At 71.0% G+C, this 54,893-nt stretch carries 52 protein-coding genes and 3 pseudogenes (2 of these 55 running past the window's edge); 31 read left to right on the forward strand and 24 right to left on the reverse strand.

Annotated elements, in window-relative coordinates; all coding sequences use genetic code 11:
• From STRTUCAR8_RS26845 to STRTUCAR8_RS26865, 5 genes are all read right to left on the reverse strand, one after another.
• Positions 1-1,091: the 5' portion of a sensor histidine kinase gene (locus tag STRTUCAR8_RS26845; protein WP_044472864.1), read on the reverse strand. It extends 190 nt beyond the left edge of the window; 1,091 of the gene's 1,281 nt are visible here — the first part of the coding sequence; the start codon lies at positions 1,089-1,091; the stop codon falls past the left edge of the window.
• 27 nt (positions 1,092-1,118) lie between these two features.
• Positions 1,119-1,958, reverse strand: a complete 840-nt coding sequence (locus STRTUCAR8_RS26850) for an ABC transporter protein (protein ID WP_006378797.1) — start codon at positions 1,956-1,958, stop codon at positions 1,119-1,121.
• Positions 1,955-2,893: an ABC transporter ATP-binding protein gene (locus STRTUCAR8_RS26855; RefSeq protein WP_006379057.1), complete on the reverse strand. Its 939-nt coding sequence runs from the start codon at positions 2,891-2,893 to the stop codon at positions 1,955-1,957. Before STRTUCAR8_RS26855 ends, STRTUCAR8_RS26850 begins: the two co-directional genes overlap by 4 nt.
• A 136-nt stretch (positions 2,894-3,029) precedes the next feature.
• Positions 3,030-4,046, reverse strand: a complete 1,017-nt coding sequence (locus tag STRTUCAR8_RS26860) for a M56 family metallopeptidase (RefSeq protein ID WP_006379289.1) — start codon at positions 4,044-4,046, stop codon at positions 3,030-3,032.
• A 4-nt stretch (positions 4,047-4,050) separates the two neighbouring features.
• Positions 4,051-4,431, reverse strand: a complete 381-nt coding sequence (locus STRTUCAR8_RS26865) for a BlaI/MecI/CopY family transcriptional regulator (protein ID WP_006379182.1) — start codon at positions 4,429-4,431, stop codon at positions 4,051-4,053.
• A 198-nt stretch (positions 4,432-4,629) separates the two neighbouring features.
• On the opposite strand from STRTUCAR8_RS26865, the gene STRTUCAR8_RS26870 reads away from it, so the two are divergent.
• Together STRTUCAR8_RS26870 and STRTUCAR8_RS26875 are read left to right on the forward strand one after the other, a co-directional pair.
• Positions 4,630-6,027, forward strand: coding sequence for an MGDG synthase family glycosyltransferase (locus STRTUCAR8_RS26870; protein ID WP_006378864.1), 1,398 nt, complete (start codon positions 4,630-4,632; stop codon positions 6,025-6,027).
• Complete coding sequence (locus STRTUCAR8_RS26875) at positions 6,024-6,746, forward strand: polysaccharide deacetylase family protein (RefSeq protein ID WP_006378772.1); 723 nt, start codon at positions 6,024-6,026, stop codon at positions 6,744-6,746. Before STRTUCAR8_RS26870 ends, STRTUCAR8_RS26875 begins: the two co-directional genes overlap by 4 nt.
• A gap of 315 nt (positions 6,747-7,061) precedes the next feature.
• Here the strand turns inward: STRTUCAR8_RS26875 and efeB are convergent, their stop codons facing one another.
• The 4 genes from efeB to STRTUCAR8_RS26895 all read right to left on the reverse strand — a co-directional run bounded on the left by efeB (position 7,062) and on the right by STRTUCAR8_RS26895 (position 11,962).
• Positions 7,062-8,342, reverse strand: a complete 1,281-nt coding sequence (efeB, locus tag STRTUCAR8_RS26880) for an iron uptake transporter deferrochelatase/peroxidase subunit (protein WP_006378685.1) — start codon at positions 8,340-8,342, stop codon at positions 7,062-7,064.
• 38 nt (positions 8,343-8,380) lie between these two features.
• Positions 8,381-10,414, reverse strand: coding sequence for an iron uptake transporter permease EfeU (gene efeU, locus STRTUCAR8_RS26885; protein WP_006379246.1), 2,034 nt, complete (start codon positions 10,412-10,414; stop codon positions 8,381-8,383).
• Between the two features lie 247 nt (positions 10,415-10,661).
• On the reverse strand, positions 10,662-11,594 hold the full coding sequence (locus tag STRTUCAR8_RS26890; protein ID WP_006379208.1) for a M48 family metalloprotease: 933 nt from the start codon (positions 11,592-11,594) through the stop codon (positions 10,662-10,664).
• Positions 11,594-11,962 (reverse strand): BlaI/MecI/CopY family transcriptional regulator, encoded by a 369-nt coding sequence (locus tag STRTUCAR8_RS26895; protein WP_006379126.1) that lies wholly within the window; start codon positions 11,960-11,962, stop codon positions 11,594-11,596. The genes STRTUCAR8_RS26890 and STRTUCAR8_RS26895 overlap by 1 nt, the downstream gene beginning before the upstream one ends.
• A 99-nt stretch (positions 11,963-12,061) precedes the next feature.
• Between STRTUCAR8_RS26895 and STRTUCAR8_RS26900 the strand changes: the two genes are divergently transcribed.
• The 6 genes from STRTUCAR8_RS26900 to STRTUCAR8_RS26925 all read left to right on the forward strand — a co-directional run bounded on the left by STRTUCAR8_RS26900 (position 12,062) and on the right by STRTUCAR8_RS26925 (position 16,335).
• The gene (locus STRTUCAR8_RS26900; protein WP_199791712.1) at positions 12,062-12,748 is read left to right on the forward strand and encodes a DedA family protein; all 687 of its coding nucleotides are present in this window, start codon (positions 12,062-12,064) and stop codon (positions 12,746-12,748) included.
• Positions 12,745-13,350, forward strand: coding sequence for a phosphatase PAP2 family protein (locus STRTUCAR8_RS26905; protein ID WP_006378636.1), 606 nt, complete (start codon positions 12,745-12,747; stop codon positions 13,348-13,350). The genes STRTUCAR8_RS26900 and STRTUCAR8_RS26905 overlap by 4 nt, the downstream gene beginning before the upstream one ends.
• The gene (locus STRTUCAR8_RS26910) at positions 13,347-14,075 is read left to right on the forward strand and encodes a phosphatase PAP2 family protein (protein WP_006378731.1); all 729 of its coding nucleotides are present in this window, start codon (positions 13,347-13,349) and stop codon (positions 14,073-14,075) included. The genes STRTUCAR8_RS26905 and STRTUCAR8_RS26910 overlap by 4 nt, the downstream gene beginning before the upstream one ends.
• Positions 14,029-14,691 carry a response regulator transcription factor gene (locus tag STRTUCAR8_RS26915; protein ID WP_006378919.1) on the forward strand — a complete coding sequence of 221 codons (663 nt, stop codon included), beginning with the start codon at positions 14,029-14,031 and terminating at the stop codon, positions 14,689-14,691. Before STRTUCAR8_RS26910 ends, STRTUCAR8_RS26915 begins: the two co-directional genes overlap by 47 nt.
• A complete protein-coding gene (locus STRTUCAR8_RS26920; RefSeq protein WP_006378980.1) occupies positions 14,688-16,043 on the forward strand; it encodes a sensor histidine kinase in 1,356 nt (451 codons plus the stop codon). Before STRTUCAR8_RS26915 ends, STRTUCAR8_RS26920 begins: the two co-directional genes overlap by 4 nt.
• Positions 16,044-16,143: 100 nt before the next feature.
• A complete protein-coding gene (locus STRTUCAR8_RS26925; RefSeq protein WP_158697474.1) occupies positions 16,144-16,335 on the forward strand; it encodes a hypothetical protein in 192 nt (63 codons plus the stop codon).
• A 55-nt stretch (positions 16,336-16,390) separates the two neighbouring features.
• Here the strand turns inward: STRTUCAR8_RS26925 and STRTUCAR8_RS26930 are convergent, their stop codons facing one another.
• The 3 genes from STRTUCAR8_RS26930 to STRTUCAR8_RS26940 are packed head-to-tail and all read right to left on the reverse strand — an operon-like array spanning position 16,391 to position 19,614.
• The gene (locus STRTUCAR8_RS26930) at positions 16,391-17,662 is read right to left on the reverse strand and encodes a COG4705 family protein (RefSeq protein WP_006379068.1); all 1,272 of its coding nucleotides are present in this window, start codon (positions 17,660-17,662) and stop codon (positions 16,391-16,393) included.
• A 39-nt stretch (positions 17,663-17,701) separates the two neighbouring features.
• The gene (locus STRTUCAR8_RS26935; protein WP_006378753.1) at positions 17,702-18,970 is read right to left on the reverse strand and encodes a sensor histidine kinase; all 1,269 of its coding nucleotides are present in this window, start codon (positions 18,968-18,970) and stop codon (positions 17,702-17,704) included.
• Positions 18,961-19,614, reverse strand: a complete 654-nt coding sequence (locus tag STRTUCAR8_RS26940; protein ID WP_006379027.1) for a response regulator transcription factor — start codon at positions 19,612-19,614, stop codon at positions 18,961-18,963. The genes STRTUCAR8_RS26935 and STRTUCAR8_RS26940 overlap by 10 nt, the downstream gene beginning before the upstream one ends.
• A 117-nt stretch (positions 19,615-19,731) precedes the next feature.
• Between STRTUCAR8_RS26940 and STRTUCAR8_RS26945 the strand changes: the two genes are divergently transcribed.
• The 3 genes from STRTUCAR8_RS26945 (at position 19,732) to STRTUCAR8_RS26955 (ending at position 22,686) form a co-directional block, all read left to right on the forward strand.
• A complete protein-coding gene (locus STRTUCAR8_RS26945) occupies positions 19,732-20,070 on the forward strand; it encodes a DUF1801 domain-containing protein (RefSeq protein ID WP_006379272.1) in 339 nt (112 codons plus the stop codon).
• Between the two features lie 121 nt (positions 20,071-20,191).
• On the forward strand, positions 20,192-20,524 hold the full coding sequence (locus tag STRTUCAR8_RS55825) for a hypothetical protein (protein WP_006378949.1): 333 nt from the start codon (positions 20,192-20,194) through the stop codon (positions 20,522-20,524).
• 395 nt (positions 20,525-20,919) lie between these two features.
• Positions 20,920-22,686, forward strand: a complete 1,767-nt coding sequence (locus STRTUCAR8_RS26955) for a hypothetical protein (protein ID WP_006378787.1) — start codon at positions 20,920-20,922, stop codon at positions 22,684-22,686.
• A 31-nt stretch (positions 22,687-22,717) separates the two neighbouring features.
• Here STRTUCAR8_RS26955 and STRTUCAR8_RS26960 read toward each other — a convergent pair whose 3' ends face one another.
• Complete coding sequence (locus STRTUCAR8_RS26960; RefSeq protein WP_234372666.1) at positions 22,718-23,170, reverse strand: GtrA family protein; 453 nt, start codon at positions 23,168-23,170, stop codon at positions 22,718-22,720.
• A gap of 423 nt (positions 23,171-23,593) precedes the next feature.
• Positions 23,594-24,898, reverse strand: a complete 1,305-nt coding sequence (locus STRTUCAR8_RS26965; RefSeq protein WP_044472960.1) for a HAMP domain-containing sensor histidine kinase — start codon at positions 24,896-24,898, stop codon at positions 23,594-23,596.
• 217 nt (positions 24,899-25,115) lie between these two features.
• Between STRTUCAR8_RS26965 and STRTUCAR8_RS26970 the strand changes: the two genes are divergently transcribed.
• The 5 genes from STRTUCAR8_RS26970 to STRTUCAR8_RS26990 are packed head-to-tail and all read left to right on the forward strand — an operon-like array spanning position 25,116 to position 30,622.
• Positions 25,116-25,766, forward strand: coding sequence for a hypothetical protein (locus tag STRTUCAR8_RS26970; RefSeq protein WP_006378962.1), 651 nt, complete (start codon positions 25,116-25,118; stop codon positions 25,764-25,766).
• 12 nt (positions 25,767-25,778) lie between these two features.
• Positions 25,779-26,510, forward strand: a complete 732-nt coding sequence (locus STRTUCAR8_RS26975) for an ABC transporter ATP-binding protein (RefSeq protein ID WP_006379268.1) — start codon at positions 25,779-25,781, stop codon at positions 26,508-26,510.
• Positions 26,497-27,210, forward strand: a complete 714-nt coding sequence (locus STRTUCAR8_RS26980) for an ABC transporter ATP-binding protein (RefSeq protein ID WP_006379158.1) — start codon at positions 26,497-26,499, stop codon at positions 27,208-27,210. Before STRTUCAR8_RS26975 ends, STRTUCAR8_RS26980 begins: the two co-directional genes overlap by 14 nt.
• Complete coding sequence (locus tag STRTUCAR8_RS26985; protein WP_006379186.1) at positions 27,207-29,855, forward strand: FtsX-like permease family protein; 2,649 nt, start codon at positions 27,207-27,209, stop codon at positions 29,853-29,855. Before STRTUCAR8_RS26980 ends, STRTUCAR8_RS26985 begins: the two co-directional genes overlap by 4 nt.
• A gap of 29 nt (positions 29,856-29,884) precedes the next feature.
• Positions 29,885-30,622 (forward strand): response regulator transcription factor, encoded by a 738-nt coding sequence (locus tag STRTUCAR8_RS26990; RefSeq protein ID WP_044472961.1) that lies wholly within the window; start codon positions 29,885-29,887, stop codon positions 30,620-30,622.
• A 76-nt stretch (positions 30,623-30,698) separates the two neighbouring features.
• Here the strand turns inward: STRTUCAR8_RS26990 and STRTUCAR8_RS26995 are convergent, their stop codons facing one another.
• A complete protein-coding gene (locus STRTUCAR8_RS26995; RefSeq protein ID WP_006378693.1) occupies positions 30,699-31,634 on the reverse strand; it encodes a lysylphosphatidylglycerol synthase domain-containing protein in 936 nt (311 codons plus the stop codon).
• A gap of 4 nt (positions 31,635-31,638) precedes the next feature.
• Positions 31,639-33,138: a hypothetical protein gene (locus STRTUCAR8_RS27000; protein ID WP_006378986.1), complete on the reverse strand. Its 1,500-nt coding sequence runs from the start codon at positions 33,136-33,138 to the stop codon at positions 31,639-31,641.
• Positions 33,139-33,431: 293 nt separating this feature from the next.
• Between STRTUCAR8_RS27000 and STRTUCAR8_RS53505 the strand changes: the two genes are divergently transcribed.
• A complete protein-coding gene (locus tag STRTUCAR8_RS53505; RefSeq protein WP_006379254.1) occupies positions 33,432-33,581 on the forward strand; it encodes a hypothetical protein in 150 nt (49 codons plus the stop codon).
• Between the two features lie 20 nt (positions 33,582-33,601).
• On the opposite strand, the gene STRTUCAR8_RS27005 is transcribed toward STRTUCAR8_RS53505, so the two are convergent.
• On the reverse strand, positions 33,602-34,294 hold the full coding sequence (locus STRTUCAR8_RS27005; RefSeq protein WP_006379096.1) for a TetR/AcrR family transcriptional regulator: 693 nt from the start codon (positions 34,292-34,294) through the stop codon (positions 33,602-33,604).
• A 148-nt stretch (positions 34,295-34,442) separates the two neighbouring features.
• Between STRTUCAR8_RS27005 and STRTUCAR8_RS27010 the strand changes: the two genes are divergently transcribed.
• From STRTUCAR8_RS27010 to STRTUCAR8_RS55185, 3 genes are all read left to right on the forward strand, one after another.
• The gene (locus STRTUCAR8_RS27010; RefSeq protein WP_006379203.1) at positions 34,443-35,114 is read left to right on the forward strand and encodes an SDR family NAD(P)-dependent oxidoreductase; all 672 of its coding nucleotides are present in this window, start codon (positions 34,443-34,445) and stop codon (positions 35,112-35,114) included.
• Positions 35,111-35,629 carry a hypothetical protein gene (locus STRTUCAR8_RS27015; protein ID WP_006378886.1) on the forward strand — a complete coding sequence of 173 codons (519 nt, stop codon included), beginning with the start codon at positions 35,111-35,113 and terminating at the stop codon, positions 35,627-35,629. Before STRTUCAR8_RS27010 ends, STRTUCAR8_RS27015 begins: the two co-directional genes overlap by 4 nt.
• A gap of 128 nt (positions 35,630-35,757) precedes the next feature.
• Positions 35,758-35,880 carry a hypothetical protein gene (locus STRTUCAR8_RS55185; RefSeq protein ID WP_006378951.1) on the forward strand — a complete coding sequence of 41 codons (123 nt, stop codon included), beginning with the start codon at positions 35,758-35,760 and terminating at the stop codon, positions 35,878-35,880.
• Positions 35,881-35,941: 61 nt separating this feature from the next.
• Here the strand turns inward: STRTUCAR8_RS55185 and STRTUCAR8_RS50250 are convergent.
• Positions 35,942-36,939 (reverse strand): annotated as a pseudogene (locus STRTUCAR8_RS50250) (IS5 family transposase).
• A gap of 172 nt (positions 36,940-37,111) precedes the next feature.
• Positions 37,112-38,329, reverse strand: coding sequence for an IS110 family RNA-guided transposase (locus tag STRTUCAR8_RS27025; protein ID WP_006379157.1), 1,218 nt, complete (start codon positions 38,327-38,329; stop codon positions 37,112-37,114).
• A 427-nt stretch (positions 38,330-38,756) separates the two neighbouring features.
• Between STRTUCAR8_RS27025 and STRTUCAR8_RS27030 the strand changes: the two genes are divergently transcribed.
• Entirely contained in the window at positions 38,757-40,310 is a 1,554-nt protein-coding gene (locus STRTUCAR8_RS27030; protein ID WP_044472867.1) for a hypothetical protein, read from the forward strand.
• 141 nt (positions 40,311-40,451) lie between these two features.
• Positions 40,452-41,273 carry an ABC transporter permease gene (locus STRTUCAR8_RS27035; RefSeq protein ID WP_044472868.1) on the forward strand — a complete coding sequence of 274 codons (822 nt, stop codon included), beginning with the start codon at positions 40,452-40,454 and terminating at the stop codon, positions 41,271-41,273.
• 57 nt (positions 41,274-41,330) lie between these two features.
• On the opposite strand, the gene STRTUCAR8_RS27040 is transcribed toward STRTUCAR8_RS27035, so the two are convergent.
• The 3 genes from STRTUCAR8_RS27040 to STRTUCAR8_RS27050 form a co-directional block, all read right to left on the reverse strand.
• The gene (locus tag STRTUCAR8_RS27040) at positions 41,331-41,708 is read right to left on the reverse strand and encodes a zf-HC2 domain-containing protein (protein WP_006379257.1); all 378 of its coding nucleotides are present in this window, start codon (positions 41,706-41,708) and stop codon (positions 41,331-41,333) included.
• A 139-nt stretch (positions 41,709-41,847) separates the two neighbouring features.
• Positions 41,848-42,543 carry a response regulator transcription factor gene (locus STRTUCAR8_RS27045; RefSeq protein ID WP_006379123.1) on the reverse strand — a complete coding sequence of 232 codons (696 nt, stop codon included), beginning with the start codon at positions 42,541-42,543 and terminating at the stop codon, positions 41,848-41,850.
• Positions 42,515-43,753 carry a sensor histidine kinase gene (locus STRTUCAR8_RS27050; protein ID WP_044472869.1) on the reverse strand — a complete coding sequence of 413 codons (1,239 nt, stop codon included), beginning with the start codon at positions 43,751-43,753 and terminating at the stop codon, positions 42,515-42,517. Before STRTUCAR8_RS27050 ends, STRTUCAR8_RS27045 begins: the two co-directional genes overlap by 29 nt.
• 220 nt (positions 43,754-43,973) lie before the next feature.
• Here STRTUCAR8_RS27050 and STRTUCAR8_RS55190 point away from each other — a divergent pair.
• Positions 43,974-44,189: pseudogene (locus tag STRTUCAR8_RS55190) on the forward strand (BlaI/MecI/CopY family transcriptional regulator); the annotation flags it as partial.
• Positions 44,190-44,395: 206 nt separating this feature from the next.
• On the opposite strand, the pseudogene STRTUCAR8_RS27055 reads toward STRTUCAR8_RS55190, so the two are convergent.
• Positions 44,396-44,774, reverse strand: a pseudogene (locus STRTUCAR8_RS27055) (COG4705 family protein); the annotation flags it as partial.
• A 115-nt stretch (positions 44,775-44,889) separates the two neighbouring features.
• On the opposite strand from STRTUCAR8_RS27055, the gene STRTUCAR8_RS27060 reads away from it, so the two are divergent.
• Entirely contained in the window at positions 44,890-45,969 is a 1,080-nt protein-coding gene (locus STRTUCAR8_RS27060; protein WP_006378849.1) for a bile acid:sodium symporter family protein, read from the forward strand.
• On the opposite strand, the gene STRTUCAR8_RS27065 is transcribed toward STRTUCAR8_RS27060, so the two are convergent.
• Complete coding sequence (locus tag STRTUCAR8_RS27065) at positions 45,930-46,352, reverse strand: sensor histidine kinase (RefSeq protein ID WP_006378559.1); 423 nt, start codon at positions 46,350-46,352, stop codon at positions 45,930-45,932. The genes STRTUCAR8_RS27060 and STRTUCAR8_RS27065 overlap by 40 nt on opposite strands.
• A gap of 479 nt (positions 46,353-46,831) precedes the next feature.
• Here STRTUCAR8_RS27065 and STRTUCAR8_RS27070 point away from each other — a divergent pair, with 479 nt between their 5' ends.
• From STRTUCAR8_RS27070 to STRTUCAR8_RS27100, 7 genes are all read left to right on the forward strand, one after another.
• Complete coding sequence (locus STRTUCAR8_RS27070; RefSeq protein WP_267889070.1) at positions 46,832-47,455, forward strand: MFS transporter; 624 nt, start codon at positions 46,832-46,834, stop codon at positions 47,453-47,455.
• Positions 47,456-47,625: 170 nt separating this feature from the next.
• On the forward strand, positions 47,626-48,801 hold the full coding sequence (locus STRTUCAR8_RS27075) for a protein-L-isoaspartate O-methyltransferase family protein (protein WP_044472870.1): 1,176 nt from the start codon (positions 47,626-47,628) through the stop codon (positions 48,799-48,801).
• Positions 48,798-49,667 carry a class I SAM-dependent methyltransferase gene (locus STRTUCAR8_RS27080; RefSeq protein ID WP_234372667.1) on the forward strand — a complete coding sequence of 290 codons (870 nt, stop codon included), beginning with the start codon at positions 48,798-48,800 and terminating at the stop codon, positions 49,665-49,667. Before STRTUCAR8_RS27075 ends, STRTUCAR8_RS27080 begins: the two co-directional genes overlap by 4 nt.
• Positions 49,664-51,100 carry a phosphotransferase gene (locus STRTUCAR8_RS27085; RefSeq protein WP_006378716.1) on the forward strand — a complete coding sequence of 479 codons (1,437 nt, stop codon included), beginning with the start codon at positions 49,664-49,666 and terminating at the stop codon, positions 51,098-51,100. Before STRTUCAR8_RS27080 ends, STRTUCAR8_RS27085 begins: the two co-directional genes overlap by 4 nt.
• 143 nt (positions 51,101-51,243) lie before the next feature.
• Positions 51,244-52,848 (forward strand): integrase, encoded by a 1,605-nt coding sequence (locus tag STRTUCAR8_RS27090; protein ID WP_234372670.1) that lies wholly within the window; start codon positions 51,244-51,246, stop codon positions 52,846-52,848.
• Complete coding sequence (locus STRTUCAR8_RS27095; protein WP_006378775.1) at positions 52,845-54,575, forward strand: hypothetical protein; 1,731 nt, start codon at positions 52,845-52,847, stop codon at positions 54,573-54,575. Before STRTUCAR8_RS27090 ends, STRTUCAR8_RS27095 begins: the two co-directional genes overlap by 4 nt.
• On the forward strand, positions 54,572-54,893 hold the 5' end (the start) of the coding sequence (locus tag STRTUCAR8_RS27100) for a hypothetical protein (protein WP_006378764.1). The gene runs 1,913 nt beyond the window's last position; the window shows 322 of its 2,235 coding nt (coding positions 1-322); its start codon is at positions 54,572-54,574; its stop codon lies beyond the right edge, outside the window. Before STRTUCAR8_RS27095 ends, STRTUCAR8_RS27100 begins: the two co-directional genes overlap by 4 nt.

Genomic DNA, 54,893 nt, shown 5'->3' on the forward strand with positions numbered 1-54,893 from the left:
AGCCGGCCGTCCTCGACGAGGATCGCCAGATGCACCCGGATGTCTGGGGCGGCGTGCTTCAGGGTGTTGGTGAGGGCTTCCTGGACGATGCGGTACACCGTCAGCTGGACGCCACTGTCCAGGGCGTCCATGTCGCCGGAGGTGCGGTAGACGACCTCCAGTCCGGCGGCGCGCACCTTGGTGCACAGTGCGCCGATGTCCGCGATGCCGGGCTGCGGGCGGAGTTCGGGGCCGCCCTGCGGACCGTCGGCGGCCTCGCGCAGCACGCCGAGCACGCGCCGCAGCTCGCCGAGGGCCTGCCGGCCGGTGTCGCCGATGAGCTGGAGGGCCTCCTTGCCGCGTTCGGGAGCGATGTCGGTGGCGTAGGCGCCGGCGTCGGCGAGCGTGATGATGACGGACAGGTTGTGGCCGACGATGTCGTGCATCTCGCGGGCGACCCGGGTGCGTTCGGTGGCGGTGGCCAGCCTGCTGCGCTGGTCGCGCTCTATCTCCAGCCGGGCGGCCCGGTCCCGCAGTCCGGCGAGCTGGGCCCGGCGGATCCGTACCATCAGGCCGAGCGCGAGGGCCGCGGTCGCCGTGCTCAGCAGGAAGAACAGCGCATCCCAGACGGACACGGCCGAGGATGCCCGAACCGCGACCAGCGCGATGGCGCCCGCCATGACCGCACAGGCCCACGGCAGCTGCCGGAGCCACCCGTGCAGGGCCAGGCTGTAGAGGGCGACGAAGAGGGCGATGTCCGCACGCAGCGCGGCGCCCAGTGCCCACTGCAGGACGAACACCGCTGCGATGGTGGCGAAGGCCGCCACGGGTTTCCGCCGCCGCCACAACAGCGGCAGCACCAGGCCGGCCTGCAAAGCAAGCATCCCCGCTACGGGCAACTGAGTGAACGCAAGACGGAATCGCCGCGGACCGTCGCCGTTGTCGGCACCGCCGTGGATCAGGTCGGGCAGGCAGAACATCAGGAAGACCACGAGCACGACCACGGTGTCCAGCACCCACGGGCGGGCCCGGTCGGCCTGCCGCAGCCGCTGGCCGCCCCGGGAGAGTCGGGCGACCAGCGGTCCCATTCCGCTGATGTCATCGGTGGTCACGGACGTCACCTGTCCATGGTGCGGGTGTCAGGCGTCGGAGCGCACGAGCCGGTACGCCGCGCCGCCCAGCGCCAGCGCCGTCCAGCACAGGAACACCATCAGCCCGGCGCCCGGTGACAGCGTCGTGGTGTCGTGCGTCAGAGCGAACATCGACTCTCCCGCATTGGACGGCAGGTAGGGGCCGATGTCGACCTGCCAGGAGGTCGGCAGCAGTGAGATCAGTCCCGGGATCAGCATCAGGGTGGCGACCAGCACCGAGATTCCGCCGGCCACCGACCGCAGCAGCGCGCCCAGGGCGGCGCCGATCACCCCGACCAGGCCGAGGTAGAGCCCGGCGCCCAGCAGGCTTCGTATGACTCCGGCGTGCGTCAGGCTCATCGCGGCGGGCGTGCCGGAGACGATGCCGCTGCCGAAGCCGAAGGCGACGAATGCGCCGAGGCTGCCGATTACCAGCGCGACCAGCCCGAACACGGCGGCCTTGGACCACATCACGGGCAGCCGTCGGGGGACCGCCGCAAGTGTCGAGCGGATCATGCCGGTCGAGTACTCGCCCGCCGTGACCAGCACGCCGAGCACGCCCAGAGCCAGCTGAGCGAAGTTCGTACCGAAGAGGGACAGGCTCACCGCTGTCGAATCGGCGAAGTCCCGGTCCATGTGGCCGGAGTTGATCCCCGACTTGTAGCGGCTCGCGGAGATCAGGCCGAAGGCCACCAGGAACAGCAGACCGAGGCCCAGGGTGATCCACGTCGAGCGCAGGGACCACAGCTTGGCCCATTCGAAGGAGAGCACGCGCCGTCCGGTCACCCGGTATGCGGGGCGGGCGGGGGTGGTCCGGGGTGTCTCGGCGGTTGCGGTGAGGGTGCTCATGCGGACCTCCCAAGGGTTTCGATCCCGGTCGTGGAACCGTGGTACTCCACGGCGTCCCTGGTCAGGTCCATGAACGCCTCCTCCAGTGACACGGTCCGCGCGCTCAGCTCGAACAGCGCGATCCCGTGCTCGGCGGCCTTCAGTCCGATCTCGCGGGCGGTCAGCCCGGTCACCTGCAGCTCCTCGGAGCCGATCTGCCCGGTGACGTCGACGCCCGGCCCGGCCAGGATGTCCCGCAGCCTCGCCGGGTCCTGCGTCGCGACGTTCACCGTGTCGCCGCCCGCCTCTCGGATCAGGTCCGCCACGGTGGTGTCGGCGAGCAGCCGGCCGCGTCCCACGATGATCAGGTGGTCCGCGACCAGGGCCATCTCGCTCATCAGGTGGGAGGACACGAACACCGTCCGGCCCTCGTCGGCGAGCGCCTTCAGCAGGTTGCGGATCCAGAGCACACCCTCCGGGTCCAGCCCGTTGACCGGCTCGTCCAGCATCACCGTCTGCGGATCGCCCAGCAAAGCCGCCGCGATGCCCAGCCGCTGGCCCATCCCGAGAGAGAAGGCACCCGCCCGCTTCTTCGCCACGCTGCCAAGGCCGGCGAGGTCGATGACCTCCTCGACCCGGCGGCCCGGAATGCCGTGGGTCAGTGCGAGGGCTTTGAGGTGGTTGTACGCCGTACGGCCCGGGTGGATCGACTTGGCCTCCAGGAGCGCGCCGACCTCCTGGAGCGGTGCGTGGTGGCGGGCGTAGTGCTGGCCGTTCACGGTGACGGAGCCGCTCGTCGGTGCGTCCAGGCCGACGATCATGCGCATGGTCGTGGACTTACCCGCGCCGTTGGGCCCCAGAAAGCCCGTCACCGTTCCCGGCTTCACGACGAAGTCCAGCCCGTCGACGGCCGTCTTCTCGCCGTACCTCTTGGTCAACTGCCGTGCGTCGATCATTCGCGCTCTTCCTCTCGGGCTGCGGCGTCCGTCGCCTGCTACGCCTCACCGGCAACGCTAAGCGCCGAATCATCCCGATCCGGTGGTACCGGGAGGCTGAAACCCGAGGGGCACGTGGTACCGCGGTACTACGGGTCTACCTGCGGTGTCTTCCGTGTTCGCCGGCTCCGCCGTGGTCGCAGCAGGCGTCCGGCCGCTGCGGGGAGTGGCTCGTCCGCTCTGCGCTCTGCGTCCCTGCGTCGAGGGCGCACTGGGCCTGCTCCGCGCTCTCGACCAGGCTCTCGCTGTCCGAGGCGGCGTTGGCCAGACTGGCGCAGCACAGGGTGAGCAGGAGGGCGCCCACCACGAGCGGCAGACTGCGGCGCGGGGGCGGCGGGGCCAGCAGGGCCCGCACCCGCTGGGGCACCGCCCCGCCGGTCGCGGCCAGGGCTGCGGGGCGCGATGCGCCGGCGGAGGCGAGGGCCGCACGGCCGACGGCGCGGGCGACGACCGTCCGGCTGCCGACGTGGGCCGCGGCCTCCTCGTCGGCCCATCGCTCCAGGACAAACCCGCCCGCCTCGGCCAGCGGTCGCAACAGCGGATTGACGGCAGCCGTGAGTCGCCAGACAGCCTGGAAGAGGTGGTGGCGACAACGGAGATGGGCCCGCTCGTGTGCCAGGAGAGCCTCGCGTTCTCCGTCGCCTAGGCAGCGCAGCATTCCACGGGAGACCACGATCCGTCCGGGGGCGCCGGGCAGCGCGAACGCCTGCGGAGTTTCGTCGTCGAGCACGGCCAGCTCGGTGTCTCCGGGCATCCGGCCGCATTCCCGCCGGGCCCACAGGACATGGCGGACCTGCCGTGCCGCCGCCACCGCCAGCGACACGACTCCCGCCGCCAGAGCCAGGGCACTGACGGCCGCCACAGCCAAGGAGACCGGGTCCTCGGCACGCAGAGCAGCCACCGACCAGTGGCCCTCCTCCGCGACCTCGGGGATCTGCGCGAACCCGGTGAACGCCAGCAGGGCCAGTGAACCAAGCCAGCCGGCCGCCGTCACGAGCGCCGCACACGCCAGGGACCACGCCGCGGGCCCCGGCGCAGGCCGCCGGGCCGCCCGGGGCGCGAGCACCGCGAGAACCACGGTCACCAGGAGGGGAATGTAGACACTGATCGTCACCGGCCTACCGCCCGTCGTCGCCGCGCCCGGCGTCCTGCTCGCCCAGCAGGCGGTGCAGCAACTGCTCGTCCTCCGGCGACAGTTCGGACACGAAACGGGACAGCACCGCCTCCCGGTCCGAGCCGCGCTCCAGCAGGCTGTGCATCCGCACGGCGGTGTCGGACGCCTCGTCTCGGACGGGAGCGTAGGCGTATCCGCGGCCCGCGGGGTGCCGTACCAGCATGCCCTTGTCGTGCAGGCGCGACAGGATCGTCAGCACCGTCGTGTACGCGAGGTCCCCGGGCAGCCGCTCCAGGACCTGCCGTGCGGTCATCGGCTCGTCCGCGGCCCACAGGGCGGCGAGCACGCCGCTCTCCAGCTCCCCGCGTGCCCTTCTGCCGGTCACCCCGCCGCTTTCCTCGCTCTTCCGGTCCTGCACCGTCCACCGCCTTCCCGCTCGGCACCCCAGCCTACCGGGAGCTACTACGGCTTGTAGGAAGCGGGACGGGACTCTGCTACTGGAACTACTACATGTCGTACGAGTTTACCTACTACATGTTGTAGAGTTCGGCCGCCCCACTCCATCTGCGGAGGAACGAGCCCCATGCCCTACCTCGGAAGTTCGGTGCATCTGCGCGCCCTGGCGGCCGCCACTCTGCGCCCTGAGCCGGTGCCGACCACGGCGCGCGCCGAGCGTGTCGCGATCGTCTCGGCGAGCATCGGCGCTGGCCACGACGGGGCCGCTGCCGAACTGGCACGCGGGCTCACGGCCCGCGGCCTCGTCGTCGACCGGTTCGACCTGCTGGATCTGCTGCCCGCGCGGATCGGGCCGCTCGTCCGGGACGGTTACCACCGCATGCTCGTCCGGGCCCCCTGGGCCTACCAGCGGATCTACCGCAGCACCGAACGCGCCGGTGGCGGCGGGATGTTGGCCAGGGCGCTGTTGCGCACGGCCGAGGAGCGCATGCTGCGCGCGCTGCACCCCGGCACCGGTGCGGTCGTCTCCACCTACCCGGGAGCCAGCCGTGTCCTGGGCGGCCTGCGGCTTCGCGGGCGACTGACCGTGCCCGTGCTCACGTACCTCACCGACTTCTCCGTGCACCCCTTGTGGGTGGCCGACGGTGTCGACGTCCACCTCGCCGCACACGCCGTGCCCGCCGCCCAGGCGCGGGCCGCCGGGGCGCGGGATGTCCGGGTGTGCGGTCCGGTGGTGGATCCGCGGTTCCGTCCGGGCAGCGCGCGGGAACGGGTCGCGGCCCGGACCCGCTTCGGGTTGCCGGAGCAGGCACCGCTGGCGCTCCTGGTCGCCGGCTCCTGGGGCGTCGGACCGGTCCGGCAGATCGCCCTGGAACTGCGCGACTGCGGCGTTGCCGTCCCCGTGGTCGTGTGCGGCCGCAACGAGGCGCTGGCCGAGCAGTTGCGGGCGGACGGCATCGAGCACGCCTACGGCTGGGTCGACGACATGGCCGCCCTGATGCACGCCGCCGATGTCCTGGTCCAGAACGCCGGCGGGCTCAGCTCCCTGGAGGCGTTCGCCACCGGTCTGCCCGTGGCGAGCTACCGGTGCATACCGGGCCACGGTCTGACCAACGCCGCCGCGCTGGAGGAGGCCGGCGCGGCGGTGTGGATCCGTGACCCGGCCCGCCTCAAGGCCGTGCTGTGCGACCTGATCGACGGCCCGCTCGGACTGCGCCAACGCGTGGCCGGCCTCGCCCTGTTCGCCACCGGGCCCGACGGCGGACCCGCCGCGGAGACAGCACGCGTCCACCGTGCGGGGCTGGCGCCGCTGCCTCTGCGGCGCGCGGCGGGGCGGCGGCGCCCCACGATGCGGCGGCTCACCGTCACCACTGCGGCGGCGTGCGCCGTATGGGCGTGCGCGGTCGGCACGGGGATCGCCACCGCGTACGACGGCTCGGGCGTGATCCACGCCATCGGACACGGCCTCGACCTGGACGACCCTCCTTTGGGCCACGCGCCCCGCCCGGAAGGCCACCACTCGTGACCGCCACCCGGCTGATCCTCAAAGCAGCCCTCGCCGCTCTGCCCGCCCTCGTGACGGCCCATGCCGCGCCTGTCGTCTCCACCTTCGGGCCGTTGCGCAACCGCGCCATGCCCCGCCTCGCGGGCCGGGGCCGCCCTGGTCACATCGCTCTCACCTTCGACGACGGACCCGACCCGCTGTCCACCCCGCTGTTCCTGCGCCTCCTCGCCGAACGCCAGGTGCGGGCTACCTTTTTCCTGCTCGGGCGTGAGGCGCACCGCTCGCCCGGCCTGGTGCGTGAGATTGCCGCGGCGGGACATGAGATCGGCATCCACGGCTGGCTGCACCGCCCGCTGCTGCTACGCGGTCCGCGTGCGACGTACGACGACTTCGCCCGCGCCCGCGACACCGTCGCCGGCATCACAGGGCGCCGGCCCACGCTCTTTCGGCCCCCGTACGGCGTCATGTCGACCGCCGCCCATCTGGCCGCCCACCGGCTCGGCCTCACCCCGGTGCTGTGGACCTCCTGGGGCGAGGACTGGACCCCCCGCGCCACGCCCGAGTCCGTCCATCGCACTGTCACGTCCGGCCTGGACGCAGGCGGCACCATCCTGCTCCACGACTCCGACTGCACCTCGGCTCCGGGTGCGTGGCGCTCGGCTCTGGGTGCCCTTCCTCTCATCCTCGACACCTGCGAGCAGCGCGGCTACGAGGTCGGCCGGCTGCACGACCACGGATGATGCCCACCTCGTGGCGCATCGAGGCCGGCGATGTCGCGCCTGCCGCTTGACCCTCGCCGGCTTCGGGACAGGGGCCTGGACGCTCGAGATCCCCACACCCCGTCGGCAGCCGGTCAGGTCATCATTGCCGGTCGGAGCCCGAGTGTTCAGCGTGGTTGGCAGCAACCAGCGGATGCCGGCGCCCGGACATCGCTGACTGGGGGGTGAGAAACACATCCTCACCGTCAGCCACGGGGCGGGCATTACGGCCGACTGCGGACGGATCGTCAGCCGGGCGCGCAATCAGGGCTACCGCACAACGCCACGCCAGCGTCTTCAGGTCGCGAGCAGTCCACGCCCCAGCCAGTCGGAAGAGTCGCGGACGCCGGGCAGGGCGAAGAAGTAACCGCCGCCGGTCGGGGAGATGTAGTCGACGAGGGGTTCGTCGATCAGTCGGGTCTGGGTGGCCTCGAACTGCCGCTTCACGTCTTGCTGGTAGCAGCAGAAGACCAGGCCCATGTCGAGGTTGCCGACGCTGTCGATGCCCCGGTCGTAGTTGTAGCCGCGGCGCAGGATGCGGGAGGTGTCGGTGGCGGAGGTGCGGGGGTTGGCGAGGCGGATGTGGGCGTCGAGCGGGATCGCCGTGCCCTGCGGGTCCTTGCCGTAGTTGGGGATGTCGGTCTCCTGGGCGCCGTCCAGCGGGGCGCCGGTGTCCTTGCGGCGGCCGAACATCTTCTCCTGCTCGGTGAGCGAGACCCGGTCCCAGAACTCGACGAGCGTGCGGATGACGCGGATGACCTGGTAGCTGCCGCCGGTTGCCCAGGCCGGCTCGCCCTGTCCCGCGCCGACCCAGACGAGGCGGTCGGTCTCCCGGGCCGAGGTCACGTCGGGGTTGGCGATGCCGTCCTTGAAGCCGAGCAGGTTGCGCTGGGCGCCGGTGGGGCGTGGGGTGTTCTGGAAGCCGTCGATGCGCCACTTGATCTGCATGGCGCCGCGGGTGTGCCGGGCGATGTCGCGCAGGGCGTGCAGGACGACGTCCTGGCGGGCTGCGCAGATCTGCAGCGAGAGGTCGCCGTGGCACTCGGCCGCCTGCAGGTTGTCGTTGGGGAAGGTGCGCATGGGGGTGAGGCGCCGGGGTATCGCCTTGGCGAGGCCGTATCGGTCGTCGAAGAGGGAGGCGCCCACGCCGACGGTGACGGTGAGCGCGTCGGCGGGGACCTCGGGGCCGAGGATGCCGTTGTCGGAGGGCGGGGCGCCGACGCCCAGGTCGGCGGGGGTGCCGCCGGAGGTGAGGAAGCGGGCGCGGGCGGTGATGGTCCGCAGCAGGTCGGCGAGTCCGGCGCGGTCGTCGGCGATGACGTTGAGGGAGACGAAGGTGGCCGCGGCCGGGGCCGGGGTGACGATGCCCGCCTGGTGCGCGCCGTGGAAGGGCACCTTGCCCGCGCTGGTCGTCTGGGCGGCCTGCGCCTCGGCCGTACCGCTCTGGGCCAGCGCGAACCCGCCGCCGGCCAGCGCCGCGCCCGCGGCTCCGGCTCCCAGGGCCGTCTTCACGAAGGAGCGGCGGCCTGTACCGGCGGGGCAGCCGGCCTGCGGGGCGGGCGTTTCGGCGGACGGCATGGGGCGGTTCCCTCTCTCAGGTGCTTCGTCGGCGGTCATCAGGCGGACTTCCGGATCTCCAGCAGGTCCGGCACCGGCGCCAGGTCCTCCAGCAGTTGCCCGACGACGCCGTTCAGGCGGGCCCGGGTAGCCCGGTCGAGACGCTCTACCGGGGTCCAACTGCCGCCGTGGTGCGCGGAGTCGAGCAGCTTCTGCAGCCGGGCGATGTCGGCGTCGACCGTGGTGAGCAGGTGCGCGGCGCGGGTGACCAGCAACGGACGCAGGACGGTGAGGAGTTCGCGGGTGCCGGTGAGGTTGGCGTCGGCGGTGGCGAGTTCGGTTCCGCTGCCCTGGTCGGCGTCGCCGGTCAGCTCGAACTGGAGGGTGTTCTCCAGGATCTCGTGGGCGCGCAGGGGCAGGTCGCCGGGGTCGAAGTCCTGGGCGGGGAAAGCGTTTCGCAACCCGGCGGCGTCCGCGGCGAGCTGCTTCGCGGGGGCCTTCAGCTCGCTCGCATGCTGCCCGTTCCACAGCCCGTACTCGATGCGGTGGAAGCCGGTGAAGTTCTTGTCGTGCACGCCGCCGGGCAGCCCGTCGGGTCTGCCGTTGATCTTCTGGTCGAAGTCCTCGAAGGTGCCGTAGGCGGCGCCGAGGGAGGCGTAGGTGCGGTGCGCGGCCAGCCAGTCCGTGCGCGCCTCGTCGAGGTGGCCGGCGTCGATGTCGTCGCTGAGCCGGCGGGTCTGGCCGACGAGGGCGGCCAGACCCTGGTTGACGTACGTCTTGTAGGACGTGAGGGGCGCGGCCAGGTCTTTCTCGGAGACGGGTACGACCGCTCGGGTGCCGCCAGCGCCGCCGGTGACCCGGACGGCCTGCGAGGTGACGGCCTTTCCGCCGGTGGGCACGCAGCGCCATGCGTACGATCCGCCGGCGACGGTGGCGACGAGGTCGCGGGTGGTGCCGGGAGCCAGGCCCTCGATCTCGCCGTAGACCGCGTTGGTCGCCGGGTCGACGAGGTAGACCTCGGAGGTCTTGTCGCCGGTGTTGTGCATCTGGAAGGTCTGCCGGCCCGCTCGGGGCGCTGTGAAGCCCTTGCCGCACTGCGTCTCCGAGACGGCCACCGTCTGGGCGGCGGCGGGCTTGGAGTCGCCGAAGGCGACCACGAGTCCGGCGAGGACCGCGGGTACGGCGACCACCGCGACGGGCACCACCCAGGCGGGACGGTGCCAGGTCGACGCCCCCGCCTGGGCGGGCTGCCTGGGCTCCGGTGCAGCCGGTCTCGCCACCGGGGCACGGACGCCTTGCACGAACAGGCTCATCACCACGGCGAGATAGCCGACGTACGTCAGCACCTGAAGCCACGTCATCGTCGGCGTCAGGTTGAACACGCCCTGGACCAGGGTGCTGTACCAGGAGCCGGCGTCGACGCTGCCGCTCAGGTCGACGGCGTACGACGTCTTCCCGGGCAGTACTCCGCCCTCCTGCAGGTCACGCAGGCCGTAGCCGAGGACGCCGGCCGCGATGACGATGAGAACGGCGCCGGTGGCGGTGAAGAACCTCGTCAGGTTGATCTTCAGAACCCGGCGGTAGAGACCCCAGCACAGGCCCGCCGCGAGGACGAGGCCGATGCCCGCGCCGGTCAGCGGGCCGGTGGACTCGTCGGCCGCGCGGGCCGTGGTCCACAGGAACAGCGCGGTCTCCAGCCCCTCGCGGCCCACCGCCAGGAACGACGTGACGATCAGCATGCCCGCGCCCATCGTCAGCGCGTCGGTGACCTTGTCCCTGATCTCGCCAGAGAGGCTGCGCGCCGAGCGGCGCATCCAGAACACCATCGCGGTGACGAAGGCGACGGCCACCACGCTGAGTGCGCCGCCGAACGCTTCCTGGGCGGTCGCCGAGAGCGAGGCTGCGGTGAAGGTGAGAACCGCGCCGAAGCTCATCGCCAGCGCGATTGCGGCCAGGACGCCTGTCCAGACCTGCGGCAGCCGAGACTGCGCGCCGGCCCGTACCAGGGTGGCGACCAGGATGGAGACGATGAGTCCGCCTTCGAGTCCCTCCCTCAGTCCGATCAGAAAACTCGGAAACGCGTCGTCCCACATGTGCAGCGGCCCTTCCTGGCACGTCCCCGGCCCTGGACGGTGGCACGACTTAGCGAAGGCATGCCTTACTTCCGCCCACCATCATGACTACATGCGTGTCGTCGTTCGGTCATGCGGAGGTCATGGCGAAGCAAAGACCGCACGGTTCTCGATGTGCGTCGCGCCGTCCGAGTGCGGCACCGTCAGCTGGCCATCGACCCCCGCCCACGCCTGGGCCAGTCCCGCCTGGCCTGCGTCAAAGAAGCAGTCAGCGGGACTCTTCGCCCTGGGCGACCTCGACGTCGTGATGGAAGGCGATGGCGCCGGTCGTCGCGGCGGTGGCGGACAGGGCCGCGCAGGTGGCGAGGAGGAGGGCGACCCAGTACACCGACCGCCGAGTGCGTCGCGCGGGAGCGGCGAGGAGGGCCGCGACGCGCCGGGGAACCGGGCCGGTGGTCGCCGCGGGGGCGAAGACCGGGCGGGTGGTGCGCGCGGTCTGGCCTGCGAGGGCGGCGCGGGCGATGGCGCGGGCCAGCAGGCGGCGGTCACCCACGGCGGCGGCCGCGGCCTCGTCGGCGTCGCGTTCCGCGGCCAGCCGGATGGCGGTGCGGACGAGGCGCAGTGCGGGGTGGCAGTGGGCGGCGAGTTCGGCGGCGGCCAGGAAGTAGTGGTGACCGCCCCGGTTGTGGGCGCGCTCGTGGGCGAACAGGGCCTCGCGCTCGCCCGGGCCGAGGCTGCGCAGCATGGCGGTGGTGACGACGATGCGGTGCGGGCGCCCCGGCAGCGCGTACGCGTCCGGGTGCGGGGAGTCGACCACGCACAGGTCGCCCGCAGGAGGCCGTCGGTCGGCCTCGGCGCGGGCGGTGCGGAAGGCGCGCGTCTGGCGCAGGGCCGAGTGCGCGAGGGTCGAGGCACCGATGGTGAGCGCGCCGGTTGCGATGGCTGTCGCAGGGAGGATCAGGTAGCCCGACGGCGTGCGCAGGGGATGGACGAGTTCACCCAGCGCCGCGAACGCCGGCAGCTTGAGCAGTCCGGTCAGCACGAGGGAGCCCAGGGCAGCCACGCAGCCACCCGCCAGCACCAGGGCGGTGGCGGTGAGCGCCCACAGCGCGGTGACGGGGGCCAGCCGGTCGAGGGCTCGCCGAGTGAGCAGCGGCATCGCGAAGGGCAGCAGCAGCGGAATCAGCAGCAGGGCGGTCATCAATCGTCGGCCTCCAGCAGCTGGCGCAGAAGCTGTTCGTCGTCCGGATTAAGCTGGGCGACGAAGCGGGCCAGGACCGTCTCCCGGTCACTGTCGCGGTCGAGCTCGGTATGCATGCGTCGGGCGGTGAGCCCCTGGGCGTCCTGCACGGGGTAATAACCATAGCCACGCCCCTGCGGACGGCGGTCGACGACACCCTTGTCGTACAGGCGGGACAGGATCGTCGTCACCGTCGTGCGGGCCAGGTCGGAAGCGAGTTCGGCCTGCACCTCACCCGGGGTCAGGGCCGTCTCGGCGGCCCACAGGGCGGCCATGACGGCCGCTTCCAGCTCGCCGGCCGGTCGGCGCTCGTCCTTCGCGTCGGTCATGGGAACGATCCTCACCCCATCGTCGTCTACAGTTCAGTAGACCGTCTACAGAATTGTAGTCACTCGGGTGGCGCTTTCGCGTGCCCCCGCACATCCAGTATGAGAGGGCCTGCGTTCATGATCGCACCCTTGTTCGCATCCTCACAGCTCGCGGTGAACGTCCTGAGCGCGCAGTCTCTGCTGGCCGCCTTCGGTGTGCTGGGGGTCGGCGTGGTGATGTTCGCGGAAACCGGGCTGCTGGTCGGCTTCTTCCTGCCCGGCGACTCCCTGCTGTTCACCGCAGGTCTGCTGTGCACGGGGAGCGGCCAGCACGGCGTGAAACTGTCGCTCGCGCCGCTGCTGGTGGCCGCGGCTGTGGGTGCCCTTGCCGGTGCGCAGTGCGGCTATCTGCTCGGCCAGAAGGCCGGCGGGGCCCTCCTTGCGCGCAGCCGCTCGGCCCGCCTACACGAAGGGGCCCGGCGGGCCGAGGAGCTGTTGGAGCGGTACGGGCATGCGAAGGCCATCGTGCTGGCCCGGTTCGTACCGGTGGTCCGCACGGTGCTCAATCCGATGGCGGGCGCGCTGGGCGTACCGGCGCGGACCTTCACCGTGTGGCAGGTCGCCGGCGGACTCGTGTGGAGTCTCGGGCTGACGCTGGGCGGATACGCGCTCGGCTCCTCCGTCCCGAACGTGGATCGCTACCTGCTGCCCATGGTCGCCGTGATCGTGGTCGTGTCGTTGATTCCGGTTGCCGCCGAGCTGTACCGCTCCCGCCGGGCGGCCAAGGCGAAGGAGGTACGTGGATGATCCTCGCCTTCGAAGGTTCCTCGATCGACGGCTCCGCCTACACCGACGTGGTGGAGCTCGCTCACCGCTCGCCCGGCTGGCTGGACGACGTCGTGGCGGCCTGGTCGACGTACGGGCTGGCGGTGTTCGCCGCGCTGATGGCCGTGGCCTGGTGGCGGGCGCGGCGGGTGAGCCCGGCTGCCGCGGTGACCGCGCTGGCCGTTCCGGTGATCGTCGTCGCCGCATACGGGGTGAACGACGTGCTGAAGCTGCTGGTACGCGAGGACCGGCCCTGTCAGAGCCTGCACGTGATCACGCTGGAGGCGTGCCCTGCGCCGGGCGACTGGTCCTTCCCCAGCAATCACACGGCCATCGCCGCCGCGGCCGCCATGGCCCTGCTCTTCGTCTCCCGTCGGCTCGGCGCCGTCGCGGCCGTGGCGGCCTGCGCCATGGCGGCCTCCCGGGTCTGGGTCGGCGCGCACTATCCGCACGACGTCGCCGCAGGAGTGATCGTCGGCGCCCTCCTCGCGGCGCTCGCGATGGTCACGCTGCGCCGCCGACCCGATTCGCTGGTCCGGTGGATCACCGGCACGCGGCTCCGCCCGCTGGTGCTGGCGTCATGAAGCGCAGCGATCTCGGCGAGCTGGCCGGCAGCGTCGGCCTGGGGGCGTGGACGGCGTTCGGCGTACTGACCATGATCGTGATCGGCGACGGGCAGCCGCTGTACGGGGATGAGGACCTGCTGTCCTGGTCCGTCACTCACCGCCCGGACATGGCGGTGGCGCTGGCCCGCGGTCTGACCGCCACCGGGACCGGCGTCATCCCGTACGTCCTCGCCGTACTGGCGGGGATCATCGCCGGACGCACCCTGCGCCGCCGGGCCCTCGCCGCCGCGCTCTGTCTCGGCTGCCTCGGGGCGGGGCAGGCGGCGCGGTACGGCGTGATGGCGCTCGTCGCCCGGCCCCGGCCCGCCCACGCGGACTGGGCCACGCACGCTTCGGGGTGGGCGTTTCCCTCCGGCCACACCACGACGGCCGCGCTCACCGCGGGACTCCTTGTCATCTCCGTGTTCGTGCGCGCCCCGCGCGGCAGGACCCTGCTCGCCCTCGTCTTCGGCTGCTGGGGCGCGCTGGTCGGACTGACCCGCGTCTACCTCGGGGTGCACTGGTTCACCGATGTCGTCGGCGGCTGGCTGTTCGCCCTCGGCTGGCTGGGGCTGTGCCTGTGCGCCGCTACCTGGTGGCTGCCCGAAGAGTTCATCACAGGAACGACGGACACAGACCCAGAGCCGACGGAGGACCATGCGCCACAAGATCCTGGTCGTCGAGGACGATCACGCCCTGCGTGACATCCTGCTGCGCGGCCTGCGCGACGAGGACTTCGACCCCCTGCCGGCCCCGGACGGGGCATCCGCCCTGAGGCTGGCCACCGGTGACATCGCCGCCGCCGTCCTGGACATCGGGCTGCCCGACGCGGACGGCCGGGACGTGTGCCAGGCGATGCGCGCGAACGGATTCCTCTCCCCGGTCATCTTCCTGACCGCCCACCACCGGCTCACCGACCGGCTGTCCGGGTTCTCCGCCGGGGGCGACGACTATCTGTCCAAACCGTTCCACCTCGCCGAACTCGCTGCCAGACTGCGCGCGGCCGTCAAACGCGCCGCACCCCTCCCGGTGGCCACGGCCGGTGATCTGGTCCTGGACGCCGTCCGGCACAGCGCCGGCGTGCGCGGCACCCATGTCGACCTCACACCGACGGAATTCCGCCTCCTGGCGGCGCTCATGGCGGCATCCGGGGGAATCGTGCGCCGATGCGAACTGGTCAGAGCGGGGTGGCCCGAGGGAGCCCAGGTCAGCGACAACACCCTTGACCAGTACCTGACCCGGCTGCGCCGCAAGCTGCGTACCGCGGGCAGCGATCTGACGATTACCACCGCCCGCGGGATCGGCCACCGCCTGTCATGAACTCCGTGTACTCCCGGCTGGCACCACGCACCCTGCGCGGCCGCCTCTCCCTGGTGGCCCTCACCACCGCCACCCTGCTGATGGTGATCCTCACCGTCGCCTTCAACACCGTCATCCGCCACCGCCTCCAGCACCAGGCCGACGACGAACTGCACACCCGGGCCGCCGCCGTCGCCACCACCATCGACACCAGCGGCCCCACGGCACGCGTCCTGGAAACCTCCAACGACCAGCTTCTCGACGCGAACGTGTGGATCTACACAGGCACTCGGCTGCTCGAACAGCCGCCGTCCACCACCGCTCTCGCTCACGCCGCCGACAGCCTCGCGCGGCAGGGTGGGACACACTGCCTGACCGCCGAGGAACCAGACCCCGCCCGGCTGTGCAGCCGGCCCGTATCCGGTGGTGGCCGGAGCACGGCGATGATCGTCACCACGCTGGACCTCACCCCCTACCGCAACTCGGCAGCCACCCTGCTGTGGGCATCGCTGTGCCTCGACGCGGTGATGCTCGCCTGTACCTACCTGCTGACACGCCTCGCCGTCGGACGCGCGCTGCGTCCCGTGGCCACCATGACCGACCAGGCCACCCAGCGGAGCGCCGACGCCTCAGAGGAACGCTTCGGCGACGTGCGACGCCCGACCGAACTCACCCGCCTCGGCGCCTCGTTGGACGCGCTGCTGGACCGCATCCGCGCCGTCCTGCGCCATGAGCAGCAGCTGACCGGCGAGCTGTCGCACGAACTCCGCACCCCGCTCAGCCGGATCATCGCCGAACTCGACTGGTGGCAGGCCCGTCCGCGCTCTGCCGCCGAAACCGCAGCCACCCACGACGTGATCGCCGACGCCGCCCGGTCCATGCGCAGCATCTGCGACACCCTCCTCGACGACGCCCGCGAGGGCACAACCACCGCCCCTGGCACGGCCGAGATCCTCCCGGCACTGCACCGGCTCGCCGCACGTCTGCAGGCCCCGGCTCAGGTGACCATCGACGTGCGCGGCGACGGCGTCCCGCTTCAGGCCGGCGTCCAGACGGCCCTCCTCGAACGCATCGTCAGCCCGCTGCTCGCCAACGCCGTCCGGTACGCCACCTCGCACGTCACCGTCACCGTGAGCCGCGAGCTCGCCGGTGTACGCATCGACGTCGGAGACGACGGTCCCGGGGTACCCGAGTCGTTCGCGGCGCACCTCTTCCAGCCCGGTCGGCGGGCCGACCCTGACGACGGACACGGCGGAGCGGGCCTCGGGCTGCCGCTCGCGCGACGCCTGGCCCGCTCCGTCGGCGGTGACGTGACGTGCGACCCCGGTCACAAGCCCGGGGCGCGGTTCACCGTCAGACTGCCCGCTGGGTGACTTCTCGAGGTCGGCGTGGGTGAGCCAAGCGCAGTCGAACCCGTCGAAGACCTCACCGTGCCGAACGCCGGCCTCGGCCGTGCGGTTGAGGGTTCCGACGTTGTACGCCACGGCGCTCTTCGCGAGCGTTGCCGCCTCCGCCCAGGCCCGGGACGGGGACGCGGGAGCCGCTGCGGTGGACGACGTAGGCGAGCTGGTGATCGGCGAGGAGCCAGTTGGCAAGGTTCTTCGCGGCCTGGGCCCTGTCCACAGTTCGCCGGCGTCTGTCGAGGCGGCACGGTTCTCCGCGTAGCCCGGCCACACTCAACCCGCTGACCGGACGAGGTGGCCGGGCGCCGGATGGTCTGTCAGCCCATGTCCGTCAGGAGGGCGCTCAGTTCCTTCGCCTGCTGCGGAGGCGGCATCGGCGGGTTCGAGTGGTCGATGCCGAAGGTCCCCAGCACCTTGTCCATCTGGGCGTCGATGGAGGTCCAGCCGGTGTCGTCCAGCGGCTGGAGCGAGTCCTGGTCGGCATCCCACAGGTCACGCAGCGACTGGGCGGCCGTGTGCGCGCCCTTCGCGTCCCCCGAGCGTGCGTCCTTGAGCGAGGTGGAGGCGAGAGCCTTGAGCGCGGCGACCTTGGCGGGCGGGAACTTCTTCACCGCCTGGCCGGGAGCCATCTGGACGGCGGAGGTGTTGTCGGCCTCCGGCGCCGGGCCGGTGTGCGGCTGGCCGTGGGCCCAGATCAACAGGCCCGTGGTGGCGACGGCGAGCAGTCCGAAGCCGGCCAGACCGACCCGCTCCTTTCGCAGGTCGCCGGTGGTGTGGGTGGCGTGGGCGGCCTCGTAGGTCTCGGTCACGTCCGAGCGCGTCACCGTCAGGTAGACCACGGTCGCCAGGATCAGGCCGAGGAAGATCAGACTGGTGGAGAAGGTGCCCAGCGCGAGGCCGGTCGGCTCGCCCGGCTGAGCGACCTTCGGGGAGGCGAGCCAGTCGCCGATGTTCGCGCCCAGCGGGCGGGTAAGGATGTAGGCGAGCCAGAAGGACAGCACCGGGTTCGCGCCGAACTTCCACAGCGCCGTGATCGCCGCGATGAGGCCGAGCGGCAGCAGGACCGAGGCGCCCGGGCTCCAGCCGGTGAGCTCGAGGGTCCAGTCGCCGGTCGCGGTGCCGAGCGCGAAGGTGACGAGAACGGCGAGCCAGTAGAACGACTCGCGCGGAAGCGTGGTGACCGAGTGGATCGACAGCGTGCGCTCGCGCAGCCACCACACGCCGAAGACCACCGCGAGCAGCACCGAGAACACCGCCGAGCTGATCCACAGCGGCACGTTGAGCTGGTCGGTCAGGATGTCGGTGTACAGGGTGCCCGTGACGCTGACGACGACCACGGTCAGCCAGTACGGGAACGGCACGTACCGCTTCAGCCGCAGCTGGACCGCCAGGACCACGACGAACACCGCGGTGAAGATCCAGGCCGTGTTCACCAGGCCGACGCCCAGCTTCATGTTGATCCAGTCGGCGAAGCTCTCACCCACGGTGGTGCACAGGATCTTGATCACCCAGAACCAGATGGTGACCTCGGGGACCTTGTTGAGCATGAGGGGCCCGCTGCGCGTACGGGCTTCCGCTGTCGTTGTCATGCAGGGAGGTCTACCGGGGGGAACCTGCAAGCAACCTGACTACGTGGATCCAGGCGCGGCCGGGAGTGTCACCTCGAGGTGGCCGCGGCCGTCCGCGATCGCACGGACCTCCACACCGGCCGAGGCGGCGATGCGCCGGACCACCGACAGCCCCAGCCCAAATCCATCGCCGCCGGTCACACCCGCTTCGAAGACCCGCTCGACCTCTTCGGGAGCGAACCCGGGACCGTCGTCCAGGACATCGACCACGATGGTCTCGCCCTGATTGCGCGCGGTGATCCACACACGGGACTTCGCATGCCGCAGGCCGTTGTCCAGCAGGGGTGACAGCAGCGACACGGCGACGTCGGGCGCCATGGCCACCTCGATCTTCGCGGGAAAGGCGACCTCGACCGCGCGACCGCCGATCGCCTGCCGCGCGGCGGAGCGCAGATCGCACCGGGTCCCCTCGTCCGTGCGGGCGCGCGCGGCGCGCAGGATCGTCGTGATCGCCGCGTCGAGGCGGTCGACCTCGCTCAGTACCGCCTCCGGCGGCACCGGCTCGCCGGACAGCTGAGCCAGCTGCGCCTCGCCCCGCAGGACCGTGAGCGGTGTCCGCAGTTCGTGGGCGATCTCGTCGGTGAGCCGGCGCTCGTCAGCCAGTGCGTTGTCGACGCGCTCCAGGAGGCGGTCCAGCGTCTGTCCCAGTTCCCCGAACTCGTCGCGGGGCACGCCGAGGTTGAAGCGGCGCCCGGGTTCGTGATGGCCCCAGTCGTCGGCGAGGGCGGCCATTTCGTGCACGACCCGCAGCGCGCGGTGCACCACGAGGTGCGCGACACCGCCGGCGAGGACGATCGTGAGGCCGCCCAGGATCAGCGACAAGGTCAGACTGCGCTGCTCGGACGTCTCATAGGGCGTGAGATCCACCCGGACGACCACCATCACGTGGTGGCCGTCGACCGGGACCTGCCGCGCGTACAGGAGGGAGTCGCCGACGGTCGCCGTCTGCGAACGCCCCGAGTCCACCAGCTCCCCGACACGCCTGACCACGCTCTTCGGGACGTTCCCGTCGATCAGGCGGCCGTCGGCATACACCCAGGCGACCTCGTCCAACGCCTCGCTGCCGTTCTCCGTGAGCACGACACGGCCGCCCTTGGCGGTGACGTTCGCCGCGACCGCCTCGGCGCGTGTACGGGCCAGATCGTGCGCGTCGGCGTCCGTCACCTGGCTCAACAGCACGTGCGAGACCACGACCAATATCGCGACCACGGCGGTGGCGATCAGCACGGTGAGCGCGACGACGCTTCTGCGGAATCCCGTCACTGCCATCGGTAGCCCACGCCGCGGACGGTCGCCAGACGCCCGGCCACACCCAGCGGACCGAGCTTGGTCCGCAGCCGGCGCACATAGGAGTCGAGGGTGTTGTCGCTGACGTGCGCCCCGTGCGGCCAGCCGGCGGCGACGAGGGCGTGGCGGCGCACCGCGTCGCCCTGCGAGGCGATCAGGCGGCCCAGTAGCCGGAACTCGGTCGGGGTCAGGCTCATGCTCACCGCATCGTAGGTCACCATGTGCTTCGCCGGATCGAGGACGACCTCGTGCGATGCGGGCGCCACGGTGGCCCGGCGCAGCAGCGCCCGGACGCGGACCAGCAGTTCCGGGATGTCGAAGGGTTTGGTCATGTAGTCGTCGGCGCCTGCCTCGAAGCCGCCCACCTTGTGATGCAGGCCGTCCAGGGCGGTGAGCATCAACACCGGCACGTCGACGCCGCGAGCCCTCAGTGCCAGGCAGACATCGCGGCCGTCTGCGTCCGGCAGCCCGAGATCCAGGACGATCAGCTGGGGTGCCGGTGCGAGCTGCCGCAGCAGGCTGTCTGCCGTGGCGGCGACGGAAACGGTGTGACCGTCGTGCTCCAGGGCACGCTTGAGGATGCCGCGAACCGCCGCGTCGTCTTCGCACACCATGATGAAAGCCACGTGCTGACCCTAGATACTCGCGTCCCAGTACTCCATCTGCCCAGATCAGCCACCTGGCGCTCGGGCACGACCGGCCGAGGCGCAGCGGGGGCTCACGGGAGGACCACAATGAGTGACATGGATCGTGTACAGGAGTACATCGACGCCATTCCGCCAGGTCACCGCCCGCTCTTCGACCGTGTCAGCGGGCTGATCTTGAAGGAGTTCCCGCAGGTGAGCGTGGCACTGTCGTACGGAATGCCCACCTACCGGGTCGGAAAGCGCAGGCTGTACATCGGGGTCTGGTGGCACGGCGTCTCGATCTATGGGTGGGGAACAGACCGCGATGGTGGCTTCAGCGCCCGCCATCCCACGCTGATCAGCGGAAAGGCCACCATTCGGCTGCGGTCCATGGACATGGCGGCCGTCACCGACGACGAACTGCGCGCCCTCATCCGTGCCGCTCTGACGGCCTGACCGGGGGCCACTCTCCTCCTGGGCCGGGCGCGGCCAGCGGCCGGCGAAAGCAGGTGGCAGGCCGACCTGTCCGAGTAGATCGGCGACTCGTTCGTGTATGTCACCCTTCTCCGCATCAGCGATGCAGGCGCAGGGGCCGACCGACCGTGGTGCCTACGGTGTGGCCGGTACGGCCGTGCCGGAGGTACGGATCGTCGGGGTCGAGCCAAAGGGTTCGACCGCCTTCGGTCCGCCCGACACGGGCGACCTGCTGGGCGAGGGCGCGAAGGTCGGTGACCTCAAGGCGTTCGCCACCGCCCGGGCCGTCGCCCGCCGCACGGCCTGCTCATCGGCGGCTCCGCTGGCGGAGTCACAGACACGTACAGTCACGGCCGGCGCCATACGACGGCCCACCTGCTGGGCGACCGCAGCCGGCAGGAGCGGGAGCGGGAGCGGGAGCACGAGGGGGACGTAGACGTCGATCCTTCTGGGCCGCTCTCACCGAGCAGGTCGCGCAATGCCTGCTCCTCTTCGGAACGCGGTCCGCTGACTGCTGGAGGACGGCGACCGGATCGGGACCACGGTTGAGGGCCTGGTGCAGGGCCTCGGCGGCGCGAACCCGCGCGCAGCGGATCCAGTCCGTCCAGGCAAAGTTGACGCTCCGCCACCCAAAAATCATGCATGTCGGCGTTCAGAGCCGCCGCACAAGCCGTAGCCGTGATCGCGATGCAGATCAACAGTGCGTTGAGCACCTGGTACGCGCGTCCACGGCGATTCTCAGACCAGCGCCACGCTTTCCTGTTCCGCTCTCACCTCAGCTGGGCGAGCCTGGAGTGCCCGTCCTCCCTTTACCTGGTGTAGTTGCCGAATATGGAGAAAGTGGATTCGGTCGCCTATACCGCCGACACCGGAGGCCGGCGACGCTACACACGCCGACCCGCCGCCGACCCGCCGTGGACTGACGACGACGCGGTCAACTCCCAGCAGTGGCACCGCGGCATGACGTTGATCGCCACGATCAGTCTGTTCATCGGCACCCGCTCGGCCTGGACCCAGGCGATGCTCTCCCATCCGCCCGCCGCCGGGGTCATCTCACTCTGTTACGCCGGGATCCTCGTGTGCGGGGTGCTCGCCCTGGTCGTACGGGGCCGGCGGGCCCTGGTCCGGGTGGACATCACGGTTCTCGTCCTCGCGGTGGCCCTGGTGGTCTGCGGTTACTGGCTGAATCACATCGGCACGGACGAGGGCGTACTGACCGGGCAGGCCGCGAACCAGATCGCGCACGGCCGCCCCGTCTACGGACAGCCCTGGCCCTGGCTGTTCGGCACGTCCAATTCCGGCCTGACCAAGACAATGTCCGGCTCATATGACTACACGTACGGCTATCCACCGCTGACCGCCCTGCTCGCCGCCCCGGTCCACGCCTTCCTGTCCTCCTCGGCGGCCGCCACCCTGGTCACCACGGGGGCGCTGATCGCCGGAGCGGTCACGCTGTGGCTCATGCTGCCCGCCCCCTGGCGGTCGGCGGCAACCGCCGTGTGCCTCGGCTTCGGCGTCCTCCCCGGCTACGCCCGCTCCGGCTACCCGGCGATCGTCGCCCTGGCCCTGCTGATCCCGGTGGCGGTCCGCTGGCCGGCCACCGGAGCGGGCGGACGCCTGGGACGGTGCGGGATCCTGCGGGCCGTGTGCCTGGGCGCCGCCTGCGCCGCCCAGCAACTCGCCTGGTTCTTCGCCCCGTTCCTTCTGATCGGCCTGTACGCGGTACGGCGCGGTGAACTCGGGGCCCGCCCCGCGGCAGCCGTGCTGGCCCGTTTCGCCGGAGTCAGCGCGGTGACGTGGGTGGGGATCAACGCCTACTTCGCCGCTCAGGGCTTCTCCGCCTGGTGGCACGGCCTGCTTCTACCCCTCACCCAGAAGGCGATCCTGCACGGCCAGGGCCTGATGGGCATCTCCTACTACTTCACCGACGGCAGCAGCCGCCTCGACTACTACTCCTACGCCAGCCAGCTGTTCCTGGTCGGCCTGCTCGCCGCGACCCTGCTGTTCGTCCGCCGCCTGGGAACGGCGCTGACGGTCCTGCCCTGGCTGCCCTTCTACCTCGCCATCCGTTCCCAGGACGGCTACTTCCTGATGATGACCCCGCTGTGGCTGGCCGCCGCGGCGACCGTCCCCGCCCTCTCTCTGGCCTCCGCCTGGCAGCCCCGGATCCCCCGCTTCACAGGCCGGGGTGCCAAGGCCGCCCTCTGCGCGGCGCTCGTCACGCCGGCCGCGCTGTGCGCCGGAATCGCCGCCTCCAGCCCGCCTCCCCTGCGTATGACGCTCACCACCCGCATCAGCGACCAGCCCCATCCCGCCGTCACTGCCGTAACGGTGAAGGCCGTCAACACCACCAGCACCGCCCTCACCCCTCATTTCGCCAGCCGCATCGGCCAGGGCGCCTCCAACTGGTGGACCGTCACCAGTGGGCCAGCCACACTCTCCCCGCGCAGCGCGGCCGTATACGTCGTACGGCCGGCCGGCGGTCACCGCCCCGTGCCCGGCGCGCATCAGCGCATGTACCTCGTCGCCGTCACCGGAAGCCCGATGACGATCAGCACCGCCCGCGTCGAGGTCACCATACGGCCCCCCAGCCGCTGACCGGCGGGAATCGCACCCGAGGACACCTCCCTCAGCGCCGCACTCGGAACACCCAGGTGCGGTAGGACCAGAAGCGGAAGAGGGTCGCGCACGCGATCCCCGCGACCTTGAAGAGGTTGCTCTCAAGCGCCGAGTCCCAGCCGAACCAGTACGTCGCGACGTACAGCACCCCGTTCTCGATGACCAGGCCGACGACGCTGAAAAGACAGAAGAGAGCGAACCCCCCGACGCGGCTCTGCGGGTCCTGGTGCCGATAGGCGAAATACCGGAAACCCAGGTAATTGAAAACTATCGCCACGATGGTCGCGATGATGCTGCATCGCACCACGGGCAGAGTCGTCACCGCTCGGCTGAGGTTGAACACGGCGAGATTCACCCCGACGCCCAGCCCACCGACGGCACCGAACCTGACGACCTCCTGAAGCAGAGCGGGAAGCTTCTTGCGCTTCGTGTCCGCCTCATCCGCTTTGTGCAGGGGACGCACAGTCCTCCAGAGGTTCGAGCTTCGCACGGTCGTGCCCAGGAGTTGATATGCAGGGCCTCGTAGATTTTCTGACACACCGAAGCGTTTTCGCTCGTCAGGCTTGGCCGTGACCATGCGGATGGTCAGTCCCTCGGCTCACCAGGCCGCCGCTGCCGTGCACGCTGCCGATGGCCGGTTCGGCGCGTACTCGGCCCTCCGTACGGGACCGTGATGTCGCGCCCGCGCTCCTCCTTCGCCGCGACGGCTTTGCCGTCGGCCCGGTTTCGGTACGGTGAAGCCGTTGCCGCACTCCGTGCCGCGGACGGCCACCGTACGGGCGTCCGCCGGTGCGACCGGCCTCGCCACCGGGTCACCATGACCGTTTCGGGGCTGTCCGGCGTCCGGCCGGACTCGCCGTGTTCCGGCGGTCGCACCCGCCTCCGGTCATCCGCCCCGCGTCCCTTCCGCGGACCGCACCGGGAGCAGCAGCGTGAACGTTGTCGGCGCGCGGTTCGTCAGAGAGAGCCGGCCCCCGAGAGAGAAAGCCAGGTCGCGGGCGAGCGCGAGGCCGATGCCCGTGCCCGCCCCGCCCTCGGTGTGGCCACGCTCGAACAGGCGTGCGGAGTCGCCGTTCACGGTGCCCTCGTCGGCGATGTCGAGGGCGAGGGCGTCGTCGAGGTCGCGGACCGTGACGCGCACGGTGCCGTGTCCGTGAACGCGGGCGTTGTCGAGCAGCACACCGAGGATCTCGGCCACGGGTCCGCCCGGGACGCGTACGTCGTCCGGCGCCTCACCCGTGTCGCACTCCAGGCGTCTGCCGTCGCGGGCGAACAGCCCGTGCCACCGCTCCTCGGTCTCCCTCAGCAGGCCCGCGACCGCCCGGTCCGGCTCGACCGGTCGGGGCAGCCCCGCTGAGGCGGACAGCCGCAGGACCTCCTCCACGGTGTGGTGCAGCCTGCGGGTGGCGTCCAGGGCCTCCTCCAGCACGGGGCGGGTGTCGTCCTGTTCGAGTCCGGTTTCCAGGGTGAGCTGGAGGCCGGTCAGCGGGGTGCGCAGTTGGTGGGAGACATTGGCGGTGAAATCGCGTTCGCGGCGCAGGAGTTCGGCCAGGCTGTGCAGCATCTCGTTGTGGGTGCGGGCGACCTGGTCGATCTCGGCGATGGTGCTGGGAGCGGCCCGCGCGGTCAGGTCGCCGCCGGTGACGGCCCGGCAGTGCCGTGAGAGGTCCTCCAGGGGAGCGGCGAGCGCCCGCGCCTGTCGGCGGGCCACAAGGACGGCCACGGTCAGCGCCAGTACGGCCGCGCCGAGGAGGATGGCCCAGCCGACGAGGACGCGGTCGCGCACGTCCTGGACCGCTGAGGAGACGCGGACGACGCCGATGACCCGCTCGTCGTGGGAGACGGGGACGGCGGCGACGATCTCACTGCCCCCGGTCGACCGCGTGACCTTGCCAGCCAGGGCCCGGCGGACCGTGTCGTCGCCGGTCCGGGGGCCGCTGCCCGCGCGCAGCCGCAACTGCGGGTCGTAGAGGCCCAGGCGCCCGCCGGCCGGGGGCGGCGGCAGCTCCACCGGGTCCCCGGTCGCGTAGTCCGGACTCACGCGGACGGCGCCGGCCAGGGCCGCTCGCTCCAGGGCGTCCCGCTGGGCCGCGTACAGGGATGACCTGATGGCGAGGGCCAGGGGGACGGCCAGGAGGACCAGGGCGACCATGACGGCGGTGAGGGCCACGCGCACCACACGCTGTCTCATGCCCCCATGATGCGTGCCGTCGGCCTGCCCGTACGGGACCGGCCGCACGCTTTTGCCGTCGTCTAACCCTCGCCGTGCGGTGCGTTAACCGGCCGCCTCCTAGCGTCGTTGCCATGACCGCCCGGTCGGCGCACAGCCCCCGGCCGGCAGCTCGTCTCCCCCGCTCTTTCCAAGCGTTCCAGGCGTTTTCCAGGCATTTCCCAGGAGGGCAGCAACGATGGCACGCGTACATGTCTTCGGCGTCGTCGGGCTCGTACTCGCCGCGGCGGTGACCGCCGGGTGTTCCGGTTCCGGGGCCACCTCCGGCTCGGGTTCCAGCTCAAGTTCCGGTGCTGCTTCCACCACCGCTTCCGCTGGAGGCTCGGGCAGCAGTCCGGCGCCCACCGAGTCCAATCCGCCCGGCGACATCCCTGACAACCAGGCGTTCGTCGCCTACCAGCCGTCCGGTGGCGCGTTCACCGGGTTCACGGTGAAGGTGCCCGAGGGCTGGGCCCGTACCAGCCAAGGCGGCACCACCGTCTTCACCGACAAACTCAACCGCGTCCAGATCTCCGCCGCTGCCACGTCGAGCGCGCCCACGGTCGGCTCGGTCACCCGCCAGGTCGTGCCCCAACTACGCGTCCAGGTACCGAAGTTCACAAGCCCGAAGGTGTCCGCGGTGACCCGGAAAGCGGGTGGGGCCGTGCTGCTGACCTATCAGGGTGACTCCGCCGCGAATCCGGTCACCGGCAAGGTCGTGCGCGACGCGTTCGAGCGGTACGCCTTCTACCGGCAGGGCCACGAGGTGGACCTCACCCTGTCCGGCCCGGTCAACGCCGACAACGTTGACCCCTGGCGCATCGTCAGCGACTCCTTCACCTGGAAGTAAGGAGTGAACACCATGCCGGTCCCACCGTCCGACGAGGCCCTCACCGCGCGGGAGCTGTACCGCTTCTTCCGGGCCGGCGAGGAGGAGACGCTCGCCCTGCGCGGGGTGTCCCTGCGGGTGCGGCGCGGTGAGACGATCGCCGTGGTCGGGCCGTCCGGAGCGGGCAAGTCCACCCTGCTGTCCTGTCTGGCCGGGCTCGACGAACCCTCGGGCGGTGAGGTGCGCGTGGACGGCGTACGCATCAGCCACCGGCCGGAGACCGAACGAGCCCGGCTGCGCGCCCGGAACATCGGCGTTCTGCTGCAGAGCCGCAACCTCGTCGCCCACCTCAGCGTGCGCGACAACGTCCGCCTGGCGCACAGCGCCGTGCGCGGCCGGCCGGCCGTTCCGGCGGGAGAGCTGCTGGACGAGGTGGGGCTCGCGGGGCGGGCACACGCGCTGCCCCGGCAACTGTCGGGCGGCGAGCTGGCGCGCGCCGGTCTGGCCGTCGCGCTGGCCAACTCCCCGGCCGTCCTGCTGGCGGACGAACCGACCGGCGAACTCGACGGCGGCACCGAGCGCCTGATCCTTCAGATGCTGCGCGACCGCGCCGCCCTGGGCTGCGCGGTGCTGATCGTCACCCACAGCGCCGAAGCCGTCCGGATCGCCGACCGGGTGATCGCTCTGGACGACGGCAGGGCCCACGAGAGCTCCAAGTACCGGGCAGGCACGCAGCAGCAGGAGGCCCACGATGTCGCCCCGTGATCACTCCGTACCGGCCGATAAGCCCGTGACGTCGGTGGACGAAGTGCTCGTCGACTGCCGGGACGCGGCTCTCACCTTCGGCCGCGGCTCGATGGCCGTGGTGGCGGTGCACGGAGCGAACCTGCGGATCCGGTCCGGGGACCGGCTCGCCATCGTCGGCCCGTCCGGATCGGGCAAGTCGTCCCTGCTGCATCTGCTGGCCGGGCTCGAACAGCCCACCAGCGGCACCGTCACCCGGCCCGCCCTGGACGGCCCGCGCGGCATGGGGATCGTCTTCCAGGGCGACAGCCTGATCCCCGCCCTCGACGTGGTCGAGAACACCGCGCTGCCGCTGGTCCTGGCCGGAGTGCCGGACGCCGAAGCGCAGCGGTCGGCCGCCGAGGCCCTCGCCCTGGTGGACGCCGCCGATCTGGCCGAGCGACTGCCGGAGGAGATCTCCGGCGGGCAGGCCCAGCGCGTCGCCGCCGCCCGCGTCCTGGCCCAGTCCCCCCGGCTGATCCTCGCCGACGAACCCACCGGCCGACTCGACCACACCACCGGCGGGCACGTCCTGGACGCCCTGCTGACCGCGGCCGACCGGACAGGTGCGGCCCTCGTCGTCACCACCCACGACCCGGCCATCGCCGCGCGACTCACCACCCGGCTGGCCATGCGCGACGGCCGACTGCTCACCCCGGCCGAATCGCAGGAGGCGTCATGAACACCGCATGGGCCCGCGGGCTGGCCCGCCACCGCACCGGCCGGCTCCTGGCCGCCCTGGCCGGCATCGCCCTGGCCGTCGCCCTCGTCACCTCGCTCGGTTCGTTCCTCACCGCGTCCAAGGCGACCATGACACAGCGCGCCGTGCGCTCCGTCGCCGTGGACTGGCAGGTCGAGGTGCAGGCCGGCGCCGACCCGCGGGCGATGCTGTCCCTGGTGCGGAAAGCCCCCGGCATCCACAACGCCGTCCCGGTCGGCTTCGCCCACAGCTCCGCGTTCACGGCCCAGGTACAGGGCAGCACCCAGACCACGGGTCCGGGCATAGTGCTGGGCCTGCCCGACGGCTACCAAAAGCTGTTCCCCGGCGAGATCCGCCCGCTCACCGGCGGTGCCGGCGGAGTTCTGCTGGCCCAGCAGACCGCCTCCAACCTGCACGTCGCCCCCGGTGACACCGTCGGCATCCGGCTCCCCGGAACGGGCGTACGCCAGGTCCGGGTGGCCGGCGTCGTCGATCTCCCGCAGGCCGACTCGCTGTTCCAGAAGGTCGGCGCGCCGCCCCAGTCCCAGCCCACCGCGCCGCCCGACAACGTCGTTCTGCTCCCCTCCGACACCTTCACCTCGCTGACCGCCCAGGCGCCCGCCGCAGGCGTCACCACGCAGGTCCATGCCGCGCGCGACGCCAGGCTGCCCTCCGACCCGGCCTCCGCCTTCAACACCGTGACCCGCGGCGCCCACAACCTGGAGGCCCGTGCCTCGGGCGCGGCGGTCGTCGGGAACAACCTGGGCGCCGCCCTCGACTCCGCCCGTCAGGACGCCCTGTACGCACAGATCCTCTTCCTCTTCCTCGGTGTGCCCGGCGCACTCCTCGCCGCCGCGCTGACCGCCGCGGTCGCCGCGGCCGGCGGTGAACGGCGCCGCCAGGAGCAGGCGTTGCTGCGGCTGCGCGGGCTGCGGCCGGGCCGGATCGCCGCCCTGTCCGGTCTGGAAGCCGCGCTGGTGGGGGCCGGTGGCGGCATTGCCGGACTCGGCATCGCCGCGCTGACGGGCCGTCTCGCCTTCGGGTCGGCCTCGTTCGGGACGAGCGCGGGTTCCTGGATCCTCTGGTACGCCCTGGCCTTCGTGCTCGGTGCCGTCGTGGCCGCGGGCGCCGTCCTCGTCCCCGCACTGCGCGACCTGCGGGGCGTGACGGTCGCCGACACACGCAGGGCCGGGCGGCGTACGGGCCGCGTGTGGTGGATGCGCTACGGCCTGGACTTCGCGCTGCTGGTCTGTTCCTGGCTCGTCTTCCGCGCCTCGTCCGGCAACCAGTACGCCCTCGTCCTCGCCCCGGAGGGCGTGCCGAGCATCTCCGTGTCGTACTGGGCGTTTCTGGGCCCGGCCCTGCTGTGGTTCGGCGCCGCGCTGCTGCTGTGGCGGCTCACACTCCTCGCGCTCACCCACGGCCGAGCCGTGCTGGCCCGGCTGTCCCGCCCGCTGGCCGCGAACCTGGCGGGAACGACGGCCGCGGTCCTCTCCCGCCGCCGGCGGCCGCTGGCCCGGTCGGTGGTGCTGCTGGCGCTCGCGGTGTCCTTCGCGATCTCCACGGCGACCTTCAACGCCACGTACAAGCAGCAGGCCGAGGTCGACGCGCGGCTCACCAACGGCGCCGACGTCACCGTGACCGAGCCGCTGGGAGCGCGGACGCCGCCCAGCGCCGCCGCTTCTCTCAAGGTCTCCGGCGTACGTCATGTCGAGCCGCTCCAGCACCGGTTCGCCAACGTCGGCTCCGACCTCCAGGACCTCTACGGCGTACGCCCGGACACGATCACCTCCGCCACTTCCCTCCAGGACGCGTACTTCTCCGGAGGCAGCGCCGGCACCCTCATGCGCAAGCTCGCGAAGCAGCCCGACGCGCTGCTGGTCAGCGCGGAGACGGTCACCGACTTCCAGCTCTCACCCGGTGACACCGTCAACCTGCGGATCCAGGACGCCCGTACGAAGGCGCTGCGCACGGTGCCCTTCCACTACGTGGGCGTCGCCAAGGAGTTCCCGACGGCGCCGAAGGACAGCTTCTTCGTCGCCAACGCCTCCTACGTGGCCCGGGCCACCGGCAGCGACGCGGTCGGCGCCTTCCTCCTGGACACCGGCGGCGCCCACCAGCAGCGGATCGCCGCCCACCTGCGGGGGCAGCTCGGCACCAGCGCCATCGTCACCGACCTCACGCAGACCCGCGGCACCGTCGGCACCAGCCTGACCGCCGTCGACCTCGCCGGACTCACCCGCATCGAGCTGGCCTTCGCGGTGCTCCTGGCCGCCGGGGCCGGCGGACTCGTCCTCGCGCTCGGCCTCGCCGAACGCCGCCGCACCTTCGCCATCGCCACCGTGCTCGGCGCGACGCGACGGCATCTGCGCGGGATGGTCCTCACCGAGGCGATCCTGCTGATCGCGGGCGGTCTGGCCGGCGGCGCGCTCATCGGCTGGGCCCTCTCCGAGATGCTCGTCAAGGTCCTGACGGGCGTGTTCGACCCGCCGCCCGCCGCCCTCGCCGTCCCGGTCGCCTATCTGACGCTGACCGCGTTCGCCGCGACCGCGGCCGTCCTGGCCGCCGCGCTGAACGGGGTGCGCCGGGCCGCCCGACCCGCCGTCGAGGAACTTCGGGATCTGTGAACGCCCCGTCCGGCTCTACGCTGCCCAGCATGCGAACGCCCGTCACACCGGACCACAGCCGCTATCGGGTCCTCGTCGTCGAGGACGACGACACCATCGGCCGTCATCTGGAAACGGGGCTGCGCAGCAACGGCTACACCCCGACGTGGAGCCGGACCGGGACGGGCGCCCTCACCGAGTCCGCGCAGACCCCGTACGACGTGCTGCTCCTGGACCTGGGCCTGCCCGACATGGACGGCCTCGACATCGCCCGCACGCTGCGCGCCCGCCTCCCCGACCTGCTGATCATCATCCTCACCGCCCGCACGGACGATATCGACGTCATCGCCGGCCTCGACGCCGGAGCCGACGACTATCTGGTCAAACCCTTCAGCCTGACCGTGCTGCTCGCCCGGCTGCGCGCCCATCTGCGCCGCCGGGCCATCGACGCCCCGCCGCAGCAGCCGATCCGGCTCGGCGACCTCGTCATCGACGTCACGGCCCGCCGGTGCACACTCCACGACCGTGAAGTCGAACTCCGGCCCAAGGAGTTCGAGCTGCTCGCCCTGCTCGCCCGGCACGCCGGAGAGGCCGTGTCCCGCGAGGTGCTGATGGCGGAGGTCTGGGACGAGAACTGGTTCGGCTCCACCAAGACCCTCGACGTCACGATGGCCGGCCTGCGCCGCCGCCTGGCTGACGCGGCCTCGTCCCCCGCGGCGCTACCGAGGATCTCCACCCTGCGGGGGCACGGCTACCGTCTGGAGCCCCACGCGCCGCCGCCCGTCTGAGGAAGGCGGCAGCGGCATCGCCCGACTGGGGTGCGACGTTCACGCGGGACATCCCGCCGGCCGACGGCGATCAGGGTCAGAGCACAGAACGCCGGGCCAACAGTCCCAGCACCAGCAGACCGGGTACCAGCGGCAGCCACCCGGTCAGCAGCCGGTAGCCGAACACCGCCGACACCGCCACGGATCCGGGCGCGCCCGCCGCGGTGAGCGCGAACGCCAGCGCCGCGTCCAGGGAACCCAGCCCGCCGGGGGTGGGCAGCAGCGCCGCCGCGCCACTGGCGACGAGGTAAGCCAACAGCACCTGACCGGCGGGCAGGGCGACGTCCAGCGCGCGGACGACGGCGATCACCACGGCGGCGTGCAGCAGCGCGAACGCCAGAGATCCGCCCCACAGCGCACACGCCCGCGCCCGGCTCCCGTGCACGGCCCGCACGTCGGTGCGGACCCGGGCGAGCGCCACCAGAAGGCGGCTGCGCAGCGGCTTGCTGAACGCCACGCCCGCGACGGCCGCGAGAACGAAGGGGACGCGGAGGACCGGAATCGACAGGTGTGGAGCAGCACGGGGTGAGGTCAGCAGCAGCGCGACGGCCAGGCCGACGCGCACGATGCCACCGGCAGCGGCCTTGACGGCGAGCGCGGTCGCCGAGCGGGCGGTGGACAGTCCGCAGCGGGTCAGGAAGCGCAGATTGACCGCGCTCGCCCCGACTCCGGCCGGCAGCAGATGGTTGGCCGCCGAAGCCGCGAACTGGGCCGCGACCAGCCGGCCGGCCGGCAGCCGTTCGGCCACCGCTCCTTGTTGTACGACGGCCGCGCACATCCAGGTCGACAGAGCCGCGGCGGCCGCCACCAGCAGCCAGCCCCGGTCCGCGGCGGCGAGCCGGTCGGTCCCGGCGTCCACCGCACGCCGATGAGCGGCAAGGACAGCGCAGCCCAGCACCATGACAACCAGCGCGACAGCGGCGTGCCAGGACAGGCGCCCGCTCCTCTTCGCCGATGCTTCGACGACGCTCATCGCGTCACCGCGCCTGGGCGGCGGAGGGCCCCACGAACACCGGCATGCCGCCTGCCTGGTGCCGGGCCCACCCGCGGGCGTATGCGGGTGGTCGACCGTCCGGCGTCGCGAGGACGGCGACCGGCTGATGCCGGGCAGCCTGCCGAATGGCGCTCGCCGTCGTGTTGGCGTTGTGGCCCCCGGTCGCGACGGAGGAACAGCCCGCGTAGAAGGCGATCGGAACGGCTTCGTACCCGGTGAGCAGGCAGGGCGGGCGTACGCCGAGCCGGTGCAGGTCGGCCGCGGTGCGGGCCCAGTCGTCGTGGGCCGCGGTAGTGCGGTGCACGGTGCGCTCCAGCACCACGTACTGGATGGCGAGGTGCCCGGTCAGCCCAAGCGTCACCAGCGTCACGGCCGCCACACGCCATACCCCACTCGTGGCCGTGACCAGGCGGAACAGTGCGTCTGCCACCGGAATCGCGAGCAGCGCGTAGGCAGGCAGCAGGAAACGGGGCGCGGCGTACCCGATCAGGAACAGGTACGGAAACGCTGCCGAGCCCGCGCAGACCAGCAGGACGAGCATGGCCGTCGCGCGCCGGGCGCGGAGCGCCAGGACGAGGGCGAGGACGGCGAGCAGAGGAAGGGCGTACCACCAGGCCGTCACCACCGGGTTGGGCATCGCCCCGGTACACGGCCGGCACAGGGAGCGTCCGCCGAGGCTGCGCAACTGGTCGCCGGCGGCGATGTGCCAGCCGAGGCCGCCCTGGATGCGGGAGGCGTCGGACAGGCGCTGCCCCAGGCCGCCGTAGGAGACGTACGCCTCGATCACCCACTCGCCCGCTCCGGCGACCAGGCCGGCGACCAGGGCGAGCAGCAGCCGGGGGTGCCGCCAGCGTCGTACGCCCACCTGCAGGCCGAGCAGCGGAAGGACCGCCCAGACGGCATCCATGGGCCGCATCCAGGCCATCAGCGCCACGCTCGCGCCCACGCCCCACAGGGCTGTCCGAGTGGAGCGGTCCGCCTGGGCGCGCAGGAAATATCCGGTACCGGCCAGGGCGCCGATCGCCACCCAGAAGTTGGGCATGGCCTGCGGCGCGTAGAACAGGGTGACCCAGAGCGTCGCGAACAGAGCGCCCGCAGCGGCAAGGACCCGGGTCGGGAACAGCCCCCGCCAGGCGCGCAGTGCCAGGAACAGGCCGAGTCCGGACAGCAGCGCCAGGTAGACGCGCAGCAGCACGGTGGACGACGACCAGGAGGCGATGGGGGCGACCAGCAGGGGGACCCCGCGGGCGCGCGGTGCGCTGAAGAACGCGGCAGGGGCGTGGCCGCCGACCTGGCTGACGTAAACGGTCTCGTCCCAGCCCAGACCCATTCCCGGTCGTACGAAGGCGAGTTGGGCGAGCGTGAAGGCGGCCGCGACCAAGGCGAGCGAGTACGGCGCTGTGCCGCGTCGCGCGGTACCGGCTGTCGGCGGCGCTCCGGGGCGCCGCCTGCCGGTGAGCGGGATGTTCAAGGTCTTGACCATCGTGCACCCTTCATTCCTACAAGTTGTAGGACCTCTTCACCTTGCAAGGTGTGGGATTGGAGATGGAATGGTCTAAATATTGGCAAACTATCCCGCTCTCTCGGGTAGTGCAGGGCGATGGAGACCGGGGGTGCCTGTTGAATCGGCACGGAGCGCGTGCCGGTGTGGACCCAGGCCATCTAGGGCCTGTTCTGAGTTGAGGTCACGGGAGGGCTGGAAGGCTGCGTAACCAGAGGATGGACCCGCGCAGGTGGAGTCCTGCGGCGTAGCTCTCGGGTGTCTTGTCATAGCGAGTGGCCAGCCCTGAGGCGGCCTTCGAGGCGCACGCCGTGTCGCCGGTGCACGCGGAGGTCACCAAACGCCTCCGCGAACTCTGCGTCGCGGGGACGGAGGCGTACCGGCTCGGCCTGGTCGCCGGGAAGGGGCTCCCCGCGGCGTCTTGAGACAACGCGCGTCTCGACGGTCAGGTGCCGCAGGCCCCGTTTCCGCCGAGGCTGATCATGGCGCGGTACAGCTGCTCGCCGGTGAGCGGCGGCGCCGGCAGCAGGTGGGCGCGGTCGGTTCGGAAGCCGTCGAGCAGAAGGTAGAGGTGGCGGCGCCAGGCGTTTGGGGCGATGGCGTGGGTGGCCTCGGTGACGCGGCTGTGCGACCAGATGACGAAGGCGAGGTCCTCGGGGGTGAGGTCGGGGCGCAGGCTGCCCTGTTCCTGCGCTCGCTCGACGATGTGTACACCGAGTTCGCGGATGCGGGTCTGGGCGCCCGCCAGGCAGGCGCTCTCCGGCAGTCGTATGGAGGCCAGGTCGTTGAACCCCCGGTCCTGTGACTGGAGTTCGCACATGGTCTCCAGGAAGTGGCACAGCCCCGCCCAGGCGTCGTCCATGGTGACGGCCTTCTCGGCGGCCTCCCGCCAGAGGGCCAGCTTCTCGGCGAAGGTCGCCTGCACCAGGTCCAGCCGGGTGGGGAAGTGCCGGTACAGCGTGCCGATGGCCAGCCCGGCCCGCTTGGCCACCTGCTCCAGGGGGGCCTCCAGGCCCTGCTCGGCGAAGCAGGAGCGGGCCGCGGTGAGCAGGGCCTCGCGATTGCGCTGCGCGTCGCGCCGCAGGGGGCGGACAGGGGCCGGGTTCCCGGCGGAGGCGGACGGAGGGTCGATGGCCATGTCCCTCAGGCTACCAACCGGAGGGATGCCTCATGTTCTCTGCTACGCTCCAGAACATGAGGCATCCCTCGACTTTCAGTCCTGGCCGCTGTCGTGGCGGGAGGTGCCCCTCATCGATCCGACCCGTCCGACCAGAGGAGCACCACCCATGCCCGTCATCGCTGTCATCGGGGCAGGCCCAGGCCTGGGCCTGTCCATCGCCCGCCGCTTCGGAAGGGAGGGTTTCCAGGTGGCCCTGGTCTCCCGGACCCAGGACAAGCTCGACGCGCTCGCCGCGCGGCTCGCCGAGGAGGGCATCGAGGCTGTGGGCTTCGCCGCGGACGTGACGCGTCCCGACTCGCTGCAGTCGGCGCTCGCCGCGGCCGCCGACCGGTTCGGGGCGGTCGACGTACTGGAGTACTCGCCCGCCGACCCCACGTTCGCCGGCGCCGCCGCCGTCGACGCTACGGCGCAGGACCTCCACAAGCAGCTCGACTACTACTTGTACGGAGCGGTTGCCGCGGTCCGTCAGGTGTTGCCCGCCATGCTCGAACGCGGCAGTGGCACCCTGCTGTTCTCCACGGGTGCCTCCTCGGTCCGGCCGAGCGGCGGCGCGTTCGGCAGCATCGGCGTCGCGGCGGCGGCCCTGCGCAACTACGCCATGGCCCTGGGCATCGACCTCGCCGAGCACGGGGTGCACGCCGCGCACGTGGCGATCGGGGTGTTCATCGGCAGCGGTCCCGGCACCGAGCCCGAGACCATCGCCGAGCACTACTGGGACGCCTACACCAAGCGCGACCAGGCCGAGATCGTCCACACCGTCCCCGGCGGCATCCGGTGAGCACCTCCGGCACGCCCGCGGCGAACACGGCCAGGCCACCCATGGTGAAGATCTTCCGGGCCGCCAACAAGGTCGTACGGCCGCTGCTCGCCTCCCGCTTCCACAAGCCGCTGAGCGGGCGCCTGATGCTCCTCACGTACAAGGGGCACAGGACGGGTCGCGAATTCACGGTCCCCATCGGCTACTTCGACTGGGATCTCGGCACGGTGCTCGCCATGTCCTCCCAGCTCGGCTGGATCCCCAGCATGCGCGAAGGGTCCGCCGTCCGGCTGCGCATCCGGGGCCAGGACCACGCCGCTGTCCCGACGGTCGTCGAAGACCCTGAGGAAGTCGCCGCCCTGCTGGGTGAGTTCGGCCGGCGCAAAGGGCGCAAGGCCGCCAAGGGGCTGATGCTCGGCCTCCCGGGCGACCGGCAGCCCACCGACGACGAGCTGCGCACGGCCGCCGCCAAGACCCGCTTGGTCTGCTTCCGGATGGAGCCCGAGCGGCCGGGCCGGCAGCACTCGACCGGCTGATGCGGTCGACGGAGGCCCTTCTCGCCCGCAAGCACTCCAACTATGAGCGCCAGGAGTGGATCATCACCGAGGCCCTGGCCGACCGCTAGCCGGCCCCTGCACGGCAGCAGGCACTCCGGCTGGTCGCCATGGCCGGAGTCGGCACACTGCCCCTGGCCATCGAGATCTGGAGCAGCCTGGAACGCCGTGGGCCGCTGGCCGATCATCTGGACGAGGCTTTCGCGGCAGTGCGATCCGAGTTGATCCGGTGACTCGCCGACTGCGCCGGACCCGCGGCTCGCACTCCGGCTAGGGCCAAGTTCTGAGTTGAGGTCACGGGAGGGCTGGAAGGCTACGTAACCAGAGGATGGACCCGCGCAGGTGGAGTCCTGCGGCGTAGCTCTCGGGTGTCTTGTCATAGCGGGTGGCCAGCCCCCGCCATTCCTTGAACTTGTTGATGGCGCGCTCGACTGTGTTGCGATCTTTGTACAGCGTGGCGTCATGGCTGACAGGGCGGCCGCCGGAGCGTCCCTTCTTCTTGCGGTTGGCGGCCTGGTCGGTCTTTTCCGGGATCACCGCCTTGATGTTGCGTCTGCGCAGGTGGGCGCGGTTGGCACGGGAGGAGTACGCCTTGTCGCCGACCGCTGCGTCCGGCCGGGTCCTGGGGCGGCCGAGGGGACCGCGCACCTTGATCTTCTTGAGGACCGGGATGAAGCGCGGGCTGTCCGCGGCCTGCCCGGGGGTGAGGATGATGGACAGCGGGCGGCAGCGCCGCTCGACGGCGAGGTGGACCTTGCTGGTGAGCCCGCCCCGGGAGCGGCCCAGTTCGGCGGCCCGTAGTCGGGCCCTGCGGCGTCGGTGCACGGCGCGGCGCTGTTCCCGCTCGGGATCCTCCCTGTTCGCGGACCCCTCGCCTGCGGCGTCGTTTTGCCCCTTTGCCGCAGCCCCTTTTCCTCCGCCACGGCCTTCTCCAAGTCCTCAAGGAGCTCCGGGGCGACGACCATGCCCGCCGCGTGGTGATGCGCGCGGGCAACGGTCGAGTCCACGCTGACCAGGCTGAGATCGACGTCGTCGCGGGCCGCCGCCTCGGCGATCATCGCTTCCATGAGGGTCTGGAAGACTTCGTCACGCGCCCACGTCCGGAACCGGTCATAGATCGTCGACCAGGAGCCGTAGCTCTCCGGCACATCCCGCCAGGTGCTGCCGGTACGGAACCGCCACATCACCGCGTTGAAGTAGCTGCGCAGGTCAGGAATCGGTCCGAACGCCCCCAGCGGCAGGTGCGGCTCGATCAACTCCCACTCGGCATCGGTCAGATCACCACGAGTCACGCGACCGGTCTACCGCAGCCAGCACCCTCCTGAAGCGGGAATGACCGATCCCGTGATCTCAACTCAGAACATGCCCTAGAACGCACACACCAGAAAACGCGGACGTCCTTTCGCCTTACGATGACGCCGCGCGCTGATCCACCAGGGACGACGGGACTTCCCAATGCTGATGTCAACCCGCAGCTGCAACTAGAAGTGGCGCCTGATAGCACGCTCCGTCACGGATCATCGCCCACAGAACGTTGACGCGACGACGAGCCAGGGCAAGCAAAGCCTGCTTGTGGCCTTTCCCTTCTCGCCGCTTGCGTTGGTAGTACACCTTGGAGTCAGGACAGGACTTGAGGCTGGCCATCGCCGACAAGTACATGGTCCGGAGCAGACCGCGGTGATAGCGGCGGGGTCTGCGCAGGTTGCCGCTGACACGGCCCGAGTCTCGGGGCTGCGGGGCGAGACCCGCGAAGCCGGCCAGGCGGTCGGCACTGCCGAAGGCGTCCATGTCGCCGCCCGTTGCGGCGATGAACTCCGCGCCGAGCCTGGTGCCCATGCCGGGCAGGCTGCGGATCACGCCGGCCAGCGGATGTTCATGAAACCGGGCTTCGATGAGGGCGTCGAGTTCCGCAATCTCTTCTTCGAGGGCCATCACTGCCCTTGAGAGGCGAACCACCATCGCGGCGGCCAGCGTCTCGCCGGGCAGCGCGGCGTGTTGAGCCTGGGCGGCTTCCGCCACGGCGTGAGCCAGTGCGGCAGCACCTTTAACTTTGCGGTTCTTGAGCCAGGTCTCGATCCGCTTCGCGCCTGCTCGCCTGATTGCGGCCGGAGTCTGGTATCCCGTCAGCAGCATCACCGGACCTTTGTTGGTCAAATCCAGTGCCCGCTCCAACGCAGGGAAGATCTCCAGCAGTTGGGCGCGGAGCCGGTTGATCTGACGGGTGCGATCGAAGACGAGGTCCAGACGTCTGGTCGTCAGCGTGCGCAGGTCGATGGCGATCTCGTCGCCGGGCCTGAGCAGTCCCAGGTCCCGGCGGATGCGTGCCTGGTCGGCGATGACGAAGGCGTCCTTCGCGTCGGTCTTTCCCTCGCCGCGGTAGGTTGCCGCGGCCCGGTGCACCGCCAGGCCGGTGAGGTAGGCGACAGACTGGCCATGAGCGGTGAGCAGACCGATCAGCAGGGCAGCACCGCCATGGTTAAGGTCGACGGCCCACAACACGTCATCGGATTTCTCCAACACGTCGCCGATCAGTGTCAGCAGTTCGGTCTCATCATTTCGGATCCGGCGGGACAACAGCCTTTTGCCCTCCGCGTTGATCGCCACGGCGTAGTGATGTGTCTTGCCGATGTCCACACCGGCCCAGATGTCGGGCACGTTCCCCTCCGCCAACTCGTCGCACATGGAACCCGCAGACGACCTCGCCGGCGTTGTCCTACAGCAGCGATCAAGTCGCGTATCCCAATTGGCGGTCGGGTCGTCGTGGGGCTTCGGGCGGCCAAGTCCCGTAAGCCATCTCGCGGCTCAACCTTTACAGCCATACCCGAAGCCCCCGGGCCCTCCGATCCTACGAACGACCAGAGCAGGCCCACGTCAAGAAGGTAGGACAGCCCTTAGCCTCGTTTCGGTGCATATCGGAAACAGGGCGCCAGGACGCGAGCCGGCGCCCGATCGAAGGCTCGAGCCAGGTTCCGAGTACCCCTCAGCCACCAGTCCCACGGTGGAGAACGCTCCCGCCGTGTACGGGAGTGGAAGGGCGGGCAGCGAGGCCGGCCACAGAGGCGGGCCCTGCAACCCGGCCGCGCCCGAGCCCTCCATCTTCAGGTGGCGCGTGCCTCTTGCCGCAACCGCGGTCGCCGTCCCCCTCTACGTTCTGTGGGCGGCGTTCCTCGCTACCGGAGGAGGCGATCTCGCGGCTCAACTCGCGTGGACCGGGTTCATGGCGCGCCACCCTGGATCCGCATACAACCTGTCGTGGTACGGCGGCATACACATCTTCAACTACAGCCTTCTCGCCCCGGTGGCGATGGCGACGTTCGGTGTCAGGACGGTGTCCGTGGCCGCCGGACTCGCCGGGACCTGGGCTCTGGCGTCCCTGCTCGTCCGGGCGAAAGTCCGGGGCGCGCTATGGTCCGCACTGCTGGGAGCACTGGCTGTGTGGTGCAACGTGGCGTCCGGACGGAGCACGTTCACGCTGGGCACGGCCGTCGGGCTGCTGGCGCTTCTCGCACTCCAGTTCTCCCACAGACGGGTTGCCACCGTGACGTGCGCGGTGCTGGCCGCTCTCAGCGCGTGTACAAGTCCGGTCGCCGGAGCCTTCCTCACTGTGGCCGGTGCCGCGTATCTGCTGGACCGGCAGTGGGCGAAGGCCGCCTCACTCATCGCTCCGCCCGTCCTGCTGACCGGCGCGGTCACCCTGATGTTCCCTTTCACCGGCGAGCAACCCATGTCCAGGGACAAGCTGTGGATTCCGCTGATCCTCTGCGCGGCCCTGGGGTGGGCAGCGCCTCGCGGCTGGCGCCTCGTGCGCTACAGCGCGGTCGCCTACGCCATCGGCGTCCTCGTGACTTTCTCCCTCGCGTCGCCGATGGGTGCGAACGTCGACCGGCTGGCCATGCTCACCGGGCCCCCTGTTCTCTTCGCGGCGTTGTTGACCCGCTTCCCGATCCGCGCGCCGCGTCACGCCCTCCCGCACGCAGCACTTGCGACCATGCTGGTCACCTGCGCAGGCTGGATGATCAGTAACACATACGACGATGCGGCTGCCTCCCGCCCCTTGCCGTCATGGGCCGAAAGCACCGACGGCGTGATCGCCGCGCTCGACCGGCTGCACGCGGACCGCACTCGCGTCGAGGTCGTCCCCACCCGTACCCACCGCGAGGCATACCTTCTCGCCCCGCACGTCAATATGGCACGCGGCTGGAACCGTCAGCTCGACGTCGAGCGTGGTCGCCTCTTCTACGACGGCACATTCAGTGCCACGAAGTACCGCGCATGGCTGGATCGTTGGGCAGTGGGCCTGGTCGTCCTGCCTCTCGGTCAACCCGACGGCGCCGGCCTCAGCGAAGCCAGCCTCGTCAAGCACCCACCAGGGTGGCTCAAGCCCGTATGGCGAGACAACGGCTGGGCCGTCTACCGCTTGCAGGAACCCGAACCACTGGTGTCCGCTCCGGCAACCGCCCTCCGCAAAGACGAAGCAAGCCTCGTCGTACACATGCCCTCGCCAGGGTCAACAATCGTACGGATCGCCTACTCTCCCTGGCTCAACGCACCAGGCGCATGTATCGAACACACTGGTGTCTGGACTCGGCTCAAGGCCCCCAGACGAGGCGACTACCAACTCGGATCGGCCTATCGCCTCCCGAGATCGGACGGCTGCGGCTGAACATCGGGGCGGTACGCACACCGGGGCAGAGCCCACACCTTGCCTCGATCGAATCACGTGTCATGACTGCTGAGACGCCTTGGGAGCACGCGGGATCAGGCTGGACACCGACCCGGGCAGCGGGCTCCTAAGGTGGGAGACGTGACTTCGAGCGCGGCGTCTCTGCTACCGGTCAACATATCCCTGGGTGTCCTGCTCACCGTGCTGCTCCTGGTGGCGGCGGCGGTCGCGGGCTGGTTCCGTCTCGACCCTCACCCGTACAAGAACAGGGCGCGGGAGATCCTCGTCGCCGGGTTCCGTGCCGCCGTCCAGCTCGCCGTGGTCTCGGTGGTCATTGCCTGGGCCGTCAAGTCCGTGCTGGGGCTGTTGGCGTTCCTCGTCATGATGTTCACGGTGGCGGTGCGTACGGCCGGCCGGAGAATCACCAGCAATCACACCTGGTGGCTGACGGCCGCCCCGATCGCCTCCGGCGTGCTCCCGGTCGTCGCGGCGCTCCTGCTGACAGGACTCGTCCCCGTGAAGGGCATCGCCCTGATCCCGATCACCGGCCAGCTCATCGGCGGCGCGCTCACCGTGACCGTACTGGCCGGACGGCGCGCCCTGGACGAGCTGACCCAGCGCCACGGCGAGGTGGAAGCCGCGATGGCACTGGGCTTCCCGGACCGGGACGCACGGATGGAGATCGCGCGCCCCGCGGCCTCCGACGCACTCCTGCCCGGCCTCGACCAGACCCGCACCGTCGGGCTGGTCACGCTCCCCGGCGCGTTCGTCGGCATGCTCCTGGGAGGTGCCGGCCCCGTCATGGCCGGAGCGGTGCAGTTGTTCGTCCTGATCGCGCTCATGGCCGTGCAGTCCGTCGCGGTCGCGGTGACGCTCGAACTCGTCGCCCGTCACCACCTGCACCGCCCGGGCCCGGGCACCGCGCCGACCGGCCCGCCACGCAAGATCAGACCGCCGACGTGAGTAGTCCTGTCGGGCCGTGTTTCCCGAGCGCATCAGTGGCAGCGGGGCGGGGTCTGCTCACCTGATGGACGACGTGGTCCTGCTGACCCACTGGGACAGCGTGATCTGCATGGTCACGGCCGAAGGGTCTGGCCTGCCGCGACGGGGCGAGGCGTGGCGGCGATCGGCGTGGGTGGCCGCGCACGCCCGCGTGTGTCGGCCTCTGTCACACGCCAGGGCGTCGCGCAGCAGGGACAGGTGCGCGGGCACGGATGCGCGGCAGTCGTGTGTGTCCCGGCATGTGTCGCAGGTTGCCAGGTGAGCCCGCACCGCGCTCGCCTCCTCGGGGGCGGGCGTCTTGAGCGCGTGGCCGCACAGTAGTTCACGGACCGTGCGGCATTCCTCGATGGCCGTCTTCTCGCCGGACTTCTCGGTCAGGCAGTGGGCTTCTGTCATGGCGAAACCTCCGTTCCAGGTCTCACCCTCGCCCACGAAGGGCCGTCGGCGCGTCGTCCCCGCGCAGCGATTTTTGGCTACCACGGTCGCGGTACATATCCCGTCGGCCTACTGCCGGGGTGAACAGCGGAACATCGCCCTATGCGGGCACCTGCGGGTGCCTTGGTTCGGACGCCGAGCTGACCAGCCCGCACTGGTAGGCGATGACCACGAGCTGGGCACGGTCACGCACTGCCAGCTTGCTCATGGCCCGGTTGATGTGGGTCTTGGCGGTCAGCGGGCTGACGAACAGGCGGTGGGCGATCTCGTTGTTGGTCAGGCCCAGCGCCACGAGGGTCGTGACGTCGCGTTCCCGCGGCGTCAAGCACTCCAGCCGCGCGTGTACGGCTGCTGGGCATGGATCCGGCTGGGCCAGAAATCGCGTGATCAACGCTCGGGTCGCCGACGGGGACAGCAGCGCCTCGCCGTCCGCGACGGTGCGGACGGCATCGAGAAGCTCCTCTGGTCGCGCGCCCTTGCCGAGAAAGCCGCTCGCACCCGCGCGCAGGGCCTCGGCGACGTGCTCGTCATCCTCGAAGGTGGTCAGGACGAGCACCCTCACGCCTGCGAGGTCTTCGGATTCCTTGATGAGACGTGTCGCCTCGATGCCGTCCATCTCCGGCATGCGGATGTCCATCAGAACCACATCCGGTCGCTCCGCGGCGGCCAACTCGACCGCCTCGCGTCCGTTGGACGCCTCGGCCACGGTCTCCATGTCATCCGTGGCGTCGAACAGCATGCGGAACGTGCCCCGCAACAGGGCCTGGTCATCGGCAAGCAGTAGACGAATCGTCATGCCCATTTCTCCGATCCCGCTCCGGGCCGGGGCAGCCGGCGCGCAGCGGCAGTTCGGCGGTCACGGTGAAGCCGCCCTCAGCGCGGGGCCCCGCATACAGCCTGCCCCCGATGGTGGCAGCCCGCTCGCGCATCCCGATCAGCCCGTGACCGGCCCCAGGGCGAGCAAGGTGCGGTCGGGCGGACCCGTCGTCCTCCACGGTGATCGTCAGCCGTCCACGTTGGTAGTGCAGGAACAACCGGGCGCGGTCGGCTCCGGCGTGCTTGCGCACGTTGGTCAGGGACTCCTGCACGATGCGGTACGCGGCCAGGTCGGCCGCCGGCTCCAGTGGTTCGGCCGTGCCGCGCCGGGCGTGGCTCACGGCCAGCCCGGCGCGCTCGAACGACGCCAGCAGGGCCGGTACCTGCGCGAGGCCCGGCATCGGGTCGCGAGACGCGACCGGGTCGTCGGACTGCCGGAGCAGGCCCACGGTCACCCGCAGTTCGTCCAGCGCGGAGCGGCTTGTGTCCCGGATGTCCTCCAGAGCCGTGAGGATTTGTTCCGGTCGCTGGTCCACCAGATGGACGGCGACGCCTGCCTGAGCGTTGATCAAGGCGATGTGGTGCGCGACGATGTCGTGCAGGTCACGTGCGATGCGGACGCGTTCGGCCGCCACACGCTGCTGTGCCTCCTGCTCACGAGTGCGCTCCGCGTGCTCAGCCCGTTCCTCCACGGCCGCCACATAGGCGCGGCGTGAACGCACCCCGTCCCCGACGGCGGCCGGCAGAGCTGTCCAAGCCAGCATCGCGGCCTTCTCCGGGTCCAGCCACGACGCCGGCGCGCCCAACACGGCGGCGCTGACCAGGACGGCGGCCGAGACAGCTGCCACGGTCCAGGCGGTACGCCGGTTGGTCCGTACGGCCACGTTGTAGACAGACAACAGAACCGGGCTTGTCACCAGCGGGCTGTCTCGAACCCCGAGCAGTTGAAAGACCACCCCACAGCCAATGGTGACGGCCAGTACGCCGAACGGGTGGCGATGCCGCCACACCAACGCGGAGCAGCCGACGGCTGCCAGAGCCACGGTGGGCCACCGCACCACGAACTGGTGCTGGTGCGGTTGGACCGAGGCAGCCACGACTGACAGCCCGAACAGCACGGCCGAGCCCAACGCGTCCAAGGCGCGGATCCGACCTTGCGCTCCCCGTCCCCAACTGTTGATCACCGCCATATCACCACCGTAGTTTCGACGGCCGGATCAGGAGTTTCGACGGCCGGATCAGGCATCGTCTCGCCACGACACGGGGCACGCGGCGCGAGGGCGGCGCGAGGGGCATTCCTGGTCCCGCGTCTTCTGGTCGGCGCCGAGGCCGGGGCAGCTCTGACCGCCGACCGATCGGGTCCGGGGGCCGCGCGCATCCCCCAGAGCGGAACTACGCAAGGCGGGCGAACTGGAGAGCGAGGTCCGCGGCGCGCTGTGGGCCGCCGCTCAGCCCTTGACGCCTGCCGAGACCCAGGCGGAGATCGGCGGCGGACCCGCCCACAACACCGTGCACACCATTCTCAGGCGCCTGTACGACAAGGGATTGGTGCTGCGCGACGCGGAAGGACGGCGGGGTGGGTACCGGCCCGCCAAGCACGCCGCCGAACTGACCGCCAAGGCCATGCACGCGGCGCTCTACCGCGGCCCCGCCCCGAGGCCGGCATCGTGTCGATCAGCCCGTCAAGCAGGGGGACGGCGGCTCCCGCTGCGCGCCCAGGCCGGGGCCGGTGAAGCGCGGCGTCAAAACGCGCCGCCAGTACTGGTGATCACCGAGCTCGGTGTCGAAGTTCGACTGCGGGACGAACATGGCCGCGTCCCACAACCGCGGCGACACGACCGTCAGGAGGACGGCGAACACCGCGGTGGTGGTCTCCAGCGGTACGCCCAGGTTGTCGGTCAGGTTGTCACTGACCAGGGTGCCGACGACACTGATCAGGGCCACGGCCGTCCAGTACACGCCGGGCCGGTAGGCGGTGGTGCGGAACTGGACGACGAGGACCACCGCAAGCAGCGCGCTCATCAGCAGCGACACACCGGTCAGGCCCAGTCCGGCCTTCTCGTTCAGCAGGTCGGCCGCGGTCTCGCCGACCGTCGTGCACAGCACCTTGATCACCCAGAAGTACACGGTGACTTCGGGCACCTTGTTCCAGCGCAGACGGTGGCCGGGGGCCAGCGGGAACCTGAACACATCCTGACTGCCGCGCGGCATCACCCGCCCCCGCCGGCCCGCGCGGGGAACATGTCTGCCATGCACAGCGACACGGCCCACCCGGTCATACCGGCGCTCCGTCCCAGCTCAGCCCCCACGACGGAAGCGTGCTGCCATGACCATCCCCCACTCCCACGGCCGCACCTGTGCCGACCACGCGACGCACTGGCTGCGCCGCCGTCTCGGACGGGCCGTCGCGCTCGCGTATCTCGCCGCCGTGCTGCTGCCCGGCCCGGGCCGGTGGCTGCGCCACACGCATACCCTGGCGGGGACTGGGCTTCCCCTGCACATGGCCCCGTTACTGCTCTCGCTGGTCCTGTTCTCGGCCGGACTGCAGGTCCCCGTGCGCGCGCTGGGACAGTTGCTGCGGCGGCCCCGGGCCCTGCTGGCGGGGCTGATCCTGCATCTTGCGGCGCCGCTGCTGATCATCCCGCTGGTGGCGCTTTTGCTGCGCCGCTCGCCGGACGCCGACGGTGGCAGCGGTCTGGTCACCGCGATGATCCTGATCGTCGCGATGCCGGTGGCCGCGGGGGCGACGGTCTGGACCGGCAAGGGGCACGGTGACCAGCCGACCATGGTCGGTCTCGTCCTCGCGTCCACGCTGGTCAGCCCGCTCACGATCCCCGTGACGGTGGGCGCGCTGGCTCCGCTGCTCAGCGGCGGCTACCCGGACGCGCTGGGCCCGGTCAGGGACACGATGAACAGCGGTTTCGCCTTCACACAAGTCGTACTGCCATGCGCGGCGGGCCTCATGTGCCGTCTCGTCCTGCCGGCGCGGCTGCTGGAGGGTGCGGTGCGCTGGACCGTGCCCGTGGCGCTGGCCGGCTCGGTGGTCCTGACGTACGTGAACGCGAGCGGCGCCCTGGGTGCCTTCCTGGCCCATCCCCGTCCGCTGCTGCTGATCGCGGCACCGGTCGTGGCGGCGGTCGTATGCGCGCTGTCCTTCGCGGTAGGACGGCTCGCGGCGCGCGTCCTGCGTCTGGACGCCCCGGCCGCCTCCTCTCTCACCCTCGCCTGCGGGATGAACAACAGCAGTGCGAGCGCGGTCCTGATCACCACGACCCTGCCCGACAAGCCGCACCTGCTGCTGCCGGTCCTCGCGTACGGGCTGTTGCAGAAGACGGCCGCGAACAGGGTCGTACGGATGACCCGCCCTCAGCACCCGCCCGGACCGCCCTGCCCGGCCTCGTCCTGAGGATCCGCATCGCCCCGGCGACCGTCCGACTCGTTCCGGTCGTCCGCCCCGTGTACTCCTGCGGCCCGAACCGGGAGCAGCAGCGTGAACGTTGTCGGCGCGCGGTTCGCCAGGGAGAGCCGGCCCCCGAGGGAGACAGCGAGGTCGCGGGCGAGCGCGAGACCGATGCCCGTGCCCGCCCCGCCCTCGGTGTGCCCGCGCTCGAACAGCCGCGCGGAGTCACCGTCTGCCGTGCCCTCGTCGGCGATGTCCAGGGCGAGGGCGTCGTCGAGGTCGCGGACCGTGACGCGCACGGTGCCGTGTCCGTGGAGGCGGGCGTTGTCGAGCAGCACGCCGAGGATCTCGGCGACGGGCCCGCCCGGGACGCGTACGTCGTCCGGCACCTCGCCCGTATCGCACTCCAGGCGTCTGCCCTCGCGGGCGAACAGCCCGTGCCACCGCTCCTCGGTCTCCCGCAGCAGCCCCGTGAGTTCGCGCCGCTACAGCGATGTTCGCCACCGGCGACTATCCTCACCGACGCCGTTGAGACCACCTCCGAATGAACCTGCGAAAAACCGGCCGCATTCGTCCCTGCGGCGACGACTGCGCACTTGGATGCGGAGTATCTGTATCTGTGACGCTGCCGCACCCTTCCCGTACAGAAGGCCGAGTCGTCGATCGGCACCGAGAACGACCACCTGGGCGTCTCCCGTCCGTAGAGTTCTCGTTGGTCTCCGAGTGTGGCGAGAAGTGATGTCCGCCATAGGCGGCAGTGGAGAAAGGGACACAGGGTGGTCCGTTGTAGCGCCACACGTTCCAGAGACTCGGCCTGTCCAAAGCGACACGGCCTGCGGGGGACACGATCTCTGCTGAAACAAACCTGCTGCGCACCCTTGCGATGAGCACCACGGCGTTCGGTGTCGTGCTGGGGCTCGGCGCCCTGGGCGCGGCCGCCGGCGCGCTCCTCGCCCCTGCCCTTGCTCGACGGATCGGGCCCGGGCCGATGATGCTGGCCGCGCTCGCGATCACGCCGGTGACCCAGATTCCGCTGCTGCTCGCCTCTCCCGGCCTTGGCTGGCAGATCGTGATCGGTGCGGCGCTGTTCGTGCAGTTGGCGTGCGCGGGTGCGGCGGGCACCACCCAGCGGTCAATCCGTCAGATCATCACCAACTCCCGCATGCAGGCACGGATGCAGGCGGTGAGCACCTGGTTGACATCGGGTGCCAGGCCGGTCGGCGCGCTGCTCGCCGGCGCACTGGGGACGTGGGCCGGTGTCCGGGCCGCCCTGGTCGTCGGTGCCTTTCTGCTCACTGTGCCGCTCCTGGTCCTGGCGCTCTCTCCGCTGCGCGGCCTGCGGCAGATGCCCGGTGCCCCGCCCGAGCGGGAGGAACCCGCGCCTGCCGAAGAACTACCGCGCCCCGGCCCTCCACCTCAGGTGCCGGCCCCTGGAGCGGCGGCCGCCGCAGACATCCGCCGTGAGAGCTCGTTGGACGGAGGCGCCACATGACGGACCTGAACACCGGGGACACCACGCGAAGGCCCGCTTCCCCAGCTGCGCACGCTCCAGCGACGTTTTCCACTACGGACCCCTTCCACACGGAGACGGCAGAAGTCACCGGGTCGGCGGACAGCCGCGGCACCCGGGGTGATCGCGGTGCTGCTGCAGCCCGGGCAGCGATGGTCGCCCGCCTGGAGAAGGCCGGCGATCTGGCGGCCGGCCCGGTACGTGAGGCGCTGCTCGCCCTGCCGCGCGAGGTTCTGATGCCGCAGGCGTACGTACGGCGCAGTGCGCCGAGCGAGGAGCCGCCGCGGTGGGACCTGCTGGACTGGTCGGCGCCGCAGGACCGCCCCGAGCTGCTCGGGCTGCTGTACGGCGGGGTCAGTGTGCTCGTCCAGCACGACGGCGAGCCGTTGGTGGGCCGGGCGCGCGGGACGCGGTCGGGGGCGTCGATCACGTCAATGTCGACGGTGATGGGTCTGACCGCCTCGCTGCTGGAGGAGCTGGATCTGCGTCCGGGTCTGCGGGTGCTGGACGTCGGGACGGGAGCGGGAGTGACCGCCGCGGTGGCCTGCCAGGTCTGCGGCGACCAGGGGGTGGTCTCCCTCGACCGGGATCGGCACCTCACTGACGCGGCTGCGGCCCGGCTGGCCGATCTCGGGTTCCGTCCGGAGGTGGTGTGCGGGTCAGGAGAACAGGGCGTTGCGGGGCGGGAGTTCGACCGGATCTTCGTGTCGTACACGCTGGAGCGCGTGCCCACGGCCCTCGTCGAACAACTCGCTCCCGGGGGCAAACTGCTGGCGCACGTGAGCAGTGCGTCCCCGTCGTGGCCCGGCCTCGCCGTTGTCGAGCGCACCGCCGACGGGCAGATTACGGCGGAGCTGCGGGCCGTGGAGTTCGCCCACCGGGCGGGACACGGCGTGGCGCGGATCTGGCTCACGAAGGAGTTCCGGCAGCGCATGGCCACCGAGCCGGGCACATGGACTCAACGGAGCATGCTGGCGCCGCCCCCGGACAGCGACCGCGGTTTCTGGCTGGCGGCCGACCATCTCCTCGGCGGTGGCCTGGTCCGGGACTTCGGCGCCGAGCACGTCGTGATCGGCGCGCCCGGCTGCGGATCCTGGATGCGCGCGGAGGCGGTGGGCCACCGGCGCTGGAGCGTCACCGTCAACGGGCCGCGGGACATCTGGAAAGAGATCCAGGACCTCGCCGACCGGTGGCGGGCCGCACGCTCCCCAGACCGCTACCGCCTCCTCTTCGACGTGGACGGTAGGCAGCGGGCCGCCTCCGAGTGCGGACGCCTGTCCTGGCAACTACCCGCCCCCCACCCGCTCGATGAGGGAGCCACTTCGTGACCTACCCCGACGGTCCCATTCCGGGCCTCCCACCGGAGCAGGAGGCAATGTTCGAGGCCGCGGCCTCGACCTACGCCCGCCACCGCCCAGGCTTGCCGGACGCGGCGGTGCGCCTGCTCACCGACGCGCTGCGGGGCCGCCCTTCCCCGGTGCTGCTCGACCTGGGCACCGGAACCGGGCAGGTGCCCTTCGCGCTCCTGTCCGCCAGCGCCGGCCTGACGCACATCGAAGCGGTCGAGGTCAGCCCGCAGATGCTGCGCCAGGCCGGGCAAGCCCTCGCCCCCGTGCTCGGCAACTGCACCCTCACCCTGGTCCACGCGGCGGCCGACGCCTACGAGCCGCTCGCGACGCTGCCCGGCGAACCGGATTCCGGCCCGGACCTGATCACCTGCTGCCGGTCCTACCACTGGATGGACGGTCCGTCGGTCCTGGAGATGGCAGACCGGGTCGCCACACCGGGTGCCGCAGTGGCGATCATGGGCGACGGGAGCCTGTGGACCCACGACGCCGACTGGACCCGTGCGCTGCGCGAGCTGATCCAGCTCTACCTGGGCGACGAGCGCCGGGCGGGCGCCCGCAGTTCCTACGCCGAGCCCCGCCGCTCGTACCAGGAGGACCTCGCCGCCTCAGCGTTCAAGGACGTCACCGAACACCTCTTCCCCGTGACCCGCACCTGGGCGCCGCGGAAGGTACTCGGTTACCTGCGCACCACGTCCTTCGCCGGGGCTGGCCTCTTCGCAGAGCGGCATCAGGCGTTCGAGGACGAGGCCCTCGCACTTCTCCACGCGCACGCGATGGACGGGTCTCTGGTCGAGGAGACGACGTTCAGGATTCTGCTCGCCCGACGTCCGGAGGGAGCGCGATGAGCGGCGGGCAGCGGCACACCGAGCCGGTGGACGTCCACCTGATCCTGCGCCGGGAGACCGCTGACGGGCCGCAGATCTTGCTGTCGCGGCGGGCCGGGCAGGTGTACGCCGCCGGCCTGTGGCACCTGCCGTCGGGGCATCTGGACGGTCCGCACGAGGACGTCGTCACCGCCCTGATCCGCGAGGCGCGGGAGGAGACTGGTGTCGTCATCGACCCGGCCGACGTGCGGGCCGCCGTGACCGTGCACCACCGCAGCCCCGGAGGCGCCAGCCGTAGCGGGCACTTCTTCGAGGTCCGGAGGTGGAAAGGCGCGCCCGGGATCGCGGAGCCGGACGTCTGCGACGCGATGGACTGGGCATCCCTTCACGCGCTGCCCGCCCAGATGGTGGCGTACTGCCGTGCAGGCCTGGACGCCTACAGCGCCGGCGCACGCCTCGCCGTGCACTTCCAACTGCCCGGCGACAGCATCGCCTTCGACCCCGGCGCCGACCGGTTGCGCCACGTGCCGGACGTGACCGGCCAGGCGTCTACCGCACGCCCCGACGCCGCGGTGGTGGAGTTCGCGGAGCAGGCAGTCGGCCGGATCACGCAGTGGACGGATACGTCATGGGCGCGCGAGGAGAGCCGCGTGTGGCGGGTCCACGGCGTCCAGGGCGGCACCTGGTACGTGAAGGTGCACCAGAGCGAGCGGTTCCACTCCAGGGAGGTGCGAGGACTACGGACGTGGGCGCGAGAGCTGGGGGCGGCCGCGCCCCGGCTGGTCGCCGCCGACGAGACCCTGCGGGCGGTGGTCCTCACCGCGGTGCCGGGCCACCCGCTGCACGGCACCGTTCTGGCACCGGACCGGGAGAGGGCTGTCTTCCAACGGATCGGCGCGCTGGCCCGCCGCATCCACCAGTCCTCCCCCCCACGGCCCGCTCCGGCCGGCAGCGGCCCGGCCGTGACCAAGGCCGACCTGCACCTGGCCGGAGCACGGTCTCATCTGCTCCCGGGTGATGAGGAGTTCGTCCGCGAGCTCGTCCGGCAGGCCGAGGACCTACCACCGCTGGAATGGGTGGAGACCCACGGAGATCTCCAGCTCCGCAACGTCCTGTTCACCCCTGACGAGTCGGACGCCCTTGATGTCTTCGTCGCGGTGATCGACTTCGAGCGCAGCGAGCCGGGCCCGGCCGTACGGGACCTTGTCCGCCTGTCCGACGCCTGGGCCGGCCGCGTCGACTTGTTCGAGGCGTTTCTGGCCGGGTACGGCAGGTCCCTGACCGCCGCTGAGGAACCCCGCCTCGTCATCGACGCAGCGCTCGATTCCGTGAGCGGGATCGCGTACGGCGTCGCCCACCGCGATCCCGAGCTGGTCGAACGCGGCCGGCGGACCCTGGCCCGGCTGCGCGCCGAGCACCGTGCAGCCCTCTCACCGACAGGAGATGCGACGTGAACCCCGACACGGCACCCACTGCCGCGGCCGAGCCGCATGACGCCGCCGGGCGACCGCCGGTCCGCGCGGCAACGCCTACTGACGCCGAGGCCATCGGCATTCCCTGATGCTTGAGCGTGTTCCAGCGCTTAAGGAGGGGTGTCGTGGCGGGTTGGCAAGTGGTGTTCGTGCGGGACTGGCACGAGTGGCGACAGTCGCCTGAGGAGGGGGTGTTGGGGATCCGGGATCTGAAATCGGCTGTGGATGGGATCGGTTTACGGCCTGGGGATCCTGTGTTCCTTCGGCCGGATTGCAAGGTGGATCCGGATCTGTTGGATTTCGTTCTGTCGCCGGAATTCTCCAGGCTTGCCCGGTCGACCCGCGAGGACTACGCGACGGATATTCGGCTGCTGCTGGACTGGCTATGGGATCGAAGTACGGCGTGGTGGCAGGCGGACGAGAGAGATTTGGCGGCATACCGGGAATGGCGATGTGATTCGCCGTTGAATCCGGCGCGCATCGGCGGCGCCAAGTGGGATCGTGAGGCGGCCGCTCTGACAAAGCTGTTCACCTGGGGGAAGGTGCGTCCGCTGCCAGTAGATACGGGCCGGCGGTCAGACCGGGCGGCAGACGCGCGGCGGCGCCACGTGCGGTGGCTGACGCCGCGGACGTGGCGCTGGTGGATAGACCTGGGGCTGCGGGGCCTTCAGTCGGACGGGTCGCCGCGGCCGGGCTGGGACGGGCGGACAGAGCTGCGGAACACCGCGTTCGTGCAGCTGCAGCTGAGTTCGGGGCTGCGCCGGCAGGAGGGCGGAGGGCTGCTGACGCTCGAACTGCCGACGCAAAAGCTGGGCCGGGGCCTGTACTCGCACGGCACGGTCCCATGGGCGCTGACCCGCTCGAAGAAGACCCGGGTGTTCTACGCGCGGGCGGACGCACTGCAACAGGTGACTGCGTACCGGGAGACCGAGCGGGCGTGGGCGGTACAGCAGGCACAGCGCAAGGGCCGCTACGTCAACCTGCCAGGGACATGGCTGGTCACCGACATGACGCGCGGCTTGAAGCCCAAGGTTGCGTGGGTGGATGGGGACGGCACGGTCGGCCGGGCGGACCTGTGCGGGCTGGGCTGGCGAGACCGGCAGCGACTGTTCACCGAGGGCCCGGACGGGCCGGAGCCCTTGTGGCTGTGGCTGACCGAAGAGGGCCTGCCCCTGCTGCCCGACCGCTGGAACACCGTATTCCGCCTGGCGAACCTGCGGTGCGAGGAGAAGCTGCTGACCGCGCAAGAGCGAGAGACGCCACGGCACCTGCGCACCGCCGAGGCCCGCGGCCGCGCCCCCTGGGCGATTCCGCACGGCACGCGGCACTCCTTTGCCTTGTTCATGCTGATCGTGCTGAACGACCTGGTGGAACGGAAGTACGGACTGACGCCGGACCAGCGGCGGGACTTCACCAACCTGTTCGGCGATCCGTGGTGGCTGGTCGCGGAACTGCTGGGCCACTCGGACGTAGAGACGACAAAGGAGCACTACCTCTCGCCGGTGCGGCACATGCGGCTGCAGTCGATCCTCGCGTTCGACGACGAGGACGAGGCGGTGTCGGGCGCCAGGGCCAGCGGCGTGGAGTCGCGGGTGACGGGCCTGCTCGCCCGACTGGCGCGGGAGACGTCCGGCATCCAGGACCTGGACACGCTGATGGACCCCCACCCCATGCCCACCAGCCACGAAACCGAGCTGACCAGCACCCAAGACGAGGAGGAGCTGGCATGAGTCCTCGCGGCCGCAAGGCGGTGCTCCCGCCGGCGGACTTCCAGGCCACACCCCACACCGACCCGACGGGCCTACGCGTCACCGTGGTCAACAACCGGGGCCTGGACAGGTTGTTCGACTTCACTGACCTCGAGGTTCCTGCCCCGATGCGGCAGGCTCTGGCGGCCGCCTTCGTCCGGCAGTCCGTCGGCTGGAACTCCCACGCCACCGCCCACAACTACTGGAGGGTGCTGACAGCGTTCGCCGCGTTCCTGAAGGCCCAGGGGCATCCCGCCCAGGACCTGGACAAGCTGTCGACGGCCACGGTGAAGCTGCTGCGCACGAATTTCCTCCAGGCCAGCGGCACCCGCAGGCAACTTGCGAGTCTTCAGCGTCTGCTGCGGCAGGATCCGCGGCTGGCTGGCAGCCCTGTTGCCGAGGAGTTAGCCCGGCCGGTCCGCAGGTTGCCGTCGACCCGTCAGTCGCTGGAGGAGGATGAGTACGGGCAGGTCAAGCGTGTCGCGATGGCCGAGTTCCGGGCTGCGCTGCTGCGGATCCGGGAGAACACGGCCCACCTGGAGCGCTACCGCTCCGGTGAGCTGGCCGAGGGCAGCCGCGACTGGAAGATCGGCCGGATCCTTGAGCACGTCGCCGCTACAGGCGACGTCCCCCGCACCGCCAGCTCCAAGGCACCGGTGGTGACCAATGCCCGGTTGCTGGGCGGCCATCATCCGCTGCGGACGTGGGGGCGGCTGTTCCTGACCCCGTCCGAGGTCACCGCGCTGGCGGTCCTGATGACCGCTCAGTGGGGCTGGAACCTGTCGATGTACCACCGCGTGCCGGTGCCGGTTCGAACGCCGTCGGCCGGGGAGACCAGCACGATCACCTACCAGGTCCAGGTCGAGAAGCACCGCGCCTGCGAAGGACGCTGGTGGGACACGGAGAACATCACCGACTCCGGCGCCGGCTCCGACGGACGCCTGATCACCCAGGCGCTGGAGGCCACCGCCCACGGCCGCGCCCTCGTCGCCCGCCTCAGCCCCGGCACCGACCTGCTCATGGCCTACCGAACACACCGGGTGGGACGTGGGCATAACGATCACGACCGACCCCAACCGGTGGGCCCCATCGGCTTCGGCCTCTCCAGGAACCACGTCAACGATTGGCGGGAGCGTCACGCTCTGGCACGATCACCGTTCCAGCCCCTGCGCCGCACGGTGGTGGTCGAAGAGGGGCAGCCGCTGCAGCACAAGCAGGGCACGCACGAGAGCGTCTACGTCCTACCAGACCTGCGGGTGCAGAAACGGTCCCGGGCGGTGATCGCCGCCGGCGCGATGGAGGCCCACGAGCAGGCTCGCGATCTCACCTTCCAAGGGCGGCTGGCCGACGCGCCGGATCCCGCCCACCAGGAGACGGCCGCCGCCGACTGCACGGACGAGCAGGCCAGCCGCTGGCCCGCCCCTGGCGGCGGCTGCGGCGCCGACTTCCTGGCCTGCCTGGCCTGCGAGAACGCCCGCGTTCACACCGGCCACCACCCCCGTCTGGCCGTGCTGCACCAGGACCTGCACTCCCTGCGTGGCACCCTGCCCGGCCGCCACTGGGCCGCCACATGGGACACGTTCATGCACCGCTTGGAAGACCTGCGCGAGCGTGTTGGCGAGAGCGCCTTCGACCACGCCGGCCAACAGGCGACCGAACGGGACCACATGATCGTCAAACTCTTGGTGAAGGGGGATTTGGTCCGTTGAGCAGTCCTGTTCTTGCCCTGGCCGAAGATCCGTACATCCTGCGTGCACCACTCCCTGACGACCTTGTCGTCCAGCCGCATCGGATCAGCCCCGGCAACACCCACGTCAACAGCCGCGTCCGCGACGTCGTCTGGTCGCTCGGCCCGCTCACCGACCAGCCCGGAGCGGCCCTCGCCTACATCCACTGGAAGGACTGTCCGACTTCACTGCGGGGCGAACTGATCACCTTGGTGTGGACACTGGTGAACGGCGAACGCCGCCCAACTTCCGTGCAGACCCGCAGAGGACGGGTCTCTCGACACGGTGCCGTCCGGACGT

Source organism: Streptomyces turgidiscabies Car8, assembly GCF_000331005.1.
Taxonomy (GTDB): domain Bacteria; phylum Actinomycetota; class Actinomycetes; order Streptomycetales; family Streptomycetaceae; genus Streptomyces; species Streptomyces turgidiscabies.

Bases quoted from the DNA above. Each gene is read 5' to 3' on its own strand.
- STRTUCAR8_RS26905 (WP_006378636.1), top strand. From the start codon at position 12,745: ATGATCCTCGCCTTCGAAGGTTCCTCGATCGACGGCTCCGCCTACACC.
- STRTUCAR8_RS26915 (WP_006378919.1), top strand. From the start codon at position 14,029: ATGCGCCACAAGATCCTGGTCGTCGAGGACGATCACGCCCTGCGTGAC.
- STRTUCAR8_RS27000 (WP_006378986.1), bottom strand. From the start codon at position 33,138: ATGGTCAAGACCTTGAACATCCCGCTCACCGGCAGGCGGCGCCCCGGA.
- STRTUCAR8_RS26895 (WP_006379126.1), bottom strand. From the start codon at position 11,962: ATGACCGACGCGAAGGACGAGCGCCGACCGGCCGGCGAGCTGGAAGCG.
- STRTUCAR8_RS26890 (WP_006379208.1), bottom strand. From the start codon at position 11,594: ATGACCGCCCTGCTGCTGATTCCGCTGCTGCTGCCCTTCGCGATGCCG.
- efeU (WP_006379246.1), bottom strand. From the start codon at position 10,414: ATGTGGGACGACGCGTTTCCGAGTTTTCTGATCGGACTGAGGGAGGGA.
- STRTUCAR8_RS26910 (WP_006378731.1), top strand. From the start codon at position 13,347: ATGAAGCGCAGCGATCTCGGCGAGCTGGCCGGCAGCGTCGGCCTGGGG.
- STRTUCAR8_RS27010 (WP_006379203.1), top strand. From the start codon at position 34,443: ATGCCCGTCATCGCTGTCATCGGGGCAGGCCCAGGCCTGGGCCTGTCC.
- STRTUCAR8_RS26855 (WP_006379057.1), bottom strand. From the start codon at position 2,893: ATGATCGACGCACGGCAGTTGACCAAGAGGTACGGCGAGAAGACGGCC.
- STRTUCAR8_RS26980 (WP_006379158.1), top strand. From the start codon at position 26,497: ATGTCGCCCCGTGATCACTCCGTACCGGCCGATAAGCCCGTGACGTCG.
- STRTUCAR8_RS27075 (WP_044472870.1), top strand. From the start codon at position 47,626: ATGGTCGCCCGCCTGGAGAAGGCCGGCGATCTGGCGGCCGGCCCGGTA.
- STRTUCAR8_RS27060 (WP_006378849.1), top strand. From the start codon at position 44,890: ATGACCATCCCCCACTCCCACGGCCGCACCTGTGCCGACCACGCGACG.
- STRTUCAR8_RS26955 (WP_006378787.1), top strand. From the start codon at position 20,920: ATGGAGAAAGTGGATTCGGTCGCCTATACCGCCGACACCGGAGGCCGG.
- STRTUCAR8_RS27040 (WP_006379257.1), bottom strand. From the start codon at position 41,708: ATGACAGAAGCCCACTGCCTGACCGAGAAGTCCGGCGAGAAGACGGCC.
- STRTUCAR8_RS55825 (WP_006378949.1), top strand. From the start codon at position 20,192: ATGCAGGCGCAGGGGCCGACCGACCGTGGTGCCTACGGTGTGGCCGGT.
- efeB (WP_006378685.1), bottom strand. From the start codon at position 8,342: ATGCCGTCCGCCGAAACGCCCGCCCCGCAGGCCGGCTGCCCCGCCGGT.
- STRTUCAR8_RS27095 (WP_006378775.1), top strand. From the start codon at position 52,845: ATGAGTCCTCGCGGCCGCAAGGCGGTGCTCCCGCCGGCGGACTTCCAG.
- STRTUCAR8_RS27045 (WP_006379123.1), bottom strand. From the start codon at position 42,543: ATGACGATTCGTCTACTGCTTGCCGATGACCAGGCCCTGTTGCGGGGC.
- STRTUCAR8_RS26870 (WP_006378864.1), top strand. From the start codon at position 4,630: ATGCCCTACCTCGGAAGTTCGGTGCATCTGCGCGCCCTGGCGGCCGCC.
- STRTUCAR8_RS26985 (WP_006379186.1), top strand. From the start codon at position 27,207: ATGAACACCGCATGGGCCCGCGGGCTGGCCCGCCACCGCACCGGCCGG.
- STRTUCAR8_RS27085 (WP_006378716.1), top strand. From the start codon at position 49,664: ATGAGCGGCGGGCAGCGGCACACCGAGCCGGTGGACGTCCACCTGATC.
- STRTUCAR8_RS26970 (WP_006378962.1), top strand. From the start codon at position 25,116: ATGGCACGCGTACATGTCTTCGGCGTCGTCGGGCTCGTACTCGCCGCG.
- STRTUCAR8_RS26990 (WP_044472961.1), top strand. From the start codon at position 29,885: ATGCGAACGCCCGTCACACCGGACCACAGCCGCTATCGGGTCCTCGTC.
- STRTUCAR8_RS26945 (WP_006379272.1), top strand. From the start codon at position 19,732: ATGGATCGTGTACAGGAGTACATCGACGCCATTCCGCCAGGTCACCGC.
- STRTUCAR8_RS26920 (WP_006378980.1), top strand. From the start codon at position 14,688: ATGAACTCCGTGTACTCCCGGCTGGCACCACGCACCCTGCGCGGCCGC.
- STRTUCAR8_RS26930 (WP_006379068.1), bottom strand. From the start codon at position 17,662: ATGACAACGACAGCGGAAGCCCGTACGCGCAGCGGGCCCCTCATGCTC.
- STRTUCAR8_RS26850 (WP_006378797.1), bottom strand. From the start codon at position 1,958: ATGAGCACCCTCACCGCAACCGCCGAGACACCCCGGACCACCCCCGCC.
- STRTUCAR8_RS27025 (WP_006379157.1), bottom strand. From the start codon at position 38,329: ATGTGCGACGAGTTGGCGGAGGGGAACGTGCCCGACATCTGGGCCGGT.
- STRTUCAR8_RS26975 (WP_006379268.1), top strand. From the start codon at position 25,779: ATGCCGGTCCCACCGTCCGACGAGGCCCTCACCGCGCGGGAGCTGTAC.
- STRTUCAR8_RS26900 (WP_199791712.1), top strand. From the start codon at position 12,062: ATGAGAGGGCCTGCGTTCATGATCGCACCCTTGTTCGCATCCTCACAG.
- STRTUCAR8_RS27050 (WP_044472869.1), bottom strand. From the start codon at position 43,753: ATGGCGGTGATCAACAGTTGGGGACGGGGAGCGCAAGGTCGGATCCGC.
- STRTUCAR8_RS26995 (WP_006378693.1), bottom strand. From the start codon at position 31,634: ATGAGCGTCGTCGAAGCATCGGCGAAGAGGAGCGGGCGCCTGTCCTGG.
- STRTUCAR8_RS27005 (WP_006379096.1), bottom strand. From the start codon at position 34,294: ATGGCCATCGACCCTCCGTCCGCCTCCGCCGGGAACCCGGCCCCTGTC.
- STRTUCAR8_RS26965 (WP_044472960.1), bottom strand. From the start codon at position 24,898: ATGAGACAGCGTGTGGTGCGCGTGGCCCTCACCGCCGTCATGGTCGCC.
- STRTUCAR8_RS55185 (WP_006378951.1), top strand. From the start codon at position 35,758: ATGGCCGGAGTCGGCACACTGCCCCTGGCCATCGAGATCTGGAGCAGC.
- STRTUCAR8_RS26935 (WP_006378753.1), bottom strand. From the start codon at position 18,970: ATGGCAGTGACGGGATTCCGCAGAAGCGTCGTCGCGCTCACCGTGCTG.